At 61.6% G+C, this 56,590-nt stretch carries 54 protein-coding genes and 1 riboswitch (2 of these 55 cut by a window edge); of the genes, 25 read left to right on the top strand and 29 right to left on the bottom strand.

Annotated features, from left to right (window positions below):
• A protein-coding gene (locus AEAC466_RS37210; protein WP_023458992.1) for an SDR family oxidoreductase crosses the window boundary here: on the bottom strand, positions 1–407 show its 5' portion. Its footprint begins 493 nt before the window's first position; the window shows 407 of its 900 coding nt (coding positions 1–407); the start codon lies at positions 405–407; its stop codon lies beyond the left edge, outside the window.
• Between the two features lie 89 nt (positions 408–496).
• On the opposite strand from AEAC466_RS37210, the gene AEAC466_RS37205 reads away from it, so the two are divergent.
• The gene (locus AEAC466_RS37205; RefSeq protein ID WP_023458991.1) at positions 497–1,327 is read left to right on the top strand and encodes a helix-turn-helix transcriptional regulator; all 831 of its coding nucleotides are present in this window, start codon (positions 497–499) and stop codon (positions 1,325–1,327) included.
• A 20-nt stretch (positions 1,328–1,347) separates the two neighbouring features.
• Here the strand turns inward: AEAC466_RS37205 and AEAC466_RS37200 are convergent, their stop codons facing one another.
• Positions 1,348–1,914: a methyltransferase family protein gene (locus tag AEAC466_RS37200; RefSeq protein WP_023458990.1), complete on the bottom strand. Its 567-nt coding sequence runs from the start codon at positions 1,912–1,914 to the stop codon at positions 1,348–1,350.
• Positions 1,915–2,712: 798 nt separating this feature from the next.
• Positions 2,713–4,071 carry a hypothetical protein gene (locus tag AEAC466_RS37190; RefSeq protein WP_023458988.1) on the bottom strand — a complete coding sequence of 453 codons (1,359 nt, stop codon included), beginning with the start codon at positions 4,069–4,071 and terminating at the stop codon, positions 2,713–2,715.
• Positions 4,072–4,497: 426 nt separating this feature from the next.
• On the opposite strand from AEAC466_RS37190, the gene AEAC466_RS44895 reads away from it, so the two are divergent.
• Positions 4,498–4,674 (top strand): hypothetical protein, encoded by a 177-nt coding sequence (locus AEAC466_RS44895; protein WP_023458987.1) that lies wholly within the window; start codon positions 4,498–4,500, stop codon positions 4,672–4,674.
• Positions 4,675–4,679: 5 nt separating this feature from the next.
• On the opposite strand, the gene AEAC466_RS37185 is transcribed toward AEAC466_RS44895, so the two are convergent.
• Together AEAC466_RS37185 and AEAC466_RS37180 are read right to left on the bottom strand one after the other, a co-directional pair.
• A complete protein-coding gene (locus tag AEAC466_RS37185) occupies positions 4,680–5,597 on the bottom strand; it encodes a M14 family metallopeptidase (protein ID WP_023458986.1) in 918 nt (305 codons plus the stop codon).
• Positions 5,598–5,613: 16 nt separating this feature from the next.
• Complete coding sequence (locus AEAC466_RS37180) at positions 5,614–7,242, bottom strand: ABC-F family ATP-binding cassette domain-containing protein (protein WP_023458985.1); 1,629 nt, start codon at positions 7,240–7,242, stop codon at positions 5,614–5,616.
• A gap of 241 nt (positions 7,243–7,483) precedes the next feature.
• On the opposite strand from AEAC466_RS37180, the gene AEAC466_RS37175 reads away from it, so the two are divergent.
• The 6 genes from AEAC466_RS37175 to AEAC466_RS37155 all read left to right on the top strand — a co-directional run bounded on the left by AEAC466_RS37175 (position 7,484) and on the right by AEAC466_RS37155 (position 11,881).
• The gene (locus AEAC466_RS37175; RefSeq protein WP_023458984.1) at positions 7,484–8,065 is read left to right on the top strand and encodes a YqaA family protein; all 582 of its coding nucleotides are present in this window, start codon (positions 7,484–7,486) and stop codon (positions 8,063–8,065) included.
• Positions 8,066–8,068: 3 nt separating this feature from the next.
• Positions 8,069–8,638: a disulfide bond formation protein B gene (locus AEAC466_RS37170; RefSeq protein ID WP_023458983.1), complete on the top strand. Its 570-nt coding sequence runs from the start codon at positions 8,069–8,071 to the stop codon at positions 8,636–8,638.
• 27 nt (positions 8,639–8,665) lie between these two features.
• Positions 8,666–9,241 (top strand): demethoxyubiquinone hydroxylase family protein, encoded by a 576-nt coding sequence (locus tag AEAC466_RS37165; RefSeq protein WP_023458982.1) that lies wholly within the window; start codon positions 8,666–8,668, stop codon positions 9,239–9,241.
• A 139-nt stretch (positions 9,242–9,380) separates the two neighbouring features.
• Positions 9,381–10,616: an NRAMP family divalent metal transporter gene (locus tag AEAC466_RS37160; protein WP_031239092.1), complete on the top strand. Its 1,236-nt coding sequence runs from the start codon at positions 9,381–9,383 to the stop codon at positions 10,614–10,616.
• A 39-nt stretch (positions 10,617–10,655) separates the two neighbouring features.
• Positions 10,656–11,069, top strand: coding sequence for a ribonuclease E inhibitor RraB (locus AEAC466_RS0122610; protein ID WP_023458980.1), 414 nt, complete (start codon positions 10,656–10,658; stop codon positions 11,067–11,069).
• 5 nt (positions 11,070–11,074) lie between these two features.
• The gene (locus AEAC466_RS37155) at positions 11,075–11,881 is read left to right on the top strand and encodes a hypothetical protein (RefSeq protein WP_023458979.1); all 807 of its coding nucleotides are present in this window, start codon (positions 11,075–11,077) and stop codon (positions 11,879–11,881) included.
• 251 nt (positions 11,882–12,132) lie between these two features.
• Here the strand turns inward: AEAC466_RS37155 and AEAC466_RS37150 are convergent, their stop codons facing one another.
• The 5 genes from AEAC466_RS37150 to AEAC466_RS37130 all read right to left on the bottom strand — a co-directional run bounded on the left by AEAC466_RS37150 (position 12,133) and on the right by AEAC466_RS37130 (position 16,298).
• Entirely contained in the window at positions 12,133–13,551 is a 1,419-nt protein-coding gene (locus AEAC466_RS37150; RefSeq protein WP_023458978.1) for a DUF6880 family protein, read from the bottom strand.
• A 55-nt stretch (positions 13,552–13,606) separates the two neighbouring features.
• Positions 13,607–13,948 (bottom strand): DUF883 family protein, encoded by a 342-nt coding sequence (locus AEAC466_RS37145; protein WP_023458977.1) that lies wholly within the window; start codon positions 13,946–13,948, stop codon positions 13,607–13,609.
• Between the two features lie 130 nt (positions 13,949–14,078).
• Positions 14,079–15,326 (bottom strand): hypothetical protein, encoded by a 1,248-nt coding sequence (locus AEAC466_RS37140; protein ID WP_023458976.1) that lies wholly within the window; start codon positions 15,324–15,326, stop codon positions 14,079–14,081.
• A 3-nt stretch (positions 15,327–15,329) separates the two neighbouring features.
• Positions 15,330–15,659, bottom strand: coding sequence for a hypothetical protein (locus tag AEAC466_RS37135; RefSeq protein WP_235074306.1), 330 nt, complete (start codon positions 15,657–15,659; stop codon positions 15,330–15,332).
• A 78-nt stretch (positions 15,660–15,737) separates the two neighbouring features.
• Complete coding sequence (locus AEAC466_RS37130) at positions 15,738–16,298, bottom strand: HNH endonuclease (protein ID WP_023458974.1); 561 nt, start codon at positions 16,296–16,298, stop codon at positions 15,738–15,740.
• A 212-nt stretch (positions 16,299–16,510) separates the two neighbouring features.
• On the opposite strand from AEAC466_RS37130, the gene gluQRS reads away from it, so the two are divergent.
• On the top strand, positions 16,511–17,305 hold the full coding sequence (gene gluQRS / locus AEAC466_RS37125; RefSeq protein WP_023458973.1) for a tRNA glutamyl-Q(34) synthetase GluQRS: 795 nt from the start codon (positions 16,511–16,513) through the stop codon (positions 17,303–17,305).
• Between the two features lie 164 nt (positions 17,306–17,469).
• On the opposite strand, the gene AEAC466_RS37120 is transcribed toward gluQRS, so the two are convergent.
• Positions 17,470–18,492 carry a sodium:calcium antiporter gene (locus AEAC466_RS37120; RefSeq protein ID WP_023458972.1) on the bottom strand — a complete coding sequence of 341 codons (1,023 nt, stop codon included), beginning with the start codon at positions 18,490–18,492 and terminating at the stop codon, positions 17,470–17,472.
• 97 nt (positions 18,493–18,589) lie between these two features.
• Positions 18,590–18,690: riboswitch (yybP-ykoY riboswitch) on the bottom strand.
• Between the two features lie 172 nt (positions 18,691–18,862).
• Positions 18,863–19,066 (bottom strand): cold-shock protein, encoded by a 204-nt coding sequence (locus AEAC466_RS37115; protein WP_023458971.1) that lies wholly within the window; start codon positions 19,064–19,066, stop codon positions 18,863–18,865.
• Between the two features lie 357 nt (positions 19,067–19,423).
• Between AEAC466_RS37115 and AEAC466_RS37110 the strand changes: the two genes are divergently transcribed.
• From AEAC466_RS37110 to AEAC466_RS37100, 3 genes are all read left to right on the top strand, one after another.
• A complete protein-coding gene (locus tag AEAC466_RS37110) occupies positions 19,424–20,554 on the top strand; it encodes an alpha/beta hydrolase (RefSeq protein ID WP_023458970.1) in 1,131 nt (376 codons plus the stop codon).
• Complete coding sequence (locus tag AEAC466_RS37105) at positions 20,554–21,078, top strand: DUF1285 domain-containing protein (protein WP_023458969.1); 525 nt, start codon at positions 20,554–20,556, stop codon at positions 21,076–21,078. The genes AEAC466_RS37110 and AEAC466_RS37105 overlap by 1 nt, the downstream gene beginning before the upstream one ends.
• Positions 21,079–21,162: 84 nt before the next feature.
• A complete protein-coding gene (locus AEAC466_RS37100; protein WP_023458968.1) occupies positions 21,163–21,585 on the top strand; it encodes an RcnB family protein in 423 nt (140 codons plus the stop codon).
• Positions 21,586–21,651: 66 nt separating this feature from the next.
• On the opposite strand, the gene dxs is transcribed toward AEAC466_RS37100, so the two are convergent.
• The 4 genes from dxs to AEAC466_RS37080 all read right to left on the bottom strand — a co-directional run bounded on the left by dxs (position 21,652) and on the right by AEAC466_RS37080 (position 25,509).
• Complete coding sequence (gene dxs / locus AEAC466_RS37095) at positions 21,652–23,568, bottom strand: 1-deoxy-D-xylulose-5-phosphate synthase (RefSeq protein WP_023458967.1); 1,917 nt, start codon at positions 23,566–23,568, stop codon at positions 21,652–21,654.
• A 37-nt stretch (positions 23,569–23,605) separates the two neighbouring features.
• Complete coding sequence (locus AEAC466_RS37090) at positions 23,606–24,517, bottom strand: polyprenyl synthetase family protein (protein WP_023458966.1); 912 nt, start codon at positions 24,515–24,517, stop codon at positions 23,606–23,608.
• Between the two features lie 126 nt (positions 24,518–24,643).
• On the bottom strand, positions 24,644–24,880 hold the full coding sequence (locus AEAC466_RS37085) for an exodeoxyribonuclease VII small subunit (protein ID WP_023458965.1): 237 nt from the start codon (positions 24,878–24,880) through the stop codon (positions 24,644–24,646).
• Entirely contained in the window at positions 24,877–25,509 is a 633-nt protein-coding gene (locus tag AEAC466_RS37080; RefSeq protein ID WP_235074303.1) for a histidine phosphatase family protein, read from the bottom strand. Before AEAC466_RS37080 ends, AEAC466_RS37085 begins: the two co-directional genes overlap by 4 nt.
• 228 nt (positions 25,510–25,737) lie before the next feature.
• Here AEAC466_RS37080 and AEAC466_RS43845 point away from each other — a divergent pair, with 228 nt between their 5' ends.
• Positions 25,738–28,926, top strand: a complete 3,189-nt coding sequence (locus tag AEAC466_RS43845) for a hybrid sensor histidine kinase/response regulator (protein WP_023458963.1) — start codon at positions 25,738–25,740, stop codon at positions 28,924–28,926.
• A gap of 18 nt (positions 28,927–28,944) precedes the next feature.
• Here AEAC466_RS43845 and AEAC466_RS37075 read toward each other — a convergent pair whose 3' ends face one another.
• From AEAC466_RS37075 to AEAC466_RS37065, 3 genes are all read right to left on the bottom strand, one after another.
• Positions 28,945–30,174 (bottom strand): SAM-dependent methyltransferase, encoded by a 1,230-nt coding sequence (locus AEAC466_RS37075; protein ID WP_023458962.1) that lies wholly within the window; start codon positions 30,172–30,174, stop codon positions 28,945–28,947.
• Between the two features lie 216 nt (positions 30,175–30,390).
• The gene (locus AEAC466_RS37070) at positions 30,391–33,270 is read right to left on the bottom strand and encodes a glycoside hydrolase family 31 protein (RefSeq protein WP_023458961.1); all 2,880 of its coding nucleotides are present in this window, start codon (positions 33,268–33,270) and stop codon (positions 30,391–30,393) included.
• 142 nt (positions 33,271–33,412) lie between these two features.
• Positions 33,413–35,113: a DUF5597 domain-containing protein gene (locus AEAC466_RS37065; RefSeq protein WP_023458960.1), complete on the bottom strand. Its 1,701-nt coding sequence runs from the start codon at positions 35,111–35,113 to the stop codon at positions 33,413–33,415.
• 249 nt (positions 35,114–35,362) lie between these two features.
• On the opposite strand from AEAC466_RS37065, the gene AEAC466_RS37060 reads away from it, so the two are divergent.
• Positions 35,363–36,061, top strand: a complete 699-nt coding sequence (locus AEAC466_RS37060) for a FadR/GntR family transcriptional regulator (RefSeq protein WP_023458959.1) — start codon at positions 35,363–35,365, stop codon at positions 36,059–36,061.
• Positions 36,062–36,130: 69 nt separating this feature from the next.
• On the opposite strand, the gene AEAC466_RS37055 is transcribed toward AEAC466_RS37060, so the two are convergent.
• The gene (locus AEAC466_RS37055) at positions 36,131–37,312 is read right to left on the bottom strand and encodes a glycoside hydrolase family 27 protein (RefSeq protein WP_052025155.1); all 1,182 of its coding nucleotides are present in this window, start codon (positions 37,310–37,312) and stop codon (positions 36,131–36,133) included.
• Positions 37,313–37,693: 381 nt separating this feature from the next.
• On the opposite strand from AEAC466_RS37055, the gene AEAC466_RS37050 reads away from it, so the two are divergent.
• The 3 genes from AEAC466_RS37050 (at position 37,694) to AEAC466_RS37040 (ending at position 40,449) form a co-directional block, all read left to right on the top strand.
• Positions 37,694–38,569, top strand: a complete 876-nt coding sequence (locus AEAC466_RS37050) for a UTP--glucose-1-phosphate uridylyltransferase (protein WP_023458957.1) — start codon at positions 37,694–37,696, stop codon at positions 38,567–38,569.
• 126 nt (positions 38,570–38,695) lie between these two features.
• Entirely contained in the window at positions 38,696–40,198 is a 1,503-nt protein-coding gene (locus AEAC466_RS37045) for a phosphomannomutase/phosphoglucomutase (RefSeq protein ID WP_023458956.1), read from the top strand.
• A 2-nt stretch (positions 40,199–40,200) separates the two neighbouring features.
• Positions 40,201–40,449, top strand: a complete 249-nt coding sequence (locus AEAC466_RS37040; protein ID WP_023458955.1) for a DUF2188 domain-containing protein — start codon at positions 40,201–40,203, stop codon at positions 40,447–40,449.
• Between the two features lie 6 nt (positions 40,450–40,455).
• Here the strand turns inward: AEAC466_RS37040 and AEAC466_RS37035 are convergent, their stop codons facing one another.
• The 3 genes from AEAC466_RS37035 to AEAC466_RS37025 form a co-directional block, all read right to left on the bottom strand.
• A complete protein-coding gene (locus AEAC466_RS37035) occupies positions 40,456–41,457 on the bottom strand; it encodes an alpha/beta hydrolase (RefSeq protein ID WP_023458954.1) in 1,002 nt (333 codons plus the stop codon).
• Positions 41,454–43,673, bottom strand: a complete 2,220-nt coding sequence (locus tag AEAC466_RS37030; protein ID WP_023458953.1) for a TonB-dependent receptor — start codon at positions 43,671–43,673, stop codon at positions 41,454–41,456. The genes AEAC466_RS37035 and AEAC466_RS37030 overlap by 4 nt, the downstream gene beginning before the upstream one ends.
• A gap of 140 nt (positions 43,674–43,813) precedes the next feature.
• Positions 43,814–44,254 (bottom strand): hypothetical protein, encoded by a 441-nt coding sequence (locus AEAC466_RS37025; protein WP_023458952.1) that lies wholly within the window; start codon positions 44,252–44,254, stop codon positions 43,814–43,816.
• Positions 44,255–44,331: 77 nt separating this feature from the next.
• Between AEAC466_RS37025 and AEAC466_RS37020 the strand changes: the two genes are divergently transcribed.
• Positions 44,332–44,580: a hypothetical protein gene (locus AEAC466_RS37020; RefSeq protein WP_035430056.1), complete on the top strand. Its 249-nt coding sequence runs from the start codon at positions 44,332–44,334 to the stop codon at positions 44,578–44,580.
• On the opposite strand, the gene AEAC466_RS37015 is transcribed toward AEAC466_RS37020, so the two are convergent.
• Positions 44,568–45,641, bottom strand: a complete 1,074-nt coding sequence (locus tag AEAC466_RS37015; RefSeq protein ID WP_235074302.1) for a serine hydrolase domain-containing protein — start codon at positions 45,639–45,641, stop codon at positions 44,568–44,570. The two genes, AEAC466_RS37020 and AEAC466_RS37015, sit on opposite strands and share 13 nt — an antisense overlap.
• 163 nt (positions 45,642–45,804) lie before the next feature.
• Between AEAC466_RS37015 and AEAC466_RS43840 the strand changes: the two genes are divergently transcribed.
• Entirely contained in the window at positions 45,805–47,844 is a 2,040-nt protein-coding gene (locus AEAC466_RS43840; protein WP_155913719.1) for a PAS domain-containing hybrid sensor histidine kinase/response regulator, read from the top strand.
• A 16-nt stretch (positions 47,845–47,860) separates the two neighbouring features.
• Here the strand turns inward: AEAC466_RS43840 and AEAC466_RS37005 are convergent, their stop codons facing one another.
• Positions 47,861–48,631: a TrmH family RNA methyltransferase gene (locus AEAC466_RS37005; RefSeq protein WP_031239084.1), complete on the bottom strand. Its 771-nt coding sequence runs from the start codon at positions 48,629–48,631 to the stop codon at positions 47,861–47,863.
• The gene (locus AEAC466_RS37000) at positions 48,579–49,709 is read right to left on the bottom strand and encodes a mechanosensitive ion channel family protein (protein ID WP_023458947.1); all 1,131 of its coding nucleotides are present in this window, start codon (positions 49,707–49,709) and stop codon (positions 48,579–48,581) included. The genes AEAC466_RS37005 and AEAC466_RS37000 overlap by 53 nt, the downstream gene beginning before the upstream one ends.
• A gap of 351 nt (positions 49,710–50,060) precedes the next feature.
• Here AEAC466_RS37000 and AEAC466_RS36995 point away from each other — a divergent pair, with 351 nt between their 5' ends.
• The 3 genes from AEAC466_RS36995 (at position 50,061) to AEAC466_RS36985 (ending at position 53,914) form a co-directional block, all read left to right on the top strand.
• Positions 50,061–51,464: a glutamine synthetase family protein gene (locus tag AEAC466_RS36995; protein WP_031239081.1), complete on the top strand. Its 1,404-nt coding sequence runs from the start codon at positions 50,061–50,063 to the stop codon at positions 51,462–51,464.
• A gap of 26 nt (positions 51,465–51,490) precedes the next feature.
• Complete coding sequence (locus AEAC466_RS36990; RefSeq protein WP_023458945.1) at positions 51,491–52,753, top strand: NAD(P)/FAD-dependent oxidoreductase; 1,263 nt, start codon at positions 51,491–51,493, stop codon at positions 52,751–52,753.
• Positions 52,754–52,882: 129 nt separating this feature from the next.
• Positions 52,883–53,914: a methyl-accepting chemotaxis protein gene (locus AEAC466_RS36985; protein ID WP_023458944.1), complete on the top strand. Its 1,032-nt coding sequence runs from the start codon at positions 52,883–52,885 to the stop codon at positions 53,912–53,914.
• Between the two features lie 15 nt (positions 53,915–53,929).
• Here AEAC466_RS36985 and AEAC466_RS36980 read toward each other — a convergent pair whose 3' ends face one another.
• The gene (locus tag AEAC466_RS36980) at positions 53,930–54,661 is read right to left on the bottom strand and encodes a site-2 protease family protein (protein ID WP_031239079.1); all 732 of its coding nucleotides are present in this window, start codon (positions 54,659–54,661) and stop codon (positions 53,930–53,932) included.
• A 153-nt stretch (positions 54,662–54,814) separates the two neighbouring features.
• On the opposite strand from AEAC466_RS36980, the gene AEAC466_RS44555 reads away from it, so the two are divergent.
• From AEAC466_RS44555 to AEAC466_RS36970, 3 genes are read left to right on the top strand one after another with little or no spacing between them, the layout of a single operon-like run.
• Entirely contained in the window at positions 54,815–54,985 is a 171-nt protein-coding gene (locus AEAC466_RS44555; RefSeq protein ID WP_023458942.1) for a hypothetical protein, read from the top strand.
• 21 nt (positions 54,986–55,006) lie between these two features.
• Positions 55,007–55,513, top strand: a complete 507-nt coding sequence (locus AEAC466_RS36975; protein ID WP_023458941.1) for an RNA polymerase sigma factor — start codon at positions 55,007–55,009, stop codon at positions 55,511–55,513.
• Positions 55,503–56,111: a hypothetical protein gene (locus AEAC466_RS36970; RefSeq protein ID WP_023458940.1), complete on the top strand. Its 609-nt coding sequence runs from the start codon at positions 55,503–55,505 to the stop codon at positions 56,109–56,111. The genes AEAC466_RS36975 and AEAC466_RS36970 overlap by 11 nt, the downstream gene beginning before the upstream one ends.
• A gap of 22 nt (positions 56,112–56,133) precedes the next feature.
• Here the strand turns inward: AEAC466_RS36970 and AEAC466_RS36965 are convergent, their stop codons facing one another.
• Positions 56,134–56,469 carry a hypothetical protein gene (locus AEAC466_RS36965; RefSeq protein WP_155913717.1) on the bottom strand — a complete coding sequence of 112 codons (336 nt, stop codon included), beginning with the start codon at positions 56,467–56,469 and terminating at the stop codon, positions 56,134–56,136.
• 20 nt (positions 56,470–56,489) lie between these two features.
• Positions 56,490–56,590: the final stretch of an aspartate aminotransferase family protein gene (locus AEAC466_RS36960; RefSeq protein ID WP_023458938.1), read on the bottom strand. The gene runs 1,306 nt beyond the window's last position; the window shows 101 of its 1,407 coding nt (coding positions 1,307–1,407); the start codon falls outside the window, past its right edge — the gene reads right to left on this strand; the stop codon is at positions 56,490–56,492.

Raw genomic sequence — 56,590 nt, 5'->3', positions numbered from 1 at the left:
GAACGCGGATTGGGATGGTGGGCATTAAACACCTGTTCGGTCGCGATCTGGCCGGCTTCGCCCAAGCCCATGCCTGTGCCGGACGTGATAATGAGCGCCCGGTCCGACCCCGCCAAAGCCCCGCCCAGGGCCCGGATCACCCGCCTGTCCTTTTCGCAGTTTTCGACGAAGTTCGCGAAAGTGTGGTCGAAGGCGGTGTGGATGACGGCGTCCGCCTGAGCCGCGCCCGCAACCAGGGTTTCCGGATCGTCGATCGTGCCGTGATACGGCTCCGCCCCGGCGGCGATCAGCGCCTGCGCACCGGCCTCCGATCGCGTCAGGCCGAGCACCTGGTGCCCCGCCGCCAGCAATTCAGGCAGTATTCGCGAACCGATAAAGCCGGTGGCGCCGGTCAGAAATATACGCATCACATTGTCTCCATGTTGGACGTTACAGGCATATTCCACTATGCTGGATACGGGTAAAGTAGTGACATTATCAGGGTATAATGACTAATATGATCAGCAACGAAGCGACCACCGGCGGCCTGTTGGGGACCTATCTCAAGGATCGCCGGGCCAAACTCGACCCGGTCGCGCTCGGCTTTACGCCCCAGCGACGGCGCACCCCCGGCCTGCGCCGCGAAGAAGTGGCCCAGCGCGCCCATATAAGCCCGACCTGGTATACATGGCTGGAACAAGGGCGCGGCGGCGCGCCCTCCGCCGATGTCCTCAATCGCATCGCCCGGGCGCTCATGCTGACGGATGTCGAACGCGAACACCTCTTCCTCCTGGGGCTTGGCCGCCCGCCGGAAGTCCAATACCGCAAGGATCAGGACGTTACCCCCCGGCTCCAGCGCGTGCTCGACGCCCTCAACCCCAGCCCGGCCATTATCAAAACCGCCATATGGGATGTGGTCGCCTGGAACCGCGCCGCCACCATCGTCCTTAAGGACTACAGCACCCTGCCCCCCGATCAGCGCAACATGCTGCGCCACATCTTTTTAAGCCCCATTGCCCGCGACGTGCACCACGAATGGGAAAGCGTGGCGCGGTCGGTCGTGGCCGCCTTTCGCGCCGATGCCGCCCGCGCCGGCGCCATGGCCGAGGTCAAGGCGATGGTTGACGAACTGTGCCTGCTCAGCCCGGAGTTCAATGCCATGTGGCGCGACAACGACGTCCACAACAATACCGCGGTGGTTAAACACCTCCAGCATCCGGTGCTGGGCCTGATCACGGTTGAAATGTCCACCTTCTCGGTCGATGGCCGCTCCGACCTCAACATGCTGGTCTTCAACCCCGTGACCGCCACTGACGCCGAAAAGGTCAAGGCGATGATCGGGGACTGATGTTCATCGCGACACGACGGCTAATAGATATACGGGATGAGACGCCAGGTTTTCGTTGCGTAGGCCACATAGGCCTGTCCAAACGCGCCTCGCAAAGCGCGTTCTTCGATGGCAATCCGCCATAAAATCACGCTGACTGTCGGCACCAACAGGATACACAGTGACAGCCCGTTGCCGAGGCAAAGCCCGAGCCCCAGTATGGCCAAAAGCCATCCTGTGTACGACGGATGACGTATCCATCTGTAAAGACCGGTATCGATAAGACGGTGATCATCTAAAATCGCGACATTGACGGTGAAAAATCGCCCCAGGTGACTAATGGCATACCAACGCAGTCCAATGCCGAAACAAAAAACGCCGACGCCGATTGCAGGCGTGGTCCGAAGTATCGGCAGATCGCCTGTACCTGGATAAGCCGCCACCATGAAGGCTATAAAAATAGAGATGAAGCCCGAAGCCCATATGATCGCCAGAGAGCCCCGGTCGCTGGTCGCCAAATGTTTCGCGGCACGCCTGTGCACGCTGACTATGCCTTCGGACAGGGCATAGCCAGCGCCAACGAGAGTGGCCGTAAGCGTGATCAACATGTGTCTGTCTTTTGCGTCCTGTCATCGGCTCACCACCCTGGCGACACCGGTCTGAACAGGTGCCCCACAAGCCACCAGGTGTGGTGCGCAAATGCGTGAAGCGCCGGCGAAAATGCGCGAAAGGCCAGCAACCGCCATTGACGCTTCGCGAATGGTCAGCCGCAAATATCCCGACCTTTTCCAATTCGCCCCTCCCTCGCGCCGATGCCATGGCGGAGGTGAAGGCGATGGTCGACGAACTGTGCCGAGATGGACGACACATCTCCTTCGCGCCCATTCCGGACATTTACATATTGGCTAGCTCGTAACTCAAGAGCGGAAGTGCGAGCGCTTTAGTCGGCGGTTCGCCAACCAGTGGCGTTAAGATGACCAGTTGGCCAGTGGCGAGCCGAAAATGCCAGGTGCGGAGAGATGGGCAGCGTCTGTTCCCCAAAAGCATAAAAACCTGTCGTTTTCTTGCTGATAGACAAGCCAATAGCCGTCCCTGTGCGCAACACAGTCTCCAGAAATTATATCTCCTACGTTCGCGTCTGGAAAGCCCGTCTCCTCGATTTCGGCTGTCACTGCGAAGGGCGGGCAAATCGCTTCGCGCAAGCTGCTAACCAACCCGCAATATAGCTTTCAGCGTCCCACCCAGAGCCGATGTAGACGTCGCTAACATCCTGTAACTGCGCTTCAAGGCGCTCCACCGCATCAAAGGGCATGTCTTCGGTTCCTATCTTACTGCTGCAAGGCAACGCCATCTTTGGCGGGAACGCGCCCAGAGCGGCCAGCAAACCCGAAGGTATGAAAAGGCTTTCAGTGTGGCATTTTAGGGCGAGGCAAGCCATTGGCAAGGTCGTATGCGTCCTCCACGGTAAGGCTGTCACCGACGGTGACCGATCGCAGGCACTTGTTCAGGTTCTGCAGGCGATCGAAGTCCGCAGGCTCGTGAGGCGATCGCAAAAACTGCGCGCTGTTGCCTGCCGAGGCCAGCGTCAGATAGATGGTTCCCCGACGCGTCGCATAACCACTGACAGCGACCTCGACGTTCGGCGGGTTAAAGGTTTTCGGATCAAATCTGCCATAGGCCTGCCGCGTCGTGGCGAAGGGTTTCAGTGCTTCCCAACCTGCCTGAGTCAGGACGGTGTTCCAGTTTCCCAGCGAAAAGCAGAGCCCCGCGGCTGCTTCACTATTCAGGGTGACATCAAGGAACGCATGCTCCGCTATCCAGCTGAAGGCATTAGGGCTGCTGGAGTCCACATTGTTGTTCATCTGAAATAGCAGGAGACTCATCGGCGCCAATTCCCCCAGATTCGAGTCGAACATTCGGTGACAGGTCGCGCTGCACGGTTGGTCTACGCTGTAGACGAGCGGGCCAAGCGCCGAGTCGAGCACGTTGACGTCACTGGCTGTCGTGAAATTGGCGACTACCTTTTGGAGCTTAGACTGATTCTGGTCGAACTCCGCCTGGGTATCAGCATCCAGGATGTTGAGTTGACCACGCGACCGGCGATAATCGAGGGGCGAACTGCCGATGACAACGGTCTTCATGCAGGATTGCTGGCGTTGAAGCTTCGAAAGCTTCGCCCTGTCGGGCCAGCCGTCGATACTGGACATGCCACCCCCTCGCAAAGTCAGGTGGGCCGCGCCACGGCGGGTGGCAAAACCCTGAAGATGGAGATCAGGCAAGCCGTTGCTGCCAGGCCCCCACGCCCGCTCGTCGATTGTGAAAGGTTGCAGGGGCTCCCATCCCGAGGCGGTCAGGCGGGTGGTCCATTTAGTGCCCAAAAAGCACAGGCTCTTATCCTTGCCGTCCAAGGTGATGGTAATTTCAACATCCCGGGCCAGCGATGACGGAACCTTCCCTTGCGCATCCCGCGCTATACCCCTGACGCTCACATTGTATTTGAAAGGGGCGCGCTGAGTGCTGAATTTCGATACCTGGCATTGCGGCAGGGCGCATGTCGTCTCGTTATCGTCATACACTTTGAGGGTGACACCAAGCGCCGTTTCCACATCTGCAAAGCTTGTCACCGCAGAATCGTAACGATCGGCCAGGATCTGCACCTTCGCTTCGAGAGCGGTGAGGGTAATGTCTTTCTCGGAAGCCCCCGCTACGGCGCGGCCAGAGAATAGAAGCACAGTACAGATGGTACCCAGCAGGATGCAGCGCATGTTTCCCCCTAACGAAACCCGGCTCAGAAGTTCTGCCTCTATGGACGTCTTTATGCAATAAGACCGCACCTATGGGCTTGATTACAGGCAAGCTAGCCCAGCATCCGGACTTTGGAAAGGCACAGTACTAACGCGACGCGATTTGTGAGGAAATCACCTGAGCGAAAAGCTTCCTCAATCAACGATATACGGTGCATTGACACTTGGAATTACATTTATCATCGTTCCATTTTCCTCGCCGCCGCAACAGCAGCCGAACCCACTGAAGTCCGGTCCTACGCAGAAGCGGACTCAGGCCGAGGTCCGTTTGGGCCAAAACCCGCCTTCCCCCCACAATCGCGCCGGCCAATATGCGCCCCCGCCGCCCATCCGCGTGCAACAAATATTAAGCCCGATCCCTTAGGCTCTGCGCTCTGGAGATGCCGAATGCAGATTGAGCAGTGCCGCAACATCATCATGCTGTACCGTTTACGGGACCGCGCGCGACGCCTTGTCGAAGCGAACCGTAAGGCCGGCAGTCCGGGCGTGGCCAAGATCTACGCCCAAATCGACGACTGGCTGGCCGTTCACATGTCCAACGCCGTCTCGCGCGCTAGGCGATAGCCCCCTCACCCCTGCGCCAGAACATAGTCCAAGGCCGCACAGACCGCCGCGACCTGGGCGTCGTTGCAGTTTTGCGGGGACACGCGGGGGCTGTCCGGATAGACCTCGGTCGTGGTCGTGTAAGGTGCGCCGGTTATGCCGGTACACATGGCGTAGGTCGCCACCGGATATTCAATCACCCCATGCGCCACCACCGGGCAACCGATGATGTTCCCATCCGCATCGGCGGGCGCTATGTGGGTGACGGTTTCGACGGCGGCGATAACGGCCTGTTGAAAGGCCGGCTGCGGATTGGCGCTGTCGTCTACCAGATAGAATCCGTCGGGCACCGTATCGGGCTCATAGGTCTTGCCGTCGCGCGCCGCCAAGGCCGGACGGAACTCGCTTTCGTCGCTGTCGGTCGTTTCATGCAGGTCGATATGCATCAAAAACTGCCCACGCAAAGCCGCAACCCGCGCCATGAGCGCTGCGGACTCCTGAACCGGCGTGCCCGCGCGGAAACTGCGGTTGGGGTCCAGAGCGTCGTAGTTCCAGCGGTTGATGCGCTCATAGGCCCACGGGCTGACGCAGGGCGCCACAAGCAGATTGATCCGCCCCGCATATGCGGCCGCCTGCGTTTCCAGAAAGGCCAGCGCGCCCATGACGCCGCTGGTCTCATAGCCGTGGACTCCGCCCGTCACCAGGGCGGCCGGCAGCGCCGGGTTCCAGTTATGCGAACAGACGGCGAAAAGCGTGTAGGCCTCACCCGCGTAATTCAACTCACCATAGGGCGCGACATCGAAGCGGTCCGACAGCGCCACTATGCGCGGCACAACCTCTTCGGCATAGCTGCGCAGGCGCACCCGATCCTTGCGCCACATCTCCTTTTCCGAGTCGCCCCATGGGGTTCCGGGTCGTCCGATGGGGTAAAAGGCGTCGGTCATAATCACAATCTCACAGTTAGCCGCCCGGGTGCAGGCCCGGCGCTTCCTGACCCGTGCGGGCCACATACTCACTATAGCCGCCATCATAGCGATGCACGCCCTCGGGCGTCAGTTCCAGCACGCGGTTCGACAGGGCCGCCAGAAAATGCCGGTCGTGCGACACGAACAGCATGGTCCCTTCGAAATCCGCCAGAGCCGCGACCAGCATTTCCTTGGTCGCCATATCCAGGTGGTTCGTCGGTTCGTCAAGCACCAGAAGGTTGGGCGGATCGAACAACATCTTGGCCATGACCAGGCGCGCCTTTTCGCCACCGGACAGCACCCGGCACGGCTTTTCGACATCGTCACCGGAGAAGCCGAAACAGCCCGCCAATGTGCGCAAAGCCCCTTGGCCCGCCTGCGGGAATGAACTGTCCAGCGACTCGAAAATCGTCTCCTCGCCGTCCAGCAGGTCCATGGAATGCTGCGCAAAATAACCCATCTTGACGCTGGCGCCGACGGTCACCGTCCCCTGGTCGGGCGCCGACGCGCCAGCCACCAGTTTCAGCAGGGTGGACTTGCCCGCCCCGTTGGCCCCCAGCACGCACCACCGCTCCTTACGCCGCACCAGAAAATCCAGCCCGGAATAGATCGACTGGCTGCCATAGCTTTTGTGCACGTTGCGCAGGTTGAGCACGTCATCGCCTGAACGCGCCGGCGCGCGAAACTCGAACTGCACCGACTGACGCCGCCGGGGTGCTTCGACGCGTTCGATCTTGTCGAGCTTCTTGACGCGGCTCTGGACCTGGGCGGCGTGCGACGCCCGCGCCTTGAACCGTTCGATGAACTTGATTTCCTTGGCCAGCATGGCCTGCTGGCGCTCGAACTGCGCCTGACGCTGCTTTTCGGTGAGCGCGCGTTGCTGTTCGTAGAAATCCAGATCGCCCGAATAGGTTATGAGCGAGCCGCCGTCGATTTCCACCACCTTGCCGATGATGCGATTCATGAAGGCGCGGTCGTGCGATGTCATCAACAAGGCGCCGTCGTAGTTTTTCAGGAAGGCCTCCAGCCAGATCAGGCTTTCGAGGTCAAGGTGGTTGCTCGGTTCGTCGAGCAACATGCCGTCGGGCCGCATAAGCAGAATGCGGGCCAGCGCCACACGCATCTTCCAGCCGCCGGACAAAAGCCCGACATCGCCATCCATGCGCTCCTGGCTGAAACTCAAACCGGCCAGTACTTCACGCGCCCGCGCTTCCAACGCATAGCCGTCCAGCTCTTCAAAGCGCCCCTGCACGTCGCCATAGCGTTCGATAATGGCGTCCATCTCGTCGGCCTGGTCCGGATCTACCATGGCGGCTTCCAGCTTGGCCATTTCGGTTGCCAGCGCGCTCACCGGCCCGACGCCATCCATCACCGCCGCCACCGCGCTCTGGCCCGACATTTCGCCAACGTCCTGGCTGAAATAGCCGATCGTCATGCCGGCATCGATGCCGACCTGGCCGTCATCGGGCTGCTCCTGCCCCGTGATCATACGGAAAAGCGTGGTCTTTCCGGCGCCATTGGGCCCGACAAGCCCCACCTTCTCGCCCTTTTGAATCCCCATGGACGCATCGATGAAGAGGATCTGATGGCCGTTTTGCTTACTGATATTATCGAGACGAATCATACGGTTCTTACTGATTGAGAAACAGGGAGGCGAAGACGAAGGCAGGCGACATACACCGTGACCCGGCGCGGCATGGGCAGCGATTTACAGTGCCATGCCGATTAAGGAAAGGGCGCAAACCGATTTAAGACGGGGCGACACCCCGATTTCCGTTCCGCCACCCCGCCCTCTGTCACGAAATCCACGCGACAAGCGCCGCGTCTGCTGATATGGCAGGAACCGGACTGACTCAGGAGTTTTCGTGTTACGACGCCTTTATAACTGGCTGCTTAATCTGGCCGGCACCAAACATGCCGAAAAGGCGCTGGCCGCCGTTTCCTTTGCCGAAGCCTCATTCTTCCCCATCCCGCCCGATATCATGCTGATCCCCATGGTGCTGGCGCGGCCGGAACGCGCCTGGCGCACGGCCGCCATCTGCTCCATCGCTTCGGTGGTCGGCGGCTTTTTGGGCTATGCCATCGGCTACTATGCCGGGCCGCTCGGCGTATGGATTCTGGGCCTGTTCGGCCATCCCAACGGCCTGAAAGAATTCCACGACTGGTTCGAAAAATACGGCGTCTTCCTGATCTTCGCCAAGGGCCTTACGCCGATCCCGTATAAGCTGGTGACCATTTCCGCCGGTCTAGCGCAGTTTTCGCTGATGTGGTTTTTCATCGCTTCGGCCATCACGCGCTCCTTGCGCTTCTTCCTGGTCGCCGGCCTGGTCAAAAAATTCGGACCCGAAATCACGGAGCTGATGGAAAAGCGCTTCTATCTGGTCGGCACTGTTGTTGTCGTCCTGATCGTGGTAGGGATTCTCGCCGTTAAACTCCTGCCCCATTGAGTCATGAGCGCCCCCCGCACCAGCCCGCCCAGATCGAATAAAACCCTCAAGCGCCTGGCCCTGGCCTTCAGCCGGTGGTGGAGCATCACCGCGCTGGTGCTTTCCCTGCTCATGCTGGCCACCGCCTGGTCGTTTCAGTTGTTCGGTCATTTGGCGCCCTGCCACCTGTGCCTGAAACAGCGCGACATCTACTGGATCGCGGTCGGCGTCTCCCTGGTCGCCAGTGTGTGGGCGCTGTTCACCGGGGCCAAGGGTCCGCCCCGCGTCTTTTCCTTCGTGCTGTTCGCCATCTTTGCGACCGGCGCGGCCATTGCCCTCTTCCATGCCGGTGTCGAACTGAAATGGTGGACCGGCCCGCAAAGCTGCACTGCGTCGGGCCACGACATCAGCCTGGACGACATGGCCGCCTTCATCGCCGGGGCCACGACCCGGGCGCCGATGTGCGATGTGGCGCAATGGCGCATGTTCGGAGTGTCCATGGCGGGCTATAATGCCATCGTCTCCGCCATTCTGGCCCTGCTCAGCCTGATCGCCTCGCTGCGGTTCCGCCCGAAGAGCCGACACCACTACTAAAGGCCCTTTCCGAAAGGACGCCGCGCCATGTCCACCAGTTCCACCTCTGTAAGACCCGTTCCGCCCCGCCCCGGCTATGGCGCATCGCGCCGCCGTCTCGAAGAAATCCTGCGTGTCGATCACGCCGGAGAGCTGGCCGCCGTGCAGATTTACAAAGGCCAGAGCATGGTCTTTTCCGATACGCCCAAACGCGACCTCAGCCGCCAGTTCACGCAAATGCAGGGCGAGGAACAGGTTCACCTTGATGCGTTCGAAGGGCTGATGCGCGCCAACAAGGTCCGCCCCACGGCCATGACGCCGGTGTGGCGGCTGGCGGCCCTGGGGCTCGGCGTCGGCACCGCCCTGCTCGGCGAAAAAGCCGCCCATGCCTGCACCGAAGCTGTCGAAAGCGTCATCGGCGACCATTATAACGAACAGATCGACGAACTGAGCGCCTCCGATCCCGAATTGGCCGCCCGCCTGCGCCAATTCCGCGACGACGAACTGGGCCACCACGACCGCGCCGTCGATCAAGGCGCGCGGGAAGCGCCGGGCTATCCGCTGCTCAGCGCCCTCATCAAGACCGGTTGCCGCGTCGCCATCAAGATCAGCGAAAAAATTTAGCCCCGTCGTCCCCGCCTTCCGTATCGACTTCCGTACCGATCTGTGGATCATCCCACGGACACGCAAGCAACGGATTCAGCGCATGGCCGACACCGGCACGGACGACAAAAAAGAAGAAAAAGGCCAAGAAGATAGGGGCGTGAAAAAGTGGCTTAAGCTGCTTGGGCCCGGTCTCGTGACCGGCGCCAGCGATGACGATCCCTCAGGCATCGCCACCTATAGCCAGGCCGGCGCGCAATACGGCCTCAACACCCTGTGGACCGCGCTTATCACCTTTCCGCTGATGGCCTCGATCCAGGAAATGTGCGCTCGCATAGGCATAGTGACGACACGCGGCCTGACCGGCATTCTCAAAAAGCACTACCCGGCCCCCATCCTGTGGCTGATGGTGGTGTTCAGCCTGCCTGCCATCATCCTCAATATCGGCGCCGATATCGCCGGCATGGGCGCGGTCGCCAACCTCATCATCCCCGCCGTCCCGGCCCTGTGGTTCAGCGTCATCTTCACCGTCCTACTTCTGGGGGCCATCATCTGGCTGCCCTATGCCAAGGTGGCGTCGGTGTTGAAATGGCTGTGCGCCGTCCTGCTGGTCTATCTCATCGTGCCCTTCCTGTCCCATCTCGACTGGGCGAAGGTGGCCCGCGACACGTTGGTGCCGCATATCGAATGGAACAAGGCCTATATCAATGTGCTGGTCGCCATTCTCGGCACCACCATCTCGCCCTATCTCTTCTTCTGGCAGGCCAATATGGAGGTCGAAAACGCCAAGCAATCCAAACGGCTCATGGTCGATCGCAAGCAGATCAAAGAGATGGGCTTCGACGTCGATATGGGCATGTTGTTTTCCAACGTCGTCATGTTCTTCATCATCCTGACGACCGGCACGGTGCTGTTCAATGCCGGCATCCACCAGATTGATACGGTGGAACAGGCGGCCAAGGCGCTTGAGCCCCTGGCCGGCGACGCCGCCTACTACCTGTTTGCGCTCGGCATCATCGGCACCGGTTTCCTGGCCATTCCCGTGCTGTCGGGGTCCTTGTCCTACATCCTGTCGGAAACCTTCGGCTGGGAAGAAGGGCTGGACAAACGGTTCCACGAAGCCCCGGCCTTCTACGGCGTAATCATTGTGTCGCTTCTGGTCGGGCTCGCCATCAACTATGTCGGCATATCGCCGATCCAGGCGCTGATCTGGTCGGCCATACTGTATGGCGTGACCTCGCCGGTCATCATCGCCATCGTGCTGCACATCTCCAACAACAAGGCGGTGATGGGCGAATTCACCAATGGCCTGTGGTCGAATATACTGGGCGCCCTGACCTTCGTGCTGATGACCGCCGCGGCGGGCTTTATGCTCTATTTCCAGTTCGCCGGTTAAGTCCTATAGTCGCCGCATCCATACCGAAGGGGAAACCGTATGATGAAGACGATTGCCGTGACTGCTGTCTTGGCGCTCGCCTGCGGCCTGCCCGCTTACGCCCAGGACAAAGCCGCACCAAGCGCGTCTGAAGCCCTGTTCGCCGACATGAAGGCCCATGCACCGTGGGACACGTCGGGCGATTTGCTGTGGACCTTCTATTTCGTCGGACCGGACAAGGCGGACCTTCAGGCCGTGGCCAGCCTTCTCGCTGCCAAGGGCTATACGGTCGTTGACATCCGACTGCAGGACAATGCCGATAAGGCCGCGCCTGCCCTGTTGCAGTTACAGGTCGAAAAGGTCGAACACCTGACCCCGGCCAAGCTCGACGCCCGCGAACAGGAACTCTACACCCTGGCGGAAGGCCATGGCGAGGTGCTTTATGACGGCATGGACGTAGGCCCCGCGCAGTAAGGCCCATGAACAGCGGCTTCAATCCCGTTCGGCGAAACCGGAATATCGGCACCAAACGCCAGGGGCACGGTCAGAACAACCGCCTGTCCATTCCGCGAATAGCCGGCGCTGAAAGACTATGGAACGAACACCTCGGCAACTACACGCTCACGCAGCGCTTTGTGTCCGGGCGATCCGTGACATTTCTGGTCGAAGACAGCCACGGCGGCTGCCTGCACGCGTGCAGCGTGGACGACATTTGCCACGTCCTGAAACATGTGCCTAGTGCGGACTGGACCGGACTGGACACCTTCGTCTTGCGCCAATCGACCCGCAAACAGCGTATTCTCAATCCCGCATGGGGGCGACTCTTCTACTGGGCAGACTTCGGGCAGGCTGGACGCGAAACAGTGCGCTCCGGACCGGCCGTCATCCTGGAGGCCATCGATCCGGAACAGACGCTCAAATGGGGACTGTCGCTTGGGCCTCAGGACACCGAAGAATTGAAACGCTTGCGGGATGACGGACATACGGTCGTCCGTGACACGCATGCCTACGTCTTCTCGGTGACGCCCACGTCGGCTCGGGCAACGCAGCTTTACCGAACGCTGCTGCACGAGATCGGTCATTGGGTCGATTTTCGCAAGAAGGTCGAAGGACCTGCCGACCGTGGCGAGCAAGACTATAGCGACCTTTACGACGCCTATTTTTCGCGCCCCCGCGATGAACGCGAAGCCTTCGCCCATCGCTATGCCGACGCAACACGCGAAAGGCTGTTCCGGTTCGGGATATTTCCGTTCGATCCGATAGACGGCTCCGCCGGCGAAAATTAGAGCGGGCAGAGTCGCCGCGCCCGGCAGGACGATACTGCGCTATCTTGTACCTCCCCACCATGGTGGGGAGGGGGACCGCACGACGGCAGCTTGCTGCCTAGATGCGGTGGTGGGGGTCCTGGGGTAAGTATAATCTCAACACCCTGCCGCCGAACTGCCCCCTAGAAGACGAGGCACCCGACCACAAGCAAGCCAGGGAGGTACAAATTTATCTACCGGCAACATTCCAAAAAACCATCCGCCTTCCTCCCCTACTCCACCAACCCCCAGAAGGCCGCCTTGCGACCATGGCTGGCCTTGAGACGCGCATCATAGGCCTCATGCGTCTCCATGCCGTCAAAGTCATCGATGCGCGGCGCAAGCCTGCGAATATCGGCATAATAGGCGGCGGCGCGTTCGTAATCGTGCGTCTGAAATCCGGTCAGGATCATGTCGATCATCCGCCGCAACAGGATCGTTGCCGCCAGCGGATAACGCGTCTCCAGCTTTTCCGCCGCCGGGGCCAGCACCTCATCGGCATGGCCGTCGATCTCGCCCGCCCGGCGCAGCACCACCCGCGCCGCCCGGTCGAGCGACGGCCAGCGGACCAGAAACGCCAAAGCCGCCTGCGCGTCGCGAACGGTTTCCACCTGATCCAGCGCCGCGTCCTCGGCTTCCACATCGTCAAAATCGGGCAGGCGTTTCAGATAGGCACGCAGATGGTCGGGATTGAGCGTGCGGTGAAATATCTGCAAGCGGAAGGCCTGCGCCGCATCAGTCCGCCCCAGAGCCTGCAACACCTCCAACCGCACCGCATCCCATTCGGGCGGATGAACGCCCCGCGCCACATCCAGCGCGGTCAAAGCCTCTGCCGCCCGCCCAGCCTTGAGCAGCCGATCGGCGATGTGCGCCGCGACATCGGGCAGGCGCGGATCGGGCTGAAGCGCGATATAGGCATCGACATCGCCCAAGGCATCAGCAATGGCCAGCAGGGCCAGACGCACCGCGTGGGCGCGCGGCTGACGCTGAGGGGCGTCACGAACCTGGCTGCGATTGCGCCGCCAGCGCGATGTCTTGCGGCTGCGGGTCGGTGCGCGTGTATCGGGCTGGCCCGCACCGGCCAGGACCGACGCCCGCACCTGACGCAGCCCGTCCGCTCCCAGGGCCGTCGCCACAGCGGCAATTACGCCATTGGCCTGGCCGTAGCCGTTGCCGAGCACGGCATCGACCACGCGCGGCGCCAGCTCGTCTAAGGACGGGCGGGCCTCGGTGGCAATGGGCCCCAGATCGTCACAGGCCTGGCGGAAGATGGCCAGCACCTCGCCCGACGCATCGGCCGCGCGGTCCAGCACGCCGTCGGCCATGGCGATGAACTGCCACATAAGGTCAAGCGCCTCGGCGGGCGACGCCTTGGCCACCTGCTCGACGATCAGGCGGCGCTGGGTATTGAGGTCGGATTTGAACCCTTTCAGGCTGCGCCAGCCGACCGTGACCGTCGCCGCCGCTATAGCGGTCAGGCGTTTGCGGATCTCGCGGATCAGCTTGTCAGGGCTGTCCAGCCCCGCCAGTTCCATGCGTAACAGGCGCTTGGCATTGGCATTGCCGGTGCTGATCTCCATCAGCAGTTCCGCCAGACGCCCCGCGCCCAGGGCTTCGAGATTGCTTGCGTTCAGAGTCGTTTTTGAAGCCATCCCGCCAGTCTATAGCAGATGCGCCGCAAGGCAAATGCGGCGCTTGAGCTGAAAATTAGTAACTCGGGCGGCGCGGGCTGCGCATGACGAGACCCAGCACGATACCGATACCCAGGCTGATCAGGGCCGCCGGCACCGGATTGCCGCGCACGCGGTCGCTCAGGTGATGCGCCGCGTCCTTGACCTCGTGGCGGGCCTTGTCGGCGAAATGGCGTATCTTGTCATTGGCGTGGTCGGCATAGCTAGACACATCGTCAGCCGCATCACTGATCAGCTTTTCAGCGTGGCTAGCGGCGGCGTGAATGTCGTGGCGGGCGGTTTTGAATTCGTCGCGGGCGTCATTTTCGGCGCTGGCTTCGGTGGTTTCGGCAGCGTGCTTGGTGAAGGCGGAAAACATGAGCTGGGCCCTTTCTAGTGTTGAACCTGTGGCGCACACAGGCGCCCCGGGCTCATCTAGGCGCAGGCCGTGATCGAAAGCGATGGCGGGATATGGCTGCAAATATAAGGCGGCCGTAGGGAGGCCAACTCTACGCCGCAGACCCGGCTTGCTCCCGGCTTGGCCACACCCCGGACATGGCGGCGCGCAGGGCCACAATGACGGTCAGGCAGCCGAACAACAGCATGGCCATGGGCGTGCGGTGCCAGCCTTCGATATGCAGGATATAGGTCAGAATGCCCCAGACCATCCAGCCGGTGAACAGCCACGACAGCAAAAACCGGAAGACCCCGCCGCCGACGCGGTAGGCCACCGCCATCAACAGCGCTGCATAGGGCACGATCAGGATCATGTCGTAATCGAGGATGCGCGGCGTCATCAACGGCACCAACCCCATGCCGAACAACAACCGTTCGTCGTCGTCCATCCGGCCCCAATGGGCGATGGCCATCCCGGCCAGGGTCATGACCGCCATGAAGCCCAACGCCAGTTGCCAGTTCAAATCCGACTTGCCCGGCACATGAAAGACGAAATTGGTCAGTTCGAACCAGCCCATGCCCGGCTGGCGCGCCAGGGTCACCGAATGGAGCGTCTTCTGCCACGCCTTGCCGTAATGGCCATCGGTCAGGATCATGATCTGGTTGACCGCCACGCCCGCCACCGCGCGCCACGAAAAGGCGAAGCCGCGCCGCCACAGGGCGATGTCGTCGAGCAGAAAGATAACGAAATAGGCCAGGAAGGTCGGCTTGACGCACGAACAGAGCAGCACCGTCACCGTGAACGGCCAGCGCGCATAGCGCCATCGCTCGTCGCCGGCGTCATCACCCGCCCCTTGCCCCGGCCGGAAAAAGAACAGGCTGGCCAACACCATGGCGTGCATGACGATACCGACATTGGCGCACACGAAGGTCATGGGCGTCAGGGCGGCAAAGGCCAGCCAGCGCCAACGGATATCGATACCGTCGAAGCGCTTCACCAGCGCAAACCACAACAGGAACAAAGTCGCCGGTGCCAGGAGCGCAATCAGGAACAGGGTCCGCGCCCCATTGATGCCCAGCGCGTCGATGAACGGCACGAACAGGTGCGCCACCTGCGGCGCGTAGACATAAGCCGCCGGACGGTTGCCGCCGCAGCTCGGCGGGTGGATAGCATAGGGCGAATGGCCGGACGCCAGCGTCTTAGCCCCGCACAGCACGGCGTCGATATCCATCAATATCCACGCCCCATGCGTCAGCATGTGGTACAGGCCCGCCACCACCGGCCAGGCGCAGAACAGCATGAAAAGCAGCAGTAGCGGCTTGAACCCCGTCAGGCGGCGCAGAACGGTCAGGGCATCCACAGGTTACTGGGCCTCGAATTCATGGCTCTGGCGCAGGTGCTCCAGAATGATTTCACGCACGTCGTCATCGACTCCGGCCAGGTCGATATGGGCGTCACCACTATCGAGCATGCGGATTTTCACCCGCTCTCCCATATAGACGAAACTATGGATCTTGGGCCCGAACAGGCGTTCGCGGCGGACCTCGAACCGGACGCCGAGCGTCTGCTCAATCGCGGCCTGCAACGGCTCAAGCGGAATACGCGTCCGCCCCTTGGGCCGCGGGAACGACACAAGGCCAAAACGACGTTCATCCAGGATGAAACGCACAGGTGCAGGTCTGTCAAACGACATGTTCTATGCCACTTTAAATCCGGTCAAAACAGAAAAAGCTCCCCGATACGCCCGCCGATAATCCAGGCAAGCCAGAGATTACCCTTCGAGTAACGTATCCCAATACAGGTAGTCTATCCAACTTTCGTGAAGATAGTTAGGGGGAAAACGCCGCCCCAATTCCTGCAACTGATACATTGTCGGCCGGTGTGGGTTTTTTGTCGGCATCATGCGTGCCTGCTGGGGAGTTTTTCCCCCTTTGCGCAAGTTGCACGGCGCGCACGCCGTCAGGATGTTGGTCCAACTGCTTTTGCCGCCCTGGCTTACGGGCACGACGTGATCAAAGGTCAGGTCTTCGGCAATGCCGCAATACTGGCACGAAAACTGATCGCGCAGGAAGACATTGTATCGGGTAAAGGCCGGCGGGCGGTTCTGGTCGATATAGGTCTTTAGCGACACCACGCTGGGCAGCCGCATCTTCATCGACGGCGAATGGATTTCAATGTCGTAGGTCGACACCACGTCAACGCGGCCTTCGAAGACGGCCTTCACGACATCCTGCCACGGCTTGGTCGACAGTGGATAATAGGACAAAGGGCGGAAATCGGCATTGAGCACGAGCGCGCGCCAATCCGAAGGCGGGCTTTTCAGAATCTGCATGACAGTCTCCTGTCAGCGGAAAGCACTCTCATCACAGTATGTTTGAAGACGTATCCTCCTTAGGCAAGCAGGTTAGTCACTGTGGATAGTTTGAGCCCGATTCCAGAGAAAAGAAACCCAATTTTTTATGACGGGAAGGTTAATGTGGCGGTGCGGGAAGATCGCGCACCAAGGTTCTGGAAAGGCGCCCCCGCCTGCCCTATGTTGCGGGCATGTTTCGCGCCCGCTTCGCCCCCTCGCCGACCGGCTACCTCCATCTCGGCCACGCCTATAGCGCCCTGACCGCGTTCGACGCTGCCCATAGCCAGGGGGGCGAATTCATCCTGCGTCTGGAAGACATCGACCACACCCGCTGCCGCCCGCCCTATGAAGCCGCCATCTATGACGACCTGGCGTGGCTTGGGCTCGACTGGCCCCGCCCGGTCCTGCGCCAAAGCGACCACCTGGCCGACTACGCCGCCGCGCTGGACACCCTGAAACAGCTGGGCGTCCTCTATGCCGATACCCGCACCCGCAAGGGCGAAGCCGAAGCCGCCCTCAGCGCGCCGCAAGGTGAAGCGATTGCCGACAACGGCCTTGCCACGCCCGCCTGGAAGCTGTCGCTCGATGCCGCCCGCCGTCATCTCGGAAGCCGCTATGACGACCTCAGCTTTACCGAACATGGCGAAGCGCGCCGCGCCGATCCGTCCCTCAACGGCGACGTCGTATTGGGGCGTAAGGATATAGGCGTCGCCTACCATCTGGCCGTGGTCATCGACGATGCGCGCCAGGGCATAAGCCGCGTCATTCGCGGTCATGATCTCTATGAAGCCACTCACACCCAGGTGCTGATTCAGGCCCTGCTGGGACTGCCGACGCCGCAATACGCCCATCACGCCCTGCTGCTCGACGATCGGGGCCGCCGCCTGGCCAAGCGCAAGGGCTCAAAGGCGCTGCGCGACTATCGCCAGGACGGCCTGACGCCCGACGATATCCGCGCCCTGATCGCCGCCACGCCGAAAGAGTGATTTAATAAAGCAAGACACCCCACCACCCCGCCCTTCGGGCGCGGTCCCCCTCCCCATCATAGATGGGGAGGTCCTATGTCTTGCACCTCCCCAACTTGCTTGGGGAGGGGGACCGCACGAAACGCGCAGCGTTGAGATGTGGGGGTGGGGCGTCTTGCTGTAGCCTAAAACTGAAACGTCCGCAGGGCTTGCGGCGCGAAGACCATCCACGCCACAAACAGACCATAGAGCAAGCCGATCGCCGCCAGCCACCGGCTATCGACCTTCGCCTTGTTGAGACGGAACACGCTCCACAGCACGATGATGGCCAGCCCCGTGATCAGGCCCGAAACCAGAAGCGTCCCATCAAATCGCCACGGCGTAAAGAACAGGCCGAGCGCCGACGGTATGGTCGCCTGGATCATCATGGCGCCGGAAATATTGGCAAGCGCCAGCCGCTCCTTGCCCTGACGGACCCAGATGATGGCGTTCATGATTTCCGGCAGCTCGGTCGCCACGGGGCTCAGCAACAGGGCAACGATGTGCGGCGACAAACCGGCAAAATGGCCGATGGCCTCAAGCTGGCCGACAAACAGATGAGAGGCAAAGGCGATGACGCCAAGCGCCAGACCGGCCTGCAACCCGGCCCAGGCCAGGCTGGGGTTCCCTGGTCGGATTTTCAACGGCTCCAGATCGTCTTCCTCGGCGCTGCTTTCGCCGCTATTGATCTCGCGCCAGACATAGAGGGCGTAGGCGGCCAGGAACAAAAGGCCGAGCCACGGCTTGATGGTGAAGGCAAACAGACCGAGCGCCACCTTGACCACGAAGATGGCCAGGAAAGACAGCTGATCGCGCGCCAGTCCCGCGCCATCGACATCGACGCCGTGATCGGCCCGCCGTAACTTGCGTTTATTGAGCCAAAGCGCCAGCCCGACCACGCCATAGGCGACGGTGGCCAGGACCAGCGGACCGCCCATGGCGGCGCCGACGCCGATGTCCTTTTGCTGGGCCGTCTGGCCGAAGGCGACGGCGGTGAAGGTAACGGCACTTTCCGGCAAGGCGGTGCCGAAGGCGGCCAGGACGGTGCCGACGGCGGTGGCGCCCAGATTGAGGCGTTTGCCAAACCATTCGACGCTGTTCACGAAATACTCACACGCGAAATAGATCGCGGCGGCCGAGCCCAGGAAAAGGGCGATAGTCAGGAGCATGGTGTCATTCACGGGCCGGGCAAGCTAAAAAAACCAATGGCGCAAAGATACGGCTCACCCGGCGAAGGTGTCGCATCCCTGACCAAAGGTCTTGCCTGCTGACGAAATCGTCAGTGCCTGCGCCATGAACCTGCGGGTCCAAGTGTGTTGACGCGTGCCCGTCGCGAACGACGGCGGCTACTCCCCAATGACAGTGTCTCCGTTATGCATGATTTCGCCCCTGCCGCAATCCCTGACGCGCCATATTTGAAGATGAACCTGAAAAACAGGCCCGGATTGGGCATGAAAAAAGCGCAGAGCGGCCTTACGCCACCTGCGCTTTTCCAGTCAGTATAACGGTCCGAAGACCGCAATGCCTTAAGATGCGATCTTACAGAAGCTGAATGTCGACCGCAGCGGTCTTGCCGCGCTCGTTCTGCAACTCGTAAGATACCTTCTGGCCGTCGGCCAGGCCTTGCAGGCCGGCGCGTTGAACAGCGGAAATGTGAACGAAGACGTCGTTGCCGCCTTCTGAGGGCTGGATGAAACCGTAGCCCTTGGTGGTGTTAAACCATTTGACCGTACCTTCGGCCATGTGCGCTCTCCTTGGGTCTCGAGCTGTTACGAGGCGTGAGGCTTTTACCCCCCACAAGACAATCGTGTATCTCGGTAGCAGCGGGCGAGACTGAACGGCATGCGGCGCGGGCGCCGAACCCCTTCAAATCCCTTTAGCGTAGGCAGCCAGACTAACGGATTGTGGAGATATTAAGCCGCAGGTTTTTTAAACGGTCAAACAGAAATGTGCCGCAATTGGCGAATCTGACGTGTATTTTACCGGAAATTTGATCAAAATGCTGCAGTTTGCGAGATTATTTATCGCTCCCCGCTGCGTTCCGGGCGCGAAAGGTGCTACATCCGTCCCCCCGCCTTGCGTTTTCGCCGAGCCTTTTCCATGCGCCTGCCCGCCTTCGATACCCGCTTCCTCAACACCTGGCTGCTGAAACACGCCCTGTCCCTGCCGGCGGCGGTGTTGCGGTTCGTGTCGGGCGGTGGGGTGGTTCACGTCGCGGGCCGCACCCTGGATCCCCAGATTCAATGCCTGTGGCGCAGCCTGTACAGCCAGACCTCCGGCCGCACGGGGCTCAGCCTGACCGCCAAGAGTCTGGAAACCGCGCGCCAGGAGTGGCAGGACGCCGCCGCCCTGTTCGGCCTCCCCGCTGATATACGCGTAAGATTCGAAACCATCGGCGGCGAAGGGGCGGCCGCCGGGACCATTCCGCGCGGCCTGCTGATCCGGCCGATGCGGGTGTCCGAAGACGCCCCGCTCCTCGTCTTCTTTCATCAGGGCGGCGGTGTGTTGGGCGGCCCGGACCTCAGCCGCGCCTTTGCTGTCCGGCTGGCGCACCAAGCCCGCTGCCCGGTCTTCCTGCCCGAATACAGGCTGGCGCCCGTGCACCGCTTCCCCGCCGCGCTCGATGACGCCCGCGCCGCCTTCGACTGGGCCCAGGCCAATGCCGTGCGCCTTGGCGCACCGTCGGGCCGGGTCGCCATCGGCGGCATACTGACCGGCGCAGGGCTCGCCCTGCGCGTCGGCCTGGACCTGCGCCGCGATTTCAAGCCCGCACCCGTGGCGCAACTGCTCGTCACGCCCCTGGCCGACCTCAGCGATACGCGCATCGCGGCCAATGCGGCGCTTGGCCTGTGGCCGCTGTCGAGCGCGGATATCGACCTGTTGATCGGACATTATGCCGGCGGTGGCGCCAGCCTGACCGATCCGCGCCTGTCACCGGCGCTGGAGCCACTTCTGGTGGGCCAGCCGCGCAGCTTCGTCGTGTCCGCCGGTCTCGACCCTCTGGCCGATCAGGCTGAAGCCCTGGTTCAGCGCCTGATGGCAGCCCGCGTCCAGACCGTCTATCGCCGCTACGACACCCTGCCGCTCGGCTTCGACCTGTTCGCGGCCGTGGTCGATGCAGCCGCGCAAGCCACCGATGACATCGCCGAAACCTGGGTCGAGTTGCTGCGGTCGGGCCAAGGAGAGGCAGGGCCAGAGGCAGAAACCGGCAGCGATGCGGCGGTGGCGTGATGGACCTGTCGCGCCTCTATGACGATATGACGGTTCAGGCCGGTCCGCCGCCGGTCGATACCTGGCATCCCCCATTCTGCGGCGATATCGACATGGTGATCCGGCACGACGGCACCTGGCATTACAACGGCACGCCAATCGCGCGGCACGCCATGGTACAATTGTTCAGCCGCATCCTGCGCCGCGACGCAGACGCCTTTTTCCTGGTGACGCCGGTCGAAAAGGTCGGCATCCGTGTCGAAGACACGCCCTTCATCGCCGTCGAAATGACTGAGACCGCGCCCCTCACCTTTCGCACAAATGTCGGCGACATTGTCGTCGTCGGACCGGATAACGCCCTGCGCTTCGACACCGGCGCGGACGGCTTTCGTCCCTATGTCCATGTCCGTGGCGGCCTGGAGGCGCGTCTGTCGCGTGACCTCGCCCGCGATCTGGCCGATCTGGCCCATGTCGAAGACGGCTGGTTCGGTGTGCGCGCCGGTGGTGTTTTCTTTCCCATTTCCCCAGCGGAAACCGCAGTTTAAACCTGACGACCGCGTTCATGCACGGTTCAGGCGACGGGTCATATAGTTATCGTCATTGGGGGTGATTAAGAAAAGGAAATCGCCATGAAACGCTTTTTGACATCTACGGCCCTCGCTGTTCTCGCCGGCACACTGGCGTTCGGCAGCGTTGCCTCAGCAGACCCGCGCGATCATGATCGTTATGATCGCCACGAACGTTACGACCATCGTGATCGCCACGATCGTTATGACCGACATGACCGTTATGACCGCCGCGACGCCTATCGCGATGGATACCGGGACGGCCGTAGTCGCGGCTACCACAATGGCTGGCGCGACCGGTCCGACTGGCGCCGCGGCGGCTATGTCTCCTATGTCGACTGGCATCGTGGGTACGTCGTAGACTATCGCCACCATCATCTGCGCCGCCCGCCGTATGGCTATGAATGGCGTCGCGTCGACAACAACTATGTCCTCGCCGCCGTGGCCACCGGCCTGATCGCTTCGGTGATCCTCAACAGCAACTAAACACATATATGGAAACGGCGCCTCTCACGGGGCGCCGTTTTTGCCTAGAGGTTCAGCCTTGGGGTTTCAGCCCTTGACCATCTTGGCCGCGACCTTATCGTCCAGGCCCAGCGCCTTGAGCGCCGTCAAGGCAATACCGGCGGCATCCAGGCCCGCTTCGGCATACTGGTTCGCCTGACTGTTCTGATCCTGATAGATGTCGGGCAAGGTCAGGGTGCGGACCTTGAGCCCGGCATCCAGCGCGCCTTCGCCCGCCAGGTAATGCAGGACAAACGCACCGAACCCGCCGACCGCGCCTTCTTCGACCGTGATGAGGCATTCGTGATGGCGCGCCAGTTGCAGCACCAATTCCTTGTCGATCGGCTTGGCGAAACGGGCATCGGCCACCGTGGTCGACAGGCCGCGCGCCGCCAGCATGTCGGCGGCCTTGAGCGCATCGGCCAGACGTGTGCCCAGCGACAGAATGGCGATCTTGGAGCCTTCACGCAGGATGCGGCCCTTGCCGATGGCCAGAGGACTGGCCATTTCCGGGATGGCCACGCCGGTCGCTTCGCCGCGCGGATAGCGGAAGGCGGACGGGCCGTCGTTATAGGCCGTGGCCGTGGCGATCATGGCTGCTAATTCGGCTTCGTCGGCCGCCGCCATGATCATCATGTTCGGCAAGGCGCCCAGATACCCGATATCGAAGCTGCCCGCATGGGTCGCCCCGTCGGCACCCACCAGCCCGGCCCGGTCGAGCGCGAAGCGCACCGGCAGGTTTTGCAGGCTGACATCGTGCGCCACCTGGTCGTAGCCGCGTTGCAGGAAGGTCGAATAGATGGTGCAAAACGGCTTCATGCCATCGGCCGCCAGCCCCGCCGCAAACGTCACCGCGTGCTGTTCGGCGATGCCGACATCGTAGCAGCGCGCCGGGAAGACTTCGGCGAAACGGTCGAGCCCCGTGCCCGAAGGCATGGCGGCGGTAATGGCGACGATGCGGTCATCGACCCGCGCCTGCTTGATCAGTTCGGAGGCGAAGACGTCGGTATAGCTGGGCGCATTGGCCTTGGGCTTTGATTGTTCGCCGGTGATGACGTCGAACTTGGCAACGCCGTGATACTTGTCCGGCGACGTTTCGGCGGGCGCGTAGCCCTTGCCCTTTTGCGTCACGACATGGACCAGCACCGGACGGTCATTGATTTCGCGCACGCGCGTCAGGACGGTCAGCAGGTGCTCCATGTTATGGCCGTCGATCGGCCCGACATAGTAGAAGCCCAATTCCTCGAAGAAGGTGCCGCCCGTGACATAGGTGCGGGAAAATTCTTCGCTCTTGCGCACCAGCTCGAAGATGGAGCGCGGCAGCCGCTCGGCGACGCTCTTGCCCCAGCGGCGAACGGCCTGATAGGCCCCGCCCGACACCAGATTGGCCAGGTATGCGCTCATCCCGCCGACCGGCGGCGCAATCGACATGTCATTGTCGTTGAGGATGACGGTCAGGTTGCGCGTCGTTTCGGCGGCGTTGTTCATCGCCTCATACGCCATGCCCGCCGACATCGATCCGTCGCCGATCACGGCGATGACCTTATTATGTTCGCCCTTCTGGTCACGCGCGGCGCAAAAGCCGAGCGCGGCGGAAATCGAGGTCGCCGCGTGGGCCGCACCGAACGGATCGTAGACGCTTTCGCTGCGCTTGGTGAAACCCGACAGGCCGCCGCCCTGGCGCAGGGTACGGATGCGGTCGCGCCGCCCGGTCAGGATCTTGTGCGGATAGCATTGATGCCCGACATCCCAGATCAGGATATCCTTCGGCGTCTCGAACACATGGTGCAGGGCGACGGTCAGTTCGACCACGCCAAGCGCCGAGCCGAGATGGCCGCCGATCTTCGACACCACGTCAATGGTTTCGGCGCGCACTTCGTCGGCCAAGGCCTTGACCTGCACGGGGGTGAGATCGCGGATATGCTCGGGTTGGACAAGCGTATCGAGTATAGGGGTTTCAGGCATTCAATAAACGCAACCGGTTGCTGGCGTAACGGCAGTCTCAGTTGCGCCGATTAAGTACGAAGTCAACACTTTCGCGCAAGTATCGCGCCCTTGCGCCGAAAATATCAAGACGGGATTTGGCCTGCTCCGATAAAATCTGTACACGGCTTTTCGCCTCGTCCAGTCCAAGCAGGGTGACGAAATTCGTCTTGCCCTTGGCGGCATCCTTGCCACCCGCCCCCTTGCCCAACAAATCGGGATCGCCTTCGACGTCAAGCAGGTCGTCGGCAATCTGGTAGGCCAGTCCCAGATCCTGGGCAAAATGCATCAGGGCCATGCCGTCCTTTTCAGGCGCATCGGCGATGATCAGCGGTATCTGGAAGGCATAAACGATCAGCGCGCCGGTCTTCAGCCGCTGCATTCGCGCCACCCCGCCCAGATCGTCCGACACGCCAATCAGGTCGATCATCTGGCCGCCCGCCATGCCTTGCGCGCCCGATGCCTGGGCCAACATACGGATCAGGTCAACGCGGACCTGCGGGTCTTCGTGCGTGTCTTCCGAGGCCAGGATTTCAAAGGCGACGCTTTGTAGCGCATCGCCGGCCAGGACGGCGGTCGCCTCGTCATAGGCGCGGTGAACGGTCAACTGCCCGCGGCGGATATCGTCATCGTCCATGCACGGCAGGTCGTCATGGATGAGCGAATAGGCGTGGATGCATTCCAGCGCGCAGGCGGCGCGCAACACGGCGTTTTCCTCGGCGTCAAACAGGCGCGCGGCCTCCAGCGCGAAGAAGGGGCGCAACCGCTTGCCGGGGCCCAGTGCCGCATAGCGCATGGCTTCGGTCAGGCGGGCCTCCGGCCCTTCGCCGCGCGGCAGCAATTCATCCAGCGCCATCGTCACCAGATCGGCCGTTTCGGCCATGCGCGCCATCAGCGGCGGCAAATCGGAATTGGCGGCGACGGGGGTCAAGATGAGACGGCTCCTGTTTTGGTGTTTTCCGGATTTCGGCTTCGAAACCCGGCAAGGGCGGCAATTTCTAAAAAAAATCGGGCGCCCGAGCTTATGCGAGGTAAGCCTCGCGGCGTTTGAGCGACCTTAAGAGAACTCGGCAGGCGCCACGCCTTCGACGGCGCCGGCCTTGTTGAGCGAAATCTTTTCGACCTGCAGGCGCGCCGCTTCCAGCCGCGCCTCGCACAGGGCCTTCAGGCGTGCGCCTTCCTGATACAGTTCCAATGATTTTTCCAGCGGCGCCTGACCGGATTCCAGTTCGGTGACGATCTTTTCGAGCTGCTTCAACGCATCTTCGAAGGAGAGTTCAGTGGTTTCGCTCATGATCGTGTCCTGACTTCGTAGCGGCGGCAACCCCAGTATTTGAACCCCTGCTCCAGAGCCTTTATATAGCCCATTTTCTTCAGTTCAATACTGATCATCAAATTGAAAAAGCCGTGGGCCAGAACCAGCACGTCGCCCCCTTCGCGCGCCCGGTCCATAAGGAACTCCGCTGCGGCCCGCGCGCGTGTCTTGGCCTGGTCCCGGCTTTCCTGTCCTTGATGGACGTTGAAATACCACCACCACACCCGCGCCATGAAGCCCCATCCCCAGGAATTGGGCGACAGCTTGATGAAGGAGGGAAAATGCGGCGGCGGCAGCGGCGCTTCGATCAGCATGTCCAGCGATTCGAACGCGCGGTCACCGCACACGGCGCGCGCCGTCTCTACGGAGCGTCGCAGGGTGGAAGAATAGATGTAGCGGGCCTCACGCGCGAAATCGTGCAGCAGCGGCGGCGGCGTCTGTCCGGCCAGCAGCCCGGCCTGATCGTATTTGGCCCACCACGCTTCATAGCCACGCCAGTCGAACTTGACCCGCCGCGACAGATTGGGCTCGCCATGGCGGACAAGGGTAATCGCGCCGATAGTCCCGGCGGCCGTCTTTCCCTTATCCATCGTATTCGTGTCGCGCAACAGACCCCCAAACCGGCAGAATCCCGAAACGCAAGATTCGCCTTTGGCCATTTCATTAAGGCCGTAGGTAACGTCCTTACAGGTGACGGGCAAGTTTTTTGTGCTGCCTCCCGTGGTTTCCTCCTTTCGGCGCGGCTGGCGCGCACCTCGGTTTCGATTGCTTTTTGCGACGATTTCAGAAACAACTGTGGCTTTCCATAAACCGCCCAGAACCTCAGGGTCGCTCCTTTGCCCTATTCACTAGAAATCAGCGCGCGCACGGTTGAAGCGTTGATGAATCAGGTGCTGGATGCCGTCGTGGTCATCGACGCTGAAGGCGACATCGTTGCCTGGAACCGCCTGGCCACCGAGATCTTCGGCTGGAGCGAGACGGAGGCCTTGGGCCGGTCCCTGGGGGAATTGATCGTCCCATCGGCCCACCGCGACGGCCATCGCCTGGGGATGCAACGCTTCGCCGAAACGGGCACGGCGCATGTCTTGGGCCGGCGCATCGAAATCACCGCCCTGCACCGCGACGGCCACGAATTTCCCATCGAGTTGTCCATCGTCGCTGCCCCCGCCGGCGGAGATGCCGCCTTCATCGGCTTTATCCGTGACATCACCGAACGCCGAATGGCCGAAAGCCGCCTGACCCTGAGCGAGGAATCGTTGCGGCTGGCCACCGATGCGGCCGAAATCGGCACATGGGACCTCGACATGACCACCCAGGTCCTCACCTGGTCGGATCGCACGCGCATCATGTTCGGCGTACCGGCGGGCACACCGGTCAGCATGGATGATTTCTACGCCGGGCTGCATCCGGACGATCTGGCCAATACGGCCGTGGCGTTCCTGGCGGCGCTCGATAGCCAGACGCGGTCCACCTACGACGTCGAATTTCGCACAATTGCCCGCCAGGACCAGCGCGTACGCTGGGTCGCGGCCAAGGGTAAGGGTATTTTTGACCAAAACGGCCAGTGCGTCCGCGCCGTCGGCACCGCCATCGATATCACCGCGCGCAAACGGGGCGAAGCGCGCCAGGCCGTGCTGTTGGAACTCACCGATCTTCTGCGCAGCGGCAATACCGCAGAGGCGCTCGAAGCCGCCTGTGCCCTCATGGGACGCCATTTCAGCGTATCGCGTGTCGGCTTTGGCCAGTTCGATCCGGTGGCAGACGTCTTCACCTATACGGTATGCTGGACGGACGGCACGGTGCCGCCCCTTCTGGGCGACTACCGGGCCAAGGCGTTCGGCGAAAAGATCGTGGCGCGGCTGAACGCAGGGCAAACGGTCGTGGTCAACGACCTGTTCGCCGACACGCTCAGCGACGAAAACCGCACACGCGAGACCGCCAGCCAAGTCGACACCCGGGCGATACTGGTCGTGCCCTTCCTGCGCGGCGACCGCCTGCGCACCATTGTCTACCTCAATTCACGCCATCCCCGCCCCTGGGCCGCCGACGAGATCGCGTTCATGGAAGCCGTCGCCGAACGGACGCGCGAACTGATCGACCGCGTCGAAGCCGAAGCCGCCCTGGCCGCCCGAGAAGCGCAGTTTCGCCTCCTGGCCCAGGCCATGCCCAACCATGTCTGGGCGGCAAATCCCGACGGCACGCTCGACTGGTTTAACGATCAGGTCTACGCCTATAGCGGCGCGCAACCGGGCGACCTGGACGGCGGGAAATGGGCCGATATCGTCCACCCCGACGATGTGACCGTCGCCGCTTCAGACTGGATCGACGCCGTGCAAGCCGGCGTGACCTATGAGACTCAGTTTCGCATCCGCCGCGCCGACGGCGCTTATCGCTGGCATCTGGTTCGCGCGGTCCCGCTGCATACGCCAACGGGCAAGATTTCGACCTGGATCGGCACCAATACCGACATCGAAGCGCAGAAGTCGGAGCTCAACGACACGCGCGACTTCGTCCGCCTGGCGCTGGGCGCGGTTGACGGCATCGGCGCCTGGACGTTCGACGTGGCCAGCGACACCTTCTTCTTCGACGAGTCCGTCGCTGCCGTCTACGCCCTGCCCCCCGGCGCGGGCAAGACCGGCCTGCGGCGTGAGGCCTTTCTGGCCAATGTCCATCCGGAAGACATGATCGCCCTGCGCGCCACCATGGCGGCCGGCCTGCAAAACGCGGGCGAACTGGAGCTGGAATACCGCATCGTCCATCCCGACGGCTCGGTCCGCTGGGTGCTGTCGCGCGGCAATACCTATTTCGAAAACGGCCACCCCGTCCGCCGCATCGGCATTGGCGTGGACATGACGGATAAACGCCGCCTCGAAGAACAGCTGCGCCAGTCGCAGAAGATGGAAGCGGTGGGCCAGCTCACCGGCGGCATCGCCCACGATTTCAACAATATGCTGGCCGTGGTCATGGGCTCGCTCGACCTGCTCAACCGCCGCGTCAGCCTGGAAGACGCCCGCGCCCGCCATTATGTCCAAGCGGCGGCCGACGCGGCCAAGCGCGCCGCCAACCTGACCCATCGCCTGCTCGCCTTCTCGCGCCAGCAGCCGCTGCAACCGGAATGCCTCGATCCCAACCGTCTGGTCGCCGGCATGTCGGACCTTCTGCGCCACTCGATCGGCGCCGACATCCAGCTGGAAGCCGTCCTCGCCGGCGGTGCCTGGCGCATCGAGGTGGACCCGAACCAGCTTGAAAACGTCATCCTCAACCTGTCGGTCAATGCGCGCGACGCCATGCCTGACGGCGGCAAGCTGACCATCGAAACCCAGAACGCGCACCTCGACGCCCGCTACGTCTCCTCCGAACTGGGCGTCCCGGCCGGCCAATATGTCATGATCGCCGTCACCGACACCGGATCGGGGATGCCGGCCGAAGTGATCGCCAAGGCTTTCGACCCATTCTTCACCACCAAGGCCGTGGGCAAGGGCACAGGCCTTGGGCTCAGCCAGGTCTACGGCTTCGTCAAGCAGTCGGGCGGCCATATCAAGATCTATTCGGAAGTTGGCCATGGCACGACGATCAAGATCTATCTGCCGCGCGCCGGCGACACCGACACGGCCGCCGACCGCGACACAGACCAGAGCGCTGCTTTGTCAGGCGACCACCGCGAAGTCATACTGGTGGTCGATGACGAGGACGCCGTGCGCCAGTTCAGCGCCGACGCGCTCGAAGACCTGGGCTATCGCGTGCTCCAGGCCGAGGGGGCGGCGACAGCCCTGCAGATGCTGCGCGCCAATCCCGATGTCGTCATGCTGTTCACCGATATCGTCATGCCGGACACCAATGGCCGCAAGCTGGTCGATGAGGCGCTGAGGCTCTATCCGGGTCTGAAGGTGCTCTACACCACCGGCTACACCCGCAATGCCGTGGTCCATAACGGCGTGGTGGACAAGGGCGTCGAGCTGATCGGCAAGCCGTTCACCATCGACGAGCTGGCCGCGCGCGTCCGCGCCCTGCTCGACGCCACCTGATCTGTCCTATTTCGGCCCCTATTCGCCGCGCTGCAACTGAAGATGCACGACATTGGTGCGTTCGGTGCGGAAGCCCGCCTCGCAATAAGCCAGATAGAACAGCCATAGCTTACGGAAATGGGCATCGAAGCCGGTAATACGGCCTTCCTTCCACGCCGTCTCGAACCGCTGCCCCCATTGTTTCAGAGTCTCGGCATAGTCCTGACCGAACTTGAAATTGGACATCAGCTTAAGCCCGGCACCTTGCGTTTGTTCCAGCAACTTCTGCGCCGATGGCAGCATACCGCCGGGGAAGACATATTTCTGGATGAAGTCGGCCCGCGACTTGTAATCGTCGAACATATCGTCAGCGATGGTGATGATCTGCAAGCCCGCCTTGCCGCCCTTTTTCAGGACGTCATGCAGCTTGGTGAAATAGGTGTGCCAATAGCTTTCGCCCACCGCCTCGAACATCTCGATCGACACCACGGCGTCATATTGGCCCGTGATGTCGCGGTAGTCCATCATGACGATCTCTACCTTGTCATCCAGGCCCAGCCGCTTCATGCGCTCGACGGCATAATCATGTTGCGCCTGGGAGATGGTGACGCCGGTGACGCGCGCGCCGATGGTTTCCGCCGCATATTGCGCAAACCCGCCCCAGCCGCAGCCGATTTCCAGCACGTGCTGACCCGGCTTGAGATCGACCAGCTTGGCCAGCTTGGCGTATTTCGCCGTCTGGGCCGCGCTCAGGTCCTTATGCTCGGCCAGCCGGTCGCCTTCGAACAGGGCTGACGAATAGGTCATGGTCGGGTCCAGCCACTGGTTATAGAAGCTGTTGCCCAGGTCGTAGTGATCGAAGATATTGCGTTTCGACCCCTGCTTGGTGTTCTTGCGAAAGGCGTGCAGGATGTTGTTGACGGTGCGGGTGATGAAATTGCCGGTGAACAGCTGACCCAGCTTTTCGCTGTTGAGCGTCAGCACTTCCAGCAGGGTCGCCAGGTCGGGCGTATCCCACTCCCCTTCCTTATAGCCATCGCAAAAGCCGATATCGCCGGACGCCAGCACCCGCTTCATGAAGTTGAAGTCCTTGACCAGCAAGGTGGCGCGCGGGCCGGGCTGCTTGCCCGACAACCGCATCTGACCGCCATTGGGCATGACGATATCCATCTCGCCGAATTCCCAAACCTTTCGCAGCGTCTCCACGCCCTTGCGCACCGTGAACGGCTGGCCCTTGAGGTCGTCGATAGCGGTGGTCTGGGTGGTCATGAACGAGGCCTTTCGTTGAGAGTTATGACTCTTGTACGGTACGCCGCGCCGGGTGGATGACCCGGCCACACGATTCAGATATGGAACCCGCCAATCAAAAAACAATAGGCAAAAACAATAGGCAAAAAATAGAAAAAAGCAAAGGGGACGGGCTGGCGCCGCCCCGTCCCCGCCCGGTAAAGAGCAGAAACGGGGCGGCGCCTTCCCCAGGCCGGATCAGGGCCGCTTTACCATAACCGCCGCGCCGGAATAGGCGACTTCGGTGTCGAAATCGTCAAAGGCCGCACTCGTCGATACGCCCGGCTGGACGAAGCGAACGCGGAAGACGCGGTTGGCGACCATGCCGGGATAGCTGCCGGTGCGCGCGCCGATGCTCAGTTCGCCAGTCTTTTCGTTATAGACCAGCGGAATACGGCTGAATTCGCCGCGCGTATACCCGTTGGACACCCCGTCGTCTTCGTACAGGCTGAACGATCCGTCGGCGCCGGTATAGACGGTCAGGGTCAGCGGCGCATCGGGCTTTTCATCGACATATTGCGTCACCGGCCCCATCGGCACCACCGAACCCGCCTTGACGAACAGCGGCATCTGCGTAACCGGTGCGGCGACCGTTACGCTCTGACCGCCCTTGACCTTGGCGCCGGTATAGAAGTCGTACCAGTCGGCCCCGGCAGGCAGGTAGACGGCGCGCGAACGGGCCTTGTACTCATACACCGGCGCGACCAGGAAGGCCTTGCCGAACATGTATTCGTCCTTGATATTCTTGCCCTTGTCGTCGTTCGGGAAGTCCATGGCGAAGCCGCGCATGATGGTGCCCGACGCGTGATAGGTGTCCGACGCGGTGGCGTAGATATACGGCATCAGGCGGTAACGCAGCTTGTCGTACCACACCATGTTGTCGCGCATGTCCGAGCCTTCGGGCGCGATGATGAAGATTTCGCGCTTCACGCCTTCGCCGTGCGAACGGAACAGAGGCGAGAAGGCCCCAAACTGGAACCAGCGCAGATTCATCTCACGCCATTCCCGCATGTCTTCCGCCGTACCCGTCCCACCGGCGGCGCGGTTTTCCTGCAAGCCGCCGACATCCGTGCCCTGGAAGCGTGTTTCCTGGGCGTAGCCGCCGATATCGTGCGTCCAGTTCGGCACGCCCGACATCGAGAAGTTCACCCCGGCGGCGATCTGGTCGTACAGGTTGTTCCAGCGGCCGACCGTATCGCCCGACCACACGGCGGCGGCATTGCGCTGCACGCCGGCAAAGCCTGAGCGGGTCAGGATGAATTGGCGCGTATCCGGCTGGTCCTTGACCAGGCCGTCATACATGGCCTTGGTGTTCATCAGCGCATAGGCGTTGTGGACGATGGCCCCAGGCCCCATCTGGGTCGGGGTGATCAGGGCGGCGAAATCCTCCGGCGAGGTATTGGAGCGCACATCCGGCTCGGTATTGTCCATCCACCACGCGTCGAAGCCCTTCACGACCAGCTTGTCGTGCAGCGACTTATAGTACATGTCGCGCGCTTCCTGATTATAGGGCGAATAGTGGCTGTTGAGATAGCCCTTGCCCACCCAGTCGAGTTCGCCCTCTTCGACATTCTTCGTCCACATATAGCCCTTCTTTTCGAAGGCCTTGTAGTTGTCGGTATTGGCGTAGAACTTGCCCCAGATCGAAATCATGATGTGGGCGTGCTGGGCGTGCACCTCATCGACCATCTTTTGTGGATTGGGGAAGCGCTTGGGATCGAAATCGTGGCTGCCCCACTGGTCTTCCGGCCAGTAGAACCAGTCCTGCACCATGTTGTCGATCGGGATCTTCATATCGCGATAGGTCTTGAGCACGTCCAGAAGCTGGTCCTGCGTCTCGTAGCGCTGGCGGGACTGCCAGAAGCCATAGGCCCATTTCGGCATCATCGGCGCCTGGCCGGTCAGGTGGCGGTAACCGCCGATCACGCCATCGATGCTGTCCGACGCAATGAAATAGTAGTTGAGCCCGGTCCCTGCCTCGGACGAAAATTGCAGCGAATGCTGGTCGGCCGACGATTGCGGGTTGTTGTGCGTGACGGCAACCATGCCGCCCGACGGCTTCCATTCGAGATGGAACTTGACCGGCTTGCCCTTTGCGAAGGTCTGCTCGAAATTGTGATACCACGGGTTCCAGCCCTGGCGCCAGACGCTCAGGACCTTTTTGCCGTCCAGGGTCAGGTCGGCATAGTCCGACGAATAGAGCTGCATCTTATGCACGCCCGCCACGTCCGACGTCATAGTGCCGTCCCACACGACAAGGACCGTCTTACCTTGCGTCGCGGCCTTGCTCAACGCCGGATCGGTCGGCCAGTTGGCGGCGACGTCTTTCAGATATTGATAGCGGATATCGGTTTCGACACGCGTCAAAACCAGCTTGCCATCGACATAGTATTTGGCGGTCAGGCCCTGACTGCCGTCCTCGGCCGTCAGCTTCAGATCGCGGCTGAACAGGGCGTAAGGCGTCGGATTTCCCCAGCGCGTGATCGAATTATTGTCCCACAACACGCCGTAATTCTTGTCCGACACCACAAACGGAATCGCCACGTCCATATTGTGCTGCGACAGAAGGACGTCTTCGCCATTCATGTCCATCTGGGCGTTCTGGTGCTGGCCCAGGCCGTAAAAGCTTTCGCGCGTGCCGGTGTTGAACTGGGCGTGGGTGGCGACGAAGGGCTGGCCTTCGATCGTCACCGGCGTGATGGCGGCGCGCGTTTCGGTCAGGACCGGCTTGCCCGCCGCGTCATAGAAAGTCACCAGCCCCGATTGCAGCGACACCACCGCCGAGGCCTTGGCTGCCTTGAGCGTCACGGCGTTTTTCGTTTCGGAGACAGTGAACGAACCGCCCGGCTGGGCCACCGTCATCAGGGACGGCATCTGCTGGCGCGCCGGATCGTCGACCGCCAGGACATGAATGATCGCGTCGCTCATGACCTCAAGGCGTATCTCCTTGGCCGCGCCCGTATCCGGCTTGACGACAATGCCCGTCGCGGTCTTTTCATAGGTCCCGGCCAGGGCCGCGCCCGCCGACATCACCAGGGCCAACACCGATACCGTCGCCCAAATCTTTGCTGTTTTCATCTCAACTTTCCCTCTTATTGTTCTATGTGACGTCAAAAACCCCAATTAACTGCACCTCCCCACCTGTGGTGGGAAGGGGGACCGCACGACGGCAGCGTGCTGCCTAGATGCGGTGGTGGGGCATCTTGATTACATTTCCATACTACTTCTCATAGGTCCCCAGACGCACCTTAAGCACCACCGGCGCGCCAGTGAAGTTCAGTCCGTAATCGGTCTGGTCACCGTTCCACACATACTCCATGACCCATTTACCCGCTTCGAAATGGCCCTGCTCGACGCGGTCCAGTACAAAGCCCCGGGCCTTATTGGCCTCACCGGTATCGAAGGTGATGCGCGCATTAAGCCCCGTCACCAGAAATTCGTTGTCGCTCAGCTTCGCCACGGCCACGCCGCCGCTCGGCACATCCGATCCGTCCGGATAGCCGTTCTTGTTTTCCGGGTCCCATTCGGGCAGCCCGAACTGCCATTGGCGATAGGTCACCTTGGCCGACCACGCCTTGCCCAGATCGAGCGACTGGGCCGAATGATCGTCAGGCTCCGACACGCCCCACACCTGGCTTTCATAGCTGAGCTTCGCCCATTCGCGGTCCATGCCGCCGAACAGCTTGTACAGGGTGGCGAACGGCTTCACCGCGTCGGCGTCGAACACCTTGGCGCCCAGCGGATAGTTGGCGTAGCCGGTATAGTCGAAACCGAACGGATCGAACCCGACGCCCTGACGCCCCAGCACCGAAAAGAGATAGCGCGCATAGATCGGCTTATTGCCGCTTTCGGCAACATAGAGCGGATTGTCGGCGCGGGCGTACTGGCTGAGCGTTGCCTCATAGCTTTGCGAACCGGGCGAATACAGATCCGGCGCCAGAATTTCGATATGCGGGGCGGCCACCTTCCACACGTCCATGACGCTGTAGACCGGCCCGCCCGATGCGTAGGAGCCCGGAGTCTGATCGGGATTGAGCGGGTCTTTCAGCGCGGCATTGACATAGGTCGGCAACGGATAGACGGCGTCGCCCGCCGCCACGATATCATCGACATAGCGGGCAATCGACCAGGCATGGAAATATTCGTCAGCGTCCTTGCCGAACACCTGATTCCAGTTACCCGGCGACTTTTTGTAACGGGTCAGCAGGGCTTGCGGCACGGGCTGCGCCATCAAGGCATCGGCCTTCGGCGAATAATCGCGCGCCGTGCGATAGACGCCAACCTCGTTCTCCGGCTGGAGCATGATGACGGTGTGACGGTCGCCGTCTATGGCCTTGATATGCTTGACCAGTTCGACATAGGCGCGCTTGTCCGCCTCGCGCGTCGTGTCGTAGAGCGGCGACAGGGCGTATGAGGTGGTTCCATCCTTGTTCGTCAAACGCGGAAACCGCTTGTTGTCGAGCTTGACCCAAGACGGTGTATAGCTCGGACCGGTGTTCTTCCAGGTGCCGAACCACAGAATGACCAGACGCACCTTGTTCTCGCGCGCTTCCTTGACCAGGGTATCGACAAAGCTGAAATCGAACTTGCCTTCGACCGGCTCGACCTGCTCCCACGACACCGGCATGGTCAGGGTGTTGGCGTGCATGTCCTTGATCGCCGGCCACACCTTGGACAAGGCGCCGGGGTAGTTGCTGGAATTATTGGCCTGCCCGCCCAGAACCAGAAACGGCGCGCCATCGACTATCAGGGCGTATTTGCCATCCGTCTGCACCAGATGGGGAATGGGCGAGGTCGCCGTTGACGCCTTGACGGGCGTCTTGGCTCCGGCTGCCCCTGAGGCCAGAAGCGCCAGAGGCGATATAAGTGATAGCGCTACCAAAGCCAGTTTCGAACCTGCATTGCGCCTTGATTGTGTCATAGTACCCCTTCCTGTGTCCCGCTGTCCTTAACCTTAGCCCGTTTTAGGGACAAATGGACAGTCATCTATAAAATCGATACTCATCTGTAAAATTTACATACAATGGGGCCAGATGAAGCGGCAAGCGTCAATTCACGAATCTGGTTTTTAAATAGTATTTTTTTCTGTAAGGTTTGGTCAGGCGCGCCGAATCCCCAAAAGGACACAGCGTGCCTCAGGGATATAGACAGACTTCAAGAAAGCAATTGCATGCGATCCGAACTCGGCGTCAGCCTCGCCTACGGGCTTCTCGCGACGCTCGGCCAATCCATCGTCACCGGGGAATTCGACAAGACAGGCTTCCCCACCGAGGCCGAGTTGTGCGTGAAGTTCGGCGCCAGCCGAACCGTCATGCGCGAAGCCGTGAAAATGCTGTCGGCCAAGGGCCTGATCAGTTCGCGTCAGCGTCAGGGTACGCGCGTCGAACCGGTCGAAAACTGGAACCTGCTCGATCCGGACGTACTGCGCTGGCTGATGGAGCGCCCCTACTCCAACAAGATTTTCCTCGAATTCGCCCAGATGCGCCTCGCCATCGAACCCGCCGCCGCCGCCCTGGCCGCCGAAAACCAGGACCGGCCAGCCATAGCCAGCATTCGCGAAGGCCTCCAGGCCATGATCGACCATGCCGGCCAGCCCGATCTGGCGCTCAAGGCCGATATCGACTTCCATGTCGCCATCCTGAAGGCGTCGGGCAATCCCTTCTTCTGGCGTCTCAAGCCGCTGATCACCAATGCGCTCAACCTGTCGATCCAGTTGACCAACAAGATTGCCGGCCACATGGCCGACATCCAGGCGCACCAATCCATTCTGGTCGCCATCGAAAAGGGTGACGCCGATACCGCGCGGCGCTCATCCGAGGCCATACTGGTTGAATCGGTCAACCTGATCGGAAAGGTCCAGGCGGCTTAAGGTTCAGGCCGTATAAGGCGCCAACCCGGTCGAACCAGATCGGCGCCCGTCTTGCCTTATCCGCACCGGTTACACCGTCGGTGTGATCCGCACCATCACCACGCCGTGCGACGGCACGTTTGCGCCATAGCTGCCCTTGACGTTTGTTTTGACCGCCTTGGACCACAGGTCACGAACCGTGGCCTTCATCCCCGCCGGTAATTGCAGGGTCTCCCAATCGACCGCCATCGTCTTCGCCTCGCCGGAACGGTTGAACAACACCACAGCCCGGTCGCCACCCTTGAGCGGACGCACCCAGACCTCGAAATCGCCATCCTTGACCAAGCGGCGGCCCTGCTGGCCCAACGGGTCCTGATCGACCGCAATGACATCGCGATTGGTCAGTATGGCCAGGGTTTCCGGGGTCATGTTCGACAGGTCGTTACCCGCGATCAGCGGCGCTGCCAGCATGGCCCACAGCGAGAAATGCGACCGGTATTCGGTATCGGTCATCCCGCCATTGCCGACCTCCAGCATGTCCGGATCGTTCCAGTGATTGGGGCCGGAATCCATCCACAGGTCGGCATTTTGGTCGAGAATCCACAGGAAGGAATGACTATAGCCTTCGTCCTTGTCCCAGGAATCGCGGATATCGCCGGTCGTGCGCCACTGGTGCCCTGGCTTGGCGGCCCATTCGCGCGGCTTGTTGTCGCCCCACTCACAGATGCTGAGCAGAATATCGCGGCCAGATTGGCGCAGCGCCTTGGCCATCAAGGTATAGGCGGCTTCGGCATTGCGCGTGCCGGTATTGCACCAGTCGTATTTGAGATAGTCCACGCCCCAGGCGGCATAGGTGCGCGCATCCTGAAATTCATAACCGGCCGATCCGGGACGGCCGCCACAGGTCTTCACCCCCGCATCGGAATAGATGCCGAACTTGAGCCCCTTCGAATGGATATAGTCGGCAAGCGCCTTGATGCCAGACGGGAAGCGTTCGGGATCGGCCTGGATCGTGCCGTCGGCGGCGCGGTCCTTTTGCCAGCAGTCGTCGATGACGACATACTGATACCCGGCATCTTTCATGCCTGACGCCGCCATGGCGTCAGCCACCGCGCGAATCTTGCCTTCATCGATATTGCACCCGAACTTGTTCCACGAATTCCACCCCATCGGCGGCGTCAGGGCCAAAGGCGGCTTCGGTGCATCCAGTTGCAGGGTTTCGTGCGCCTGCGCCTGCCCGCCCAACATGCCGGACATCAGCGTCACGGGCATCAGCAGCACGGCGGCGACCGCGATAATCGCGTCCTTTAATCTCATTCTATTCGCTCCCTCTTTGGCCGGTGTACGTCACCGGTCTTTGCGCTAATAAATAACACAATTCCATGCCTGACAATCCATTGCGACGAATAAATAAATTTGCATTATGAATTAGCTCATGCGTTCACCGAGGTGTGGTTTTTTTGTCTTTTTCTTCAGAATAGCGTTATCTCTGAAATAAATTTTAATGACATAGGCCTATTTTTTCGCCGTTCCGCTTGCCGTTTTCGCAACTGCACACTAACCTTGCAGCCAGGGCGGAGTTCGACGGCAAGGGAAGCAACCTGTATTTTTTCTCGCGTATCCGAGACCAAACTTTTCATTCCTGAGGTTCTTTTGTCAAAAAAGCGCGTTCGTAAAGCCGTCATTCCCGTAGCCGGTCTCGGCACCCGCGTCCTTCCCGGCACCAAGGTCATTCCAAAAGAATTGCTGGTCGTCGTTGACCGGCCAATTCTGGCCTATGTTGTCGAAGAGGCGCGTGCCGCCGGCATTGAGCACTTCGTCTTCGTCACCGGCCGCGCCAAGGGCGCCATCGAGGACTATTTCGACCATCAGGTCGAATTGGAAGCCCAACTGGCCGCCAAGGGCAAGACTGCCATTCTGGACCAATTGCTCAAGGAACTGCCCAAGGCCGGCGAAATGAGCTTCGTGCGCCAGATGCAACCACTGGGCCTGGGCCACGCCGTGTGGTGCGCCCGTGACATCATTGGCGACGAACCCTTCGCCGTCATCCTGCCCGACATGGTGATGGATGCCGAAGTGTCGGCCACCAAGCAAGCCATCGACGCCTACGACCAGGTCGGCGGCAATATCATTGTCGTCGAGCCCGTGCCCCACGATCAGACCCACCAATACGGCGTCGTCGCCCTCGAAGGCCAGGATGGCCGTCTGAACCGGATGTCCGGCATGGTCGAAAAGCCGGCCAAGGGCACTGCGCCGTCCAACCTGATCGTGTCGGGTCGCTATATCCTGCAACCGGAAATCTTCGCGCTTCTGGCGTCTCAGGAAAAGGGCGCCGGCAACGAAATCCAGTTGACCGACTCCATGTTCCGCCTGATGGAAACCCAAAGCTTCCATGCGCTGGAATATGACGGCGTGACCTATGATTGCGGCGACAAGATCGGCCTGCTGCGCGCCAATGTCGGCCTGGCGCTGAAAAATCCCGAACTGAAGGACGCCGCCCGCGCCGCGCTTCTCCCCTTCTTCCAATAGCCTGCGTCCCCGGGCCGCCTGCCTAAACGGCGGGCGGCCTTGACAAAAGCCACTGCATTTTTACTTTCCGGCATGGCATAGCCAGCTATCGCGTATGCCGAAAACACATCCGAGGACTACTGCCCAATGCCCATGCTTCCCAAGGTCTCCATTCCCGAAAACACCTACGAATTTGAAACCGAGGTGCTGGTTAAGCCGACGGGCTTCCGCGAATATGACGCGCGCTGGGTTTTCGGCAAGGAAATCAACCTGCTCGGCATTCAGGCCCTGGGTCTGGGCCTCGGCACCTATATCCATGAGCGCGGCGTAACGCCGAAGCTCGTCACCGGCCACGATTTCCGTTCCTATTCCACCAATATCAAGAATGCCCTGATCATCGGCCTGATGCAGGCGGGCATCGAAGTCATCGATATCGGCCTGTGCCTGTCGCCCATCGCCTATTTCGCCCAATTCGATCAGGACGCGCCCTGCGTCGCCATGGTCACCGCCTCGCACAATGACAATGGCTGGACCGGCGTCAAGATGGGCTGCCAGGCGCCGCTGACTTTCGGCCCCGAAGAAATGACCCGCCTGAAGGAAATCGTCATGGGCGGCCTGGGCGTTGAACGGCCGGGCGGCAAGCTGACCCGCGTCGAAGGCGTACAGCAACGCTACATGGACGACATCTCGTCGAAACTGCAACTGAAGCGCAAGCTTAAGGTCGTCTGCGCCTGCGGCAACGGCACGGCGGGCGCCTTCGCGCCGCAAACCCTGCGTGCCATGGGCGCCGAGGTGATCGAGCTCGACACCAATCTCGACTCGACCTTCCCGAAATACAATCCGAACCCCGAAGACCACGAAATGCTGCTCGACATGGCCAAGGCGGTCAAGGAGCACAATGCCGACCTGGCCCTGGGCTTTGATGGCGACGGCGACCGCTGCGGCGTGGTCGACAATACGGGCCAGGAAATCTTCGCCGACAAGATCGGCCTGATGCTGGCGCGCGACCTGTCGGAAATCTACAAGAACGCGACCTTCGTGGTCGACGTCAAATCGACCGGCCTCTACGCCACCGACGAAGTGCTGAAAAAGAACGGCGCCAAGACGGTCTACTGGAAGACCGGCCACTCCTATATCAAGCGCAAGACCGACGAACTGAAAGCCCTGGCCGGGTTCGAAAAGTCGGGCCACTTCTTCCTGGCCCCGCCGATCGGCCGCGGCTATGACGACGGCCTGAAGGCTGCCGAAGCCATCCTGGCCATGCTCGACCGCAATCCGGGCAAGACCCTGTCGGAACTGAAGGACGCCCTGCCCGTCGCCTATACCTCGCTCACCATGTCGCCGCACTGCGCCGACGAAGTGAAGTACCAGATCCTGGAAAAGATCGTAAAGGAATACGAAGACCTGCTGGCTGCCGGCGGTTCGATCCTGGGCCGCAAGGTGACCGAGGTCATTACGGTCAACGGCGCGCGTGTCCACCTCGAAGACGGCTCGTGGGTGCTGGTGCGCGCATCGAGCAACAAGCCTGAACTGGTGGTCGTGGTCGAATCCCTGCGCTCCGAAGACGACATGCGCGACCTGTTCCGCAAGGAAGTGAAGCCGCGCCTGGCCAAATATTCGGAAATCACCGACTACAATCAGGAGATCTAAGCATGTCAGAAGATCTGAAGGTGGTTTATACGGTCGTCCAACACGACGGCGGCTGGGCTTACAAGGCCGGCGATACCTATTCCGAAACCTTCGCCAGCCATGACCTGGCCCTGGCGGCGGCCCGCACCGCCGCCCGCGAACAAACGGCGCCGGGCAGCGACACCGGCATCTCCTACGAAGACGCCAACGGTGTCTGGCACAATGAACTTGCCCACGGTGAAGACCGTCCGGAGACGTCGGTCGAAGACTGACGGCCGTCAGCCCCCGAACCAGCCGCTCTGCCGGACCGGCACGGCTTCGGCAACGGCCCGCGCAATCGTGTCTATAGCCTTGCGTCCGGCGGCAATCCACCCGGCGAACAGGACAAAGCCGTGGATGGTGCCCTGCGCTTCTTCGTGCCGGACATTGACACCAGCGGCCTCCAACCGCGCAGCGTAGGCAATCGCCTCGTCACGCAGCGGATCGAGGCTGGCGGTGATGATCAGCGCCGGCGGCACCCGGCGCAGGCGCTCAACCGGCGCGACGATCGGCGAGGCCATCATCTCTTCGCCATAGGACGGATCGGGCAGATATTCCGTTTCGGCGCGCTTGATATCGAATTCCCGCAGGAAATAGCGGCCGTCGCCCAACGCGCCGCGCGACTTGTAATCAGCCGAGGCACGGGCGCTGATCACGGGATAGACCAGCACCTGCAGTGCCAGCCTTGCCTTCGTTTTCAGACAAGCGGCCGCCGCCAAATTGCCACCGGCGCTGTCGCCGGTGACGATCAGACGCGACGGGTCGCCGCCCAATCTGCGGGCATTCTTCGCCGCCCAGTCCAGTGCCGCCACGCAGTCGTCTATGGCCGCCGGGAAGACGTGCTCCGGCGCGCGGCGATAGTTGACGTCGATCAGGATGAAACCGCCCGCCGCGCAATAGGCCGCGCAAACTTTTCCGTAGGAATCGGGATCGCCGAGTACCCAGCCGCCGCCGTGGATATGCACCACCACCGCAGGCCGGACCTGAGACCTCCCCTGCGCCGTCCGGGGAGGATAATAAAGGCGCAGAGGAAGCCGCCCGCCAGGCCCGGCGATCATGATGTCCTCGACCGTCATCGCTGACAGGGCTTCGGACGACGTGACCGGACCATACAGATCGGCAACGTAGGCCAGTCCGGCGCGGCGTTCCTCGACCGTCGGGTCGGCAGGCGCACCGGCAAAGGCCTGCGCCATCTCGGTCAGCAACGCCGCCGTGTCTTCGTCGACGAACGGCCCACTCACATCTTTACCCCAAGGCTCAGACGGATCGTGCGCGGATCGCCATAATAGGCCAGTTGATAGCCCAGCGAGTCGGACAAGTCGAAGGCCTGGGTTATGTAGCGCCGGTCGGTCAGGTTCTTGGCGCCCAGCTGCACATAGTAACCGGCATCAGGCGATTCCCAGCGCACGGCGGCATTGACCAGTGTATAGGCCTGCTGCGCCACGATCTCACTGCTCGATACGGTGGTATAGGCCTTACTGCGATAGGAGATATCGCCGATCAAGGTCAGCGAGCCGTTGCCGCCGAGGTCGAAGCGGTAGGTGGCGCCGCCGCGCGTATCCCATTTCGGTGCGTTGACCAGATGGCGCTGATCGCTGATATCGGCGCCGTTCGGCCCGATATAGGTATCGTAGTGGCCGTCGAGATAGCCGACCGTCGCGCTCAGGGTCAGGGCCGGAACCGGACGGGCGTTCAGTTCGATTTCGACACCGCGCATGGTGGCCGCACCGGCATTGGTGAACAGAGCGATGAAACCGCCGCTCGAATCCGCCGCGAAACTGGAAAGCTGCAAATCCTTGTAATCGTTCCAGAAGATGGCGCTGTTGAGCGTAATGCGCTGGCGCGGCCAGGACAGTTTAAGGCCGGCCTCATAGGCAGTCAGGTTTTCCGGATCGTAGGGAATAGCCCCCGCCGCGCTGTCATTGGCGCGGCCGTCGAAGCCACCGCTCTTGAAGCCCTTGCTGACGCTGACATAGGCCAACTGGTTGTCGGTGAAGTGATAATCGACCTCAAGCTTCGGTGTTAGCGAGTCCCAGGTGTGCTTGGCACTGACATCGGTGGCCAAGGCGCCCGGCAGAGAATAGTCCACCGGGTAGGTAGTGGACGGGGCAAAGAATTTCTGCGTGCGGCCGAATTCCTTCTTTTCATTGGTGTAGCGCAGGCCCGCCGTGACCGACAGGCGCGGCGTCAGCTTGTATGTGCCCTGCCCGTAAAGGGCGGTGCTGTAATTGGTCTGGTCATTGAGCGAGCCGGACACCAGCGTGATCACCGGCGCATAGAGGCCGGAATAGGTGATGTCGTGTTCCTGGAAATAATACGCGCCGCTGACAAAATTGAAGCGATCGCCTGTATAGGAAAATTGCAGTTCCTGGCTGAACTGATCCTGCTTTTCCTCATCGAAGACACCGAAGATATCGAGCGGCGTGGCGTCGAGATCGAGCGCCGCACCATAGCGCATCCGGCGATAGGCGGTGACCGACTTGAGGTCGGTCTGAGGACTGAGGTGCCATGCGGCGACCACAGACACGCCGCTGGTGTCGAGGCGGTTATGAGTGTTGAAATTGGCGTCGACCTGGAACGGATCGGACTTGGTGGCCGGATAGCCGAACACGTCGGTGGCGCGCGCCGGGGTGCGCGAGGTGTCCGGATGGTCGCGGCTGTTGTCGAGATTGAGCGACAGGCTGAAATCCTCGCTGGGCTTCCATTGCACCGCCAACCGTCCGGCCAGCAGGTTCTTGTCGCCGTCGCTGCGGCCGTCAAAGGCGTTGTCGGAGTAGCCGTCGCGCTTGGCATAGGCGATGGCGGCCTTGCCCATCAGGGTACCCGAGGCGTTGAGCGCACCGCTGATATTGCCGCGGAATTCGGTGTCGTTGTAATTGCCAGCCGTAGCCTCGGCCTCGGCGCGGAAATGGGAGCTGAACGGCTTGGAGACGAACTTGACCGCGCCGCCTATGGTGTTGCGGCCATAAAGCGTACCCTGCGGCCCGCGCAGCACTTCGATATGATCGACATCGTAAACATCGAGGAAGGCGCCCTGCGCACGTCCCAGATAGACATCATCGACATAGATGCCGACGCCTGGATCGGCAAAGGCCAGGCTGTCGATCTGACCGATACCGCGCAGATAGACCACGGCATTCGAAGCGTCGCCTTCGTGCAGGGTCAGGTTCGGCACGACCCCCTGGATGTCGCCGATGGTTTGCGCCTGAAGGTTTTGCAGGCCTTGCGCCGAGATGGCGGTGACGGCCAGCGGCACGTCCTGCAGTTTCTGGCTGCGGCGCTGGGCGGTGACGACAACGACTTCGGTATCGTGGCTGTCAGCGGTCGGCACAGCCGCTTCTGGCTGGGTTTGAGCCGTCGCGGCGGTCGCGGCCAGCATTGAAGCGGCAAGCGCGGTGCCGAGATAGAGGCAGGCTTTGTGTGGCGTCCGCGCGGACGCAGAATTTGGCTTCGGCATGGTTTACCCCTGTGTTTCCCGTGTGTCGCCGCCCTTATGGATGGGCGGTCAGGGCTTCAGGAGACATCCGGTGCCTCGTCACAACAAGTGCAAAGATAACGGAGTAAATAGCGGAAAGTTCTGCGTATAGTTTGCTGCGCTCAGGACGTTTTCAAGGCGTCGACGAACATCTGCCGGGTGCGCACGAAATGGTCGTGCAGAATGGCTTCCAGCTTGGCGGTAGGGCGCACCAGGGCCGCACGACCGTCCTCGCCGGCCTTTTCCTTCATTAGGTAGCCGTCGTCGCAAGCGCGCTTGATGCGTTCCTCACGCGTACGATTGGAACCGCTTTTCATCTTCTGGCACGCCTGACCGACCGACAATGGCCGACCGGCCCACTGCGCCATCTGGCAGCCGACGAGCAGATACCAGAACTCCTGCGTGAAATAGGAGGGGCGGCCTTCGAAAGTCTTGTCCCAGTCGCGGGCAAAGTCTTCCTGTGCCTGCACATAGGCGATGATCTGCGCCATGGTTGGCTCCCCCGCGGCAGGCAGATAGCCTGCATCGATATTGTCACGGGTGGTGGGCGCGTCATGAGTCATAGCCTGATTTCACACCTATTTCGCGTTCGTGGCAAGCGGCCTACACAAACGGCCGTCGCGCCACCTCAGCGACACATATGGTAAAGCACGATGCCGCTGGTTGTCGCGACATTATGACCTCAGCAGACAGCCCCGGCCCTTCGGCGCCGAACAACAGCGCGGCACGCGCGGCGGGCACCACCGCCGCCCGCGAACAGACGGCCCCGGGCAGCGACACCGGCATCTCCTACGAAGATGCCAATAGCGTCTGGCACAATGAACTTGCCCATGGTGACGACCGTCCGCAAACGGACGTCAAGGGTAAAGCCTCAGATCAAACCAGGTAAGCCGCCGCCATCAGGGCGTCGGCCACCTGGCCCATCTTCATGTAGTCAAAGCTGCTATTGTTCATGACGATGACCGTATGCCCGTCGGCCAGGACCCGCCGCGCCACCAGGCGGAAGCCACCATTCGATCCGTCTTCCCACGCGGTTTCGCGCATCTGACCGGCAATCGGTTCGACGCGCGTCCGCCCGCCCAGCGCGTAGTGCTGATCCGGCATCTGAACCTGCATCAGGGTGCGACGCGACGCGGGCGTCAGCACATCACCGTCCAGCACACCGGCCATCAGCCGGAACAGATCCCCCGCCGAAGCGTAATACCCTCCGGCCATCGCCATATAATCCGGAATGCCGTTCAGCTTGCGTTGTGGCGGAGACAGCGTGGCATAGGCCACCGCCATACCCGGCGTTGCGCTCGATTCGCCACGAAACAGACCGCTATCCTTTAGCCCCAGCGGTTCAGTCAGGAACTGCTGCACCAGTTCGCCATAGGTCCGCCCGCTGGCCCGTTCGGCGACCGCCTTGGTCAATATCCAGTTGGAATGGGAATAGTCCCAGCGCGTTCCCGGCGCGAAGGCCAGATCGCCGCTGGCATAGCGGCGCACCGCTTCCATCTGGTCGAGTTCCATCAGCTTCACCTGCGGATCAGCTTTGCGCGCCGCGTCGATATCGTTCGGCACGCCGCTGCAATGGCTCATCAGGTGACGCAGGGTGACGCGCCCGCCGCTATCCGCCCGATAGTCCGGAAGATAGGCGATGATCGGCGTGTCGAGCGCGACCGTCCCCGCATCTACCAGGGCCATCACCGTTATCGCAGCAATCCATTTCGACACCGATCCGGTTTCGAACCGTGACGCCAGGGCGACCTGGCGCCTGGCTTCGGCCACGCCATACGGCTTTTGCCACAAGATTTTCCCCCCGCGTCCGGCCAGCGCCACACCGTTGAAGCCATCGGCGGCAAACGGCGCCATGGCGGCGTCGAAGCGGTTGCCCGCCGCGCGGCTAAGGCCCGGTATCGCTGTCGCCAAAAGCGCGCCCGCGCCCATCATCCAATCTCGTCTGTGCACGGCCATATCTCCCAATCGTCGCCGGACGATACCACGGGGCGGCCAGGCCACAGCTTAAATCGCCGTAATGAAAGCCGGCGCGACCGACGTCTTCTCATTTCAAATTTATAATTTCTGCCGCTAAAAGTGCTTTCTGGTGTATGGCGGCAACAAAGGCGCGGGCGTGACGATCGGTTCAAAGGTGGTTTTTCCGGTCGACGGCGGAAAAATGGGGCAGGAAATCCGCGATTTCGACTGGAGCACAACGCCGCTCGGCCCCCTGGACGGCTGGCCCACCGCCCTGAAGGTGGTTACCGACATGATGCTGGCGTCCAAATTCCCCAGCGCCCTTTTCTGGGGACCTGAACACACCCTCATCTACAACGATGCCTATATTCCGATGCTGGGGGAAAAGCGCCATGCGCTGGGCCGTCCCCTGTCCACGGTGTGGGCCGAAATCTGGTCGGACATCGAACCGATTGTCGCTCGCGCCCTGGCGGGTGAGGCGACCTATCTCGAAAACCTGAAGCTGGTCACGACGCGCAACGGTCATCCGGAAGACAGTTGGTTCACCTTCTGCTATTCGCCGGTGCGCGGCGATGACGGCCATATCCACGGCGTCATCGACTGGGCCATCGAAACCACCGCCCAGATCGTAGCTGAGGCCGAGCGCGAATGCCAGGCGGCCGCCTTGCGCGACAGCGAACAGCGCTTTCGCGACATGGCCAATTCGGTCAACCAGATGATCTGGGTCACACGGCCGGATGGGTATCACGACTACTATAATCGGCGATGGTACGAATATACGGGCGTGCCCGAAGGCTCGACCGACGGCGAGGCCTGGAACGACCTCTTCCATCCCGACGACCAGCCGCGTGCCTGGAAGCTGTGGCGCCAGTCGCTGGAGACGGGCGCCCCCTATGAGATCGAATACCGCCTGCGTCGCGCCGACGGCGTTTACCGCTGGACCCTGGGGCGGGCGCAATGCGTGCGCGATCCTTCCGGCGCTATAACCAAATGGTACGGCACCTGCACCGACATTCAGGAACTGGTCGATGCCCGCCAGAAGGCCGAGGCCGCCAATATCGCCAAGTCGGAATTCCTGGCCAATATGAGCCACGAAATCCGAACGCCGATGAACGCCGTCATTGGCCTGTCGAGCCTGTTGTCGAAATCGTCGCCCCTCACCGGCCGTCAAAAAGAATTCATCCATACCCTGCAAACCAGCGCCGACAGTCTTCTGGCCCTGATCAATGACCTGCTCGACATCGCCAAGATCGAGGCGCGCACCGTCGAACTGGAACACATCCCGTTCAGCCTGGCCCGGCTCGTTCAGGAAGTGGTCAGCATGATGGCCGTGCCCGTCCGGCAAAAAGGCCTCACCTTTACCGGCGAAGGTGAATGCATCGAAAACCGCCTGTTCCTGGGCGACCCCACCCGCCTGCGCCAGATCATCGTCAACCTGTGCAGCAACGCCGTCAAATTCACCGCAAAGGGCAATATCCACGTCGCCATCACTTGTCACGCGACGGACAATCCCATCATCGAAACCGTCCGCATCGCCGTGTCCGACACCGGCATAGGCATTGCGCCCGACCATCTCGAGCACATCTTCGACAAGTTCGTCCAGGCCGACAGCTCGATCAACCGCAAATATGGCGGCACAGGCCTGGGTTTGGCCATTACCAAGACCTTGACCGAAATCATGGGCGGGGCGATTTCGGTCGAAAGCCAGCCCGGTGTCGGTTCGACCTTCACCATATCCGTGCCGCTGGAAATCGCGCCCGACGCCGCCGCGCCCGAACCCACATCTTTTACCGGTGCGGTGGAAGACGCCTTCGCTGGCCACGACCGGCCATGCGTCCTGCTGGTCGAGGACTATGAGCCGAACGTGCTGGTCGCCCGAAGCTTCCTCGAAGCGTTCGGCTATCGCGTCGATGTCGCCGGCGACGGCCAGGCCGCCGTGGAAAAGGCCAGACGGGGCGATTACGCCATCGCTCTGATGGATGTGCAGATGCACGGCATGAACGGGCTTGATGCCACACGCCTCATCCGGCGCGACGAACAGACGGCGCACCGCCCGCCCCTGCCCATTATCGGCATGACCGCCCACGCCTTGGCCGGCGATCGCGAACGCTGCCTGGCGGTCGGCATGGATGACTATGTGTCAAAGCCGTTCAATCCGGACGAGCTGCGCGCCAAGATCAAGGCCTTGCGCCGGTAACCCGCGATGGTCCAGACTACGGCTGGGCGCGGCACATGCGGTACAGCACGATCCCGCTGGTGGTCGCCACATTGAGGCTGTCGAACCCGCCCGCCATGTCGACGCGCACCGTCGTGCATCGGGCCATGACCTCGGCGGACAATCCCGGACCTTCGGCACCGAAAAGCAGGGCGGAACGCGCAGCGGGCGTCACCGCTTCCAGCGTTACCGCACCCGCCGGGCTCAGCGCATAGGGCGTCAGGTCAAGCGCAGCCAGCGTGCCCATCAGGTCGTCCACCCGGTAATGCGGCACTTCCAGCACACCGCCGACACTGACGCGGATTGCCTTGCGGTACAACGGATCGCAGCAAGCGCTATCCAGCACCACCGCATCGACGCCAAACGCCGCCGCATTGCGCATCAGCCCGCCCATATTGTCGGTATTGGCAATGCCGGACAGGACCAGCACACGGACGCGCTTACCTGCGACGGCTGCTTCCAGGGATAGCGGCGGCGTATAGGCCCCCAGCGCCAGATAGCCACGATGAATGGCAAATCCCGCCACCTCATCCATAACCGCTTGCGGCACGACATAGACCGGCGCGTCCGGCAATCGCGCCAGTCCGCCCACCCGCTCCGGCGTCGTCAGAACGCTGACCGTCCGCGCCAGCCGCGAAGCGAACAGCCGTTCCAGCACCACCTTGCCCTCGGCCATGAACAGGCCTTCGCGGCCCGTCAGGTCGCGATCCTTGACGTCACGGTAGAGGTTGAGGCGCGGGTCGGTCGGGCTGTCGATTTCGATCATCATCGGCTTCCCATATCGCGCGCGTTCGCGGCAGGCAATGCGGATAGTTGGCGACGATGAAGGCCGTCAGGTGCTCACGCACCAGACAGCGCAGGTCGAAGGCGGTCGGCGAATCGACGGCGGAGACCAGAACGCGGATTTTGATCACCGTCGGCATCGCCTCCGTCACCTGAACCACCTGGGTCTTGCCGTCCCACAGCATTGACCCGGCCAGCAGCCGCTTCAGCTCTTCGCGCAACGGGTCGATCGGCAGGGCAAAGTCCGCGTATAGCTCCACCGTGCCGATGATATTGGCCGAGGTCCGCGTCCAGTTCTGGAATGGCTTTTCTATGAAATAGCTGATCGGCAGCACCAGCCGCCTCAGGTCCCACAGCCGCACCACGACATAGGTCAGGGTGATTTCCTCAACCCAGCCCCATTCGTTTTCGACCACAATCGCGTCTTCGATGCGGATCGGCTGGGTCAGGGCGATCTGGATGCCGGCCAGAAGGTTGCCAAGCGTCTTCTGAGCCGCAAAGCCCAGAACGACACCCGCCACACCGGCCGAGGCGAGGATACTGACGCCCAGCCCCCGCAGTGTATCGAACATCAGAAATATCGCGGACAGGGCCAGCAGGAAAACGAAAACCTCGGCAATGCTCTTGATCACCGTGATCTGGGTGCGCGCCTGCCGCGCCCGCAGATTATCCTTGGCCGTAATATCGTATCGCCGTGTCGCCGCCTTGGTGGCAATGTCGATAATGCGCCGAACCAGCCAGTAAATGAGGGCGACACTGACGATCTTCACCACCCCCAGCACGACCGGATTGGCCAGGGCCTGGGGGGCGGCGGCGCGTACGGCCAGAAAGGCGCACAAGATGGGAATGACGGTATAGAGGGGCGTGCGCAGCCGGGCCAGATTGACATGCTTGAACAGGTCCGGATTGCGCTGACACAGCCAACGCGCGGCGGCCATAGCACCACGCCCGACCGCGGCGCCCACCGCAAAGCCGAGGACGGCCAGACCGGCAACGACAATCCATTGCGGGACGTAGGACAGTGAAGGAAAAGATTGCGACAGTCTGGCGGACCACTGGATCATTCGAACTCCGTATACACAGCCCCCACCGGGTTACAGCAAATCCATACCGCAATAAAAGGTCAATAGGCGATGGCTTGCCTTTGACGGGAAACAGGCATATTGTGATCACACTCTTTCCGATACCCCGGCGGCCGCGTAGAGTTTGGCCGTGGACCTCGTCGCGTTTTTCCTAAGCACTTTCCCAAAAAGTGTGACGCACTTTTTGGATTAAAAAGTGCGTTAAGGTAAAAAGCCGGAGCTTTTTCGATACGATAGTGATCGAGAAATCTCCGTTTGCCAAAAACGCTCTGGCTGGTGTCTGATCCAATGACAGAAAGCCCCAAGAGACTCACCATGTCACACGACAGCTACATGAAATCCAAGGCGAAGCGGCACAAGATGACCTTCGCGAAACGCGGCGCGCGCGATCTCGAAGAAGCGACCGCCTGGCTGGCCAGCCAGAATATCGAGGAGATCGAATGCCTGATCCCCGATCTCGCCGGTGTGGCGCGTGGCAAGATCATGCCATCGAAAAAGTTCCTCAATACGCCCTATATGAACCTGCCCCTGGCCGTCTTCTACCAGACCATCACCGGCGACTATCCGGACCTGGAAGGCGTGGTCGGCACGGTGCAATCCGATACCGACATCTTCCTGCGCCCCGATTTCCGCACGCTGGCCGCCGTGCCGTGGGCCCATGACCCGACGGCCCAGGTCATCCACGACGCCTTCCATCCCGACGGCCGCCCGGTCGAAGAAAGCCCGCGCCAGGTGCTGCGCCGCGTGCTCGGCTATTATGAGGCCCGCGGCTGGAAGCCGGTCATCGCGCCTGAGCTGGAATTTTACCTGGTCGAAAAGAATATCGACCCAGATTACCCGCTGAAACCGCCGATTGGCCGCTCAGGCCGCCCGGAAACCGGCCGTCAGGGCTATTCGATTTCGGCGGTCAACGAATTTGATGCCCTGTTCGAGGACATGTACGAATATTCGGAAAGCCAGGGCCTGGAAATCGACACCCTGATCCACGAATCCGGCGTCGCCCAGATGGAAATCAACCTGTTGCACGGCGACCCGCTCGAACTGGCCGACCAGGTATTGATGTTCAAGCGGACGATCAAGGAAACCTCGCTGGAACACGACATCTACGCCACCTTCATGGCCAAGCCGATGGCCAATGAACCGGGCTCGGCCATGCACATCCACCAGTCGATCGTCGATGCCAAAACGGGCAAGAACCTGTTCTCCGATCCCAATACCGGCGAACCGACCCCGGCCTTCTTCCACTTCATTGCGGGCCAGCAGAAATACATGCCCGCCATCACCTCGCTGCTGGCGCCCTATGTCAACTCCTATCGGCGCCTGGCCAAGGGCTCAGGCGCGCCGGTCAATACCCAATGGGGCTATGACAACCGCACGGCGGGCCTGCGCGTGCCGCCGTCCGATCCGGCCAACCGCCGCCTGGAAAACCGCATCCCGTCATCGGACGCCAATCCGTATCTGGCCATCGCCGCCGTCCTGGCCTCCGGCTACCTCGGTATGGTCGATGAACTGAAACCGGCCGAACCGGTCGATCAGGACGCCGCCACCCTGCCTCAGGGCGACCTGCCCTATTCGCTGGTTCAGGCGATCATCAAGCTGGAACGCGCCCAGCCGATCATCGACATACTGGGCCCGCAATTCGTCACGGCCTATTCGCGGGTCAAGCTGCACGAATACGAAACCTTCATGCAGACCATCAGCCCGTGGGAACGCGAATTCCTGCTGCTGAACGTCTAAGCCCACCGGCTGCGCGGCTTGCGCCCATGAAAAACACCGGTCACCCCCTTGAGTCCTGGTACGCCGCAACGGCGTCCCTTCCCGACTATCCGCCACTGGGCGACGACATCACCGTCGATGTCGCCGTCATCGGTGGCGGCTATACCGGCCTGGGGGCGGCGCTGGAACTGGCGCAGCGCGGGCTGCGTGTGGCGGTGCTCGAAGCCGCCCGCATCGGCTCCGGAGCATCGGGCCGCAATGGCGGCCAGATCCACACCGGACAACGTGTCGACCCGGAACAGATGCAAACCCAATTGGGCGCCGACGCCGCGCGCCAGCTTTGGGACATGTCCGAAGACGCCAAGGCCAGCCTGCACGCCCTGATCCGCGACCACGCCATAGACTGTGACCTGCGCCACGGCCTTATCCACGCCTGGCACAAACCGGCCTATGCCGCCGATGACCGCGCCTATGCCGATTTCGTCGCCGGCTACGGCTACGACAAGATCCGCCTGCTGTCCAGGCAGGAGACCGCCACCGAACTGGGCACCGACGTCTATTACGGCGCCAGCTTCGACGCCGGTGGCGGCCATCTGCATCCGCTGAAACTGGCGCTCGGCATGGCCCGCGCCGCCCGCGACGCCGGCGCCCTAATTTTCGAAAACAGCCCGGTCGAAAGCCGTGGCCCCAACACACTGACGGTACGCGGCGGCGCGTCGGTGCGCTTTGACCGGCTGCTGATCTGCACCAATGGCTACGGCACGGGACTTGACGCCCGCATCGACGCCCATGTCATGCCGATCAACAACTTCATCCTCACAACTGAGCCGCTAAGCGACCCGGCCATCCTGCCCAACGACTATGCTGCGGCGGATTCGCGCTTCGTCGTCAACTACTGGCGCAAGACGCCGGATAACCGCCTGCTGTTCGGCGGCGGCGAAAACTACACCCCCTGGTTCCCGAAGGACATCAAGGCCTTCGTGCGCCGCAACATGCTGAAAATCTATCCGCAATTGGCCGACATGCGCATCAGCCACGCCTGGGGCGGCACGCTGGCCATCACCTTGTCGCGGGCGCCGTTCGTGCGCCGCCTGGACGACCGCACCTTCGTCAGCGCCGGCTATAGCGGTCAGGGTGTGGTCCTGGCCCCCTATTTCGGCAAATTGCTGGCCCGCGCCGTCACTGGCGACGCCCGCGATATCGATCTGCTGGCCCGCCTGCCCACCCCCGCCTTCTTCGGCGGACGGCTGCTGCGCTGGCCCGCCTTGGTTGCAGGGCTAAGCTATTACGCCCTGCGCGATAGGCTGTAGCATCGCACCGTCGCGTCTACGCATTTATTAGACAAAAAATCGCATAAAATATACGTCCGGCCGTCCTATATTCAGAAACGGTTAACCGTTTCCACCGCAACTAATTCCCTCCTGTATTGGGGGTTTTTTATGCAGACGGTAAGCGTTCGCGACATCATCGAACACACGGCCAAGGCCAAGTCCGTAACCAGCGACAATCTTCGCGATATCAAGGGCGTAACCGGGCTTTTACGCATACTGGCGCTCAATGCCCTGATCGAAGCCAAGCGCGCCGGAGACGTAGGCGCGGGCTTCGCGGTCGTCGCCGATGAAGTCCGTCAGATTTCCACCCAGGTCGAAGCCATATCCAGCACCATGGCCGAAGGCCTGGGACGCGAAATCGCCGCGCTCGAAAACCTGACGCGCGACATGGCACGCCAGACCCAGGGCACCCGGCTGGTTGATCTGGCCCAGAACGCCATCGAACTGATCGACCGCAATCTCTACGAACGCACCTGCGACGTCCGCTGGTGGGCGACCGATGCTGCTGTGGTGGGCGCCGCCGCGCTATCGGATCCGGCGGTGCGCGCGCATGCCTCCCGCCGCCTGGGTGTCATATTGGACGCCTATACCGTCTATCTCGACCTCTGGCTATGCGATCTGGACGGCCGCATCATCGCCAATGGCCGCCCCAATAGCTATGCGGTCACCGGCGCCAGCGCCGCCCATACCCCCTGGTTTCAGAAGGCGCGCGCCCTGGCATCCGGCAATGCGTTCGCGGTCGCCGACATCGCGGTGGAGCCCCTGCTCAAACACGCGCAGGTCGCCACCTACGCCACCGGCGTGCGGGCCGGCGGCGACGCCGATGGCGAACTGATCGGCATATTGGGCGTTCATTTCGACTGGCAACCCCAGGCGCGCGCCATCACCCAGGGCATCCGCCTCTCCGAGGAAGAACGCCAGCGCACGCGCGTGCTGCTGGTTGACGCCACCGGCCGCGTCATCGCCGCGTCCGACGATCGCGGCCTGTTAAGCGACCGCGTCAGCTTGCGCAATGACGGCCGCGCCTTCGGCCACGACATGGCGCCCGACGGTACGGTAACCGCCTTCCACCGCACGCCCGGATATGAAACCTATGCCGGGCTGGGCTGGTACGGCGTCATCATCCAGAAAAGCGCCTGACCCGCCTCGCTGGGGTCAGCGCCAGAAATGAAAACGGTCGAAGGCGCGCCCGACGGGAGTCAGATCGATATCGAACGGCGAAATGACCAGGCCCATGATCGGCATGATGATGCGGTAGCCCAGGAAGAAAACCAGAGCCAAAAGGATCAGGTTCAGCACAGCCAGGCGCTTTCCGGATAAGAACTGGCGCACGGCGCGCGGCAGGAAGGGCTCGATCACCCCGAAGCCGTCAAGGCCCGGCACCGGCAGCAGGTTCAGAACGCACGCCATCAGTTCGAAAAAGGCCAGCAGCATGAGCGCATCTTGCAGCAACGGATCGGCCGCCCCTTGCGCCGCCAGATAGACGACGACAGCAAGGATAGCCGTCATCGCCGGTCCGGCCAGCGACACCAGAGACTGTTGCCAGCGATGGCGGATCAGGTCTGGTCGGATGGTCACCGCCGCCCCCGGCAAGGCAATGCCCCCAAGGGCAAGCGCGATGACCGGCAGGACCAGACTGCCCGTGCTGTTCATATATTTCACCGGATCGAGCGTCAGGTAGCCGCGATCGATAATGGACACATCGCCAAAGGCAGAGGCGGTCGCGGCATGGGCATATTCATGCAGGCAGACGCTGACGATCCACCCCAGCAGCACGAAGGCGAAGGTCGCCACGCCCGCCCCCGTCGGCAGAAAGACCAGGGCCGCGCCCGCCGCGATAAAGGCCGCGAAAAGGCCCAGGAAATTCCAGCTTATATCGGTTTTCATTTGGCTGATATGACCTCGCCACCGGCGAAACGCAAGCGCCTGATCCAGGTGCATCTTGGCTTAATCGCTTTCGACAACCCTTTTGCCTGCCGATGTGTAAGGTTCGCTGTCCTGTTTCGTCTAATCTATAGTCATCATCGAAAGGATATCGACATGTTAGTCTTTTTTCTGAAACCTGAGCATCGCCTTCCGGCACTGGTCATCGTTATGGGGCTGGCGATCGCGGGCCTGATTTACGGCATTGCGAGCGGGGCATTCGAACACAACAACCGAGAAGCGCTTCGTGCCGAGCGTCAGGCCTCCGCGGCTGCGGTTACGCATTAGGTTTTAAGCCTAAGGAACGGGATGCCTGAAGCCTGCGACGACTTTTCGACCTGGATCACGCCGCAGCTGGGCCGGCTGACACGGATCAGCCGCGCCTTTGCGGCACCCGCGGACCAACAGGACCTTATGCAGGAGCTGTTGATTTCGGTATGGAAGGCGCGCGCGGCTTTTCGCGGCGAAGCATCGATGGCGACCTTTATTTATCGCGTCGCGCATAACCGGGCCGTTACGTGGAAGCGACGCGAGGGTATCATGGGATTGCGCCTTTTCAGCGCGAGGCATGATTTGGCAGCCATGGCGGCAGATACATGTCGCGCGCCGGAAGAACGGCGCCTTGAGGCGCTTTATGCCGCCATTCGCCAGCTCCCCCCGGTGGATCGGTCATTGATCCTGCTGTCGCTGGAAGGCGTGTCCTACGCCGATATGTCTGCGCTGCACGGCCTCAGTGAAAACACGATTGGCGTTCGCCTGACCCGCGCCCGCGCGCGCCTGGTCGCCATTGCTGGAGACATGTCCGATGGATTTTGACACACTGGAGCGCCTTTGGCGGTCTGAAGCCAATGACCGGACTTCGGTAGCGGAGGTCTACCTTCTGGAGAAGACTATGGAGACGCTAACCCGTCGCCGTAAGGCTTTCACATTCGGCATGGCCCTAATAGGCGCCGCGTTGCTAATCTGGACAGGCGCTATTGCCTATGCCGTGGTTGTTGGCAAAATCGCCGATATGACCAAGGAATGGGGCGCCCTGGTCCTGCTTACGGTGTCGTGGCTGGCCTATCTGGCTTCCCAAGCACAACAACGAAGGCATTTGAATGCCCATCCCAAGATACCACCTGCCATGCCGGACGTTCTCAGAGCCCTGATCGATGAGAACCGGACCGCCCAGAGTCGGGTACAAATGATGGCGATTGCGTTGGTGTTTTTTATCGTCGTCCTGGCCATTTGTCTGTGGCAACTTTATGCGGTCGGCAAGATGGAACTACGCCATATCGTGCAGGCGTCGATTATGGCTGGAAGCGCATTGGGCGTGTCCACGATTATTCAGGCTGTCCGGTATAGGGTCATACTGAGGCCGGAAGGCGAGCGACTGCGACGACTTCTGGATCAATACGAAGAGGATCAGTGATCCTGGGCGGCGCAATCCACACCTAATGCGGCGGGGCGTCCGTCAGAACATCCGACAGATGGCAGGTCTTGCCCGGCGCGATACCCTCGATGGCCATCACCCGAAGGACATAGCCGTCCTTGTCTTCGTCCACCGTGCCGTATACGGCGGCCTGAGTCGGCGGCTTTATGTCGCTGTCCGCCAGACGGGCGACGGGCCGTTCGGCAGCCCCCGCCTCGTCCACAAGCCGGTAGCGCGTACTGCCAAGATCGCAGCGGCTAAGAAACACCTGTCCGTCCGGCGCTTTTTCCAGCGTGCCGAAAAATATGTCCTGCGCCTGCGCGGACCCCGCCAGCCCCAAAATCAGACCCAACGACATCACGCCGATAACCGCCCGCCTCATAGGGCGCGCAGCACCGGCTCGGCTTCGTTCAGCGATTTTTCGATGGTGTCGACAATCTGGTCGATTTCGGCCTCGGTAATGATCAGGGGCGGACACA

It is taken from the genome of Asticcacaulis sp. AC466 (assembly GCF_000495815.1).
Classification (GTDB): domain Bacteria; phylum Pseudomonadota; class Alphaproteobacteria; order Caulobacterales; family Caulobacteraceae; genus Asticcacaulis.
This window is presented reverse-complemented; position numbering and strand designations above follow the sequence as displayed.

What these genes read in the sequence shown, in the direction of transcription:
- AEAC466_RS37105 (WP_023458969.1), top strand. Translation starts at nt 20,554, where the DNA reads ATGGACCTGTCGCGCCTCTATGACGATATGACGGTTCAGGCCGGTCCG.
- AEAC466_RS37045 (WP_023458956.1), top strand. Translation starts at nt 38,696, where the DNA reads ATGCCCATGCTTCCCAAGGTCTCCATTCCCGAAAACACCTACGAATTT.
- AEAC466_RS37130 (WP_023458974.1), bottom strand. Translation starts at nt 16,298, where the DNA reads ATGCAGATTCTGAAAAGCCCGCCTTCGGATTGGCGCGCGCTCGTGCTC.
- AEAC466_RS37185 (WP_023458986.1), bottom strand. Translation starts at nt 5,597, where the DNA reads ATGACCGACGCCTTTTACCCCATCGGACGACCCGGAACCCCATGGGGC.
- AEAC466_RS36980 (WP_031239079.1), bottom strand. Translation starts at nt 54,661, where the DNA reads ATGAAAACCGATATAAGCTGGAATTTCCTGGGCCTTTTCGCGGCCTTT.
- AEAC466_RS37005 (WP_031239084.1), bottom strand. Translation starts at nt 48,631, where the DNA reads ATGATGATCGAAATCGACAGCCCGACCGACCCGCGCCTCAACCTCTAC.
- AEAC466_RS37170 (WP_023458983.1), top strand. Translation starts at nt 8,069, where the DNA reads ATGAGCGCCCCCCGCACCAGCCCGCCCAGATCGAATAAAACCCTCAAG.
- AEAC466_RS37030 (WP_023458953.1), bottom strand. Translation starts at nt 43,673, where the DNA reads ATGCCGAAGCCAAATTCTGCGTCCGCGCGGACGCCACACAAAGCCTGC.
- AEAC466_RS37055 (WP_052025155.1), bottom strand. Translation starts at nt 37,312, where the DNA reads ATGCCCGTGACGCTGATGTCCGGCATGTTGGGCGGGCAGGCGCAGGCG.
- AEAC466_RS37135 (WP_235074306.1), bottom strand. Translation starts at nt 15,659, where the DNA reads ATGTCGTTTGACAGACCTGCACCTGTGCGTTTCATCCTGGATGAACGT.
- AEAC466_RS37000 (WP_023458947.1), bottom strand. Translation starts at nt 49,709, where the DNA reads ATGATCCAGTGGTCCGCCAGACTGTCGCAATCTTTTCCTTCACTGTCC.
- AEAC466_RS37145 (WP_023458977.1), bottom strand. Translation starts at nt 13,948, where the DNA reads ATGTTTTCCGCCTTCACCAAGCACGCTGCCGAAACCACCGAAGCCAGC.
- AEAC466_RS36995 (WP_031239081.1), top strand. Translation starts at nt 50,061, where the DNA reads ATGAAATCCAAGGCGAAGCGGCACAAGATGACCTTCGCGAAACGCGGC.
- AEAC466_RS37100 (WP_023458968.1), top strand. Translation starts at nt 21,163, where the DNA reads ATGAAACGCTTTTTGACATCTACGGCCCTCGCTGTTCTCGCCGGCACA.
- AEAC466_RS44895 (WP_023458987.1), top strand. Translation starts at nt 4,498, where the DNA reads ATGCAGATTGAGCAGTGCCGCAACATCATCATGCTGTACCGTTTACGG.
- AEAC466_RS37040 (WP_023458955.1), top strand. Translation starts at nt 40,201, where the DNA reads ATGTCAGAAGATCTGAAGGTGGTTTATACGGTCGTCCAACACGACGGC.
- AEAC466_RS37115 (WP_023458971.1), bottom strand. Translation starts at nt 19,066, where the DNA reads ATGGCCGAAGGTACGGTCAAATGGTTTAACACCACCAAGGGCTACGGT.
- AEAC466_RS37070 (WP_023458961.1), bottom strand. Translation starts at nt 33,270, where the DNA reads ATGAAAACAGCAAAGATTTGGGCGACGGTATCGGTGTTGGCCCTGGTG.
- AEAC466_RS37025 (WP_023458952.1), bottom strand. Translation starts at nt 44,254, where the DNA reads ATGACTCATGACGCGCCCACCACCCGTGACAATATCGATGCAGGCTAT.
- AEAC466_RS37120 (WP_023458972.1), bottom strand. Translation starts at nt 18,492, where the DNA reads ATGCTCCTGACTATCGCCCTTTTCCTGGGCTCGGCCGCCGCGATCTAT.
- AEAC466_RS37085 (WP_023458965.1), bottom strand. Translation starts at nt 24,880, where the DNA reads ATGAGCGAAACCACTGAACTCTCCTTCGAAGATGCGTTGAAGCAGCTC.
- AEAC466_RS37060 (WP_023458959.1), top strand. Translation starts at nt 35,363, where the DNA reads ATGCGATCCGAACTCGGCGTCAGCCTCGCCTACGGGCTTCTCGCGACG.
- dxs (WP_023458967.1), bottom strand. Translation starts at nt 23,568, where the DNA reads ATGCCTGAAACCCCTATACTCGATACGCTTGTCCAACCCGAGCATATC.
- AEAC466_RS37205 (WP_023458991.1), top strand. Translation starts at nt 497, where the DNA reads ATGATCAGCAACGAAGCGACCACCGGCGGCCTGTTGGGGACCTATCTC.
- AEAC466_RS44555 (WP_023458942.1), top strand. Translation starts at nt 54,815, where the DNA reads ATGTTAGTCTTTTTTCTGAAACCTGAGCATCGCCTTCCGGCACTGGTC.
- AEAC466_RS37180 (WP_023458985.1), bottom strand. Translation starts at nt 7,242, where the DNA reads ATGATTCGTCTCGATAATATCAGTAAGCAAAACGGCCATCAGATCCTC.
- AEAC466_RS36965 (WP_155913717.1), bottom strand. Translation starts at nt 56,469, where the DNA reads ATGTCGTTGGGTCTGATTTTGGGGCTGGCGGGGTCCGCGCAGGCGCAG.
- AEAC466_RS37150 (WP_023458978.1), bottom strand. Translation starts at nt 13,551, where the DNA reads ATGGCTTCAAAAACGACTCTGAACGCAAGCAATCTCGAAGCCCTGGGC.
- AEAC466_RS37065 (WP_023458960.1), bottom strand. Translation starts at nt 35,113, where the DNA reads ATGACACAATCAAGGCGCAATGCAGGTTCGAAACTGGCTTTGGTAGCG.
- AEAC466_RS36975 (WP_023458941.1), top strand. Translation starts at nt 55,007, where the DNA reads ATGCCTGAAGCCTGCGACGACTTTTCGACCTGGATCACGCCGCAGCTG.
- AEAC466_RS37155 (WP_023458979.1), top strand. Translation starts at nt 11,075, where the DNA reads ATGAACAGCGGCTTCAATCCCGTTCGGCGAAACCGGAATATCGGCACC.
- AEAC466_RS36990 (WP_023458945.1), top strand. Translation starts at nt 51,491, where the DNA reads ATGAAAAACACCGGTCACCCCCTTGAGTCCTGGTACGCCGCAACGGCG.
- AEAC466_RS37165 (WP_023458982.1), top strand. Translation starts at nt 8,666, where the DNA reads ATGTCCACCAGTTCCACCTCTGTAAGACCCGTTCCGCCCCGCCCCGGC.
- AEAC466_RS36970 (WP_023458940.1), top strand. Translation starts at nt 55,503, where the DNA reads ATGGATTTTGACACACTGGAGCGCCTTTGGCGGTCTGAAGCCAATGAC.
- AEAC466_RS37110 (WP_023458970.1), top strand. Translation starts at nt 19,424, where the DNA reads ATGCGCCTGCCCGCCTTCGATACCCGCTTCCTCAACACCTGGCTGCTG.
- AEAC466_RS37020 (WP_035430056.1), top strand. Translation starts at nt 44,332, where the DNA reads ATGGTAAAGCACGATGCCGCTGGTTGTCGCGACATTATGACCTCAGCA.
- AEAC466_RS37190 (WP_023458988.1), bottom strand. Translation starts at nt 4,071, where the DNA reads ATGCGCTGCATCCTGCTGGGTACCATCTGTACTGTGCTTCTATTCTCT.
- AEAC466_RS36985 (WP_023458944.1), top strand. Translation starts at nt 52,883, where the DNA reads ATGCAGACGGTAAGCGTTCGCGACATCATCGAACACACGGCCAAGGCC.
- gluQRS (WP_023458973.1), top strand. Translation starts at nt 16,511, where the DNA reads ATGTTTCGCGCCCGCTTCGCCCCCTCGCCGACCGGCTACCTCCATCTC.
- AEAC466_RS37200 (WP_023458990.1), bottom strand. Translation starts at nt 1,914, where the DNA reads ATGTTGATCACGCTTACGGCCACTCTCGTTGGCGCTGGCTATGCCCTG.
- AEAC466_RS37075 (WP_023458962.1), bottom strand. Translation starts at nt 30,174, where the DNA reads ATGACCACCCAGACCACCGCTATCGACGACCTCAAGGGCCAGCCGTTC.
- AEAC466_RS0122610 (WP_023458980.1), top strand. Translation starts at nt 10,656, where the DNA reads ATGATGAAGACGATTGCCGTGACTGCTGTCTTGGCGCTCGCCTGCGGC.